This is a genomic window from Cellulomonas humilata (assembly GCF_030814415.1).
Lineage (GTDB): Bacteria > Actinomycetota > Actinomycetes > Actinomycetales > Cellulomonadaceae > Cellulomonas > Cellulomonas humilata_A.
In genome coordinates this window covers 458,304-514,885 of sequence record NZ_JAUSVB010000001.1, presented here as the reverse complement: position 1 = coordinate 514,885, position 56,582 = coordinate 458,304, and the positions used below count along the sequence as shown (strand labels likewise).

Here is a 56,582-nt window from a genome sequence, read left to right as displayed (position 1 = left end):
GTGGCCGAGTGCGAGCGCGGGTACCGGGGCGACGAGTTCGCGTACGGCAACGAGGCGATGGCCCGGACGACGATCGAGGCGGCGATGGTCCACCCGACTCTCGCGGGCTTCCCTGAGATGGCGGGGTTCCGGCGCCGGGTCACGACGATCGACGCACGGTTCCAGCCGCTGCTGATGGAGCACGCGTTCCCGGGGATCGACCCCGACGAGTGGTGGCTGCGCGGGATCGTGCGCCGGGCCGGCGGGCGGCTGGCGCAGGACTGGAAGCGGTCGTTCGGGTTCGACGTCGAGGTGGTCCGCCACCCTCGCGTGCCGTGATCACAGCCGGGCGCCCTACGCTGTCCCGCATGACCGCGCGTCGAGGGCTGCACCTGGCCGCGTCGCGCCCGCCGTTCGCTGCGGTCGCGTTCGCGGGGTTCGCCGCTGTCGTCGCCGCCCACGGCCGGGTGCTGCTGCACGACTGCGTCAGCGCCGCCGGCGTCCTCGGCCCGCTCGGCCTGCGCCTGTCGGTCCTTCGCGACGCCGCGGACTGCCCGGAGGGTACCTACGGGCTGGGCGCCATGTCGCAGGGCGCCGTCGTGCTGCTCAGCGTGGCCGCGCCCGTCGCCTCCCTCTACCTCTTGCTCACCGTGTGCGGGGTCGGCCTGTCGGCCCTGCTCGTGCGCGCTGCACGGCAGGTGCGGCTGCTCGTCGGCCGGGCTCTGCGCGGCGCGCTGCGTGCCGTCGGCCCGATGCCGGTGCACGGCCGACTCCGCCTCCAGCCGGGCCCGGTCGTCGCCACCTGGACGGAGCGGGTGCTGGTGGGCAGCATCGCGCGACGGGGTCCGCCGGCAGTGGCCTGACAGCCGCACCCACCCCAGTCACCCGCTGCCCGACCCACGTACCAGGAGCACCCATGCCCACCAACGACCCGCGTCCCACCAAGGCAGTACGCCGCGACGAAGCCCGCGCCAAGGCCGCGCAGATGCGCAAGGAGCAGGAGCGCAAGGCCAAGCGGAACCGCATCCTCGCGATCGGCGGCCTCGTCGTCGCCGTCGTCGCGCTCGTCGCCGTCGTCTTCTCGATCCTCAACCAGAACAAGGCCAACGAGGCCGCCAACTCGAACGTCGTCTACGGCCAGGACACCGAGGGCGTGATCGCGCCCACGCTGGACGACGTCACCTCGCCCGCCCCCGCGAACGACAAGGGCGGTATCCCCGTCAGCGGCCCCAGCGGCGACGACGTCGGTGTGGTCGGCGAGGGTGATGTCGACCTCACGGTCTACTTCGACTACATGTGCCCCTACTGCGGCCAGTTCGACCAGACCAACTCGGCCGACATGGACGCGATGCTGGAGGAGGGCGGCGTGACCATCACGTACCACCCGGTCTCCATCCTCGACCGGCTCGCCGCGGGCAGCTCGTACTCGACGCGCACGGTCAACGCCACGGCGATCGTCGCCGACAAGTCGCCGGAGCACTTCACCGACTTCGTGACCGCGTTGTACAAGGACCAGCCGGCCGAGGGCACGTCGGGTCGCTCCGACGCCGAGATCGCCCAGATCGCCGAGGACCTCGGCGTCCCCGCGGAGGTCACCGCGACGTTCACCGACACCGTGGACGGCACCTTCGCCACCCAGGACGAGGAGTCCGTGGCGGGCACCTGGCGGATCTTCGCCCCCTGGAGCGCCGCGGCGACCAACCAGGCGGGCACCGACGTGCCCGAGTTCTCGACGCCCACCGTCCTGATCAACGGTGAGCCGTTCACCGAGTGGCAGACCCCCGGCGCCCTGAAGCAGGCGGTCGACGCCGCCAAGTCCTGACCCTGCGGTGACCGGGCGCCCCAGCAACGGGGCGCCCGGTTATCCTGGGCGCGCCCGCCTCCTTAGCTCAGTCGGCCAGAGCACCTGTCTTGTAAACAGGGGGTCATCGGTTCGAATCCGATAGGGGGCTCCACTCGATGCTGTCAGTCCACCCGCAGGTCCAGTCCCATCGCCTCGATGATCGTCACGGCCTGCGGGAGCGTGATGATCGCCCGGTCGAGCGTCACCGTCGTGGGGTCGATGCCGGCCAGCTCACTGCCGCGCAGGTCGCAGCCGGTCAGGTCGGCGCGGTCCAGCCACGCGCCGGACAGGTCGCAGTCGCGCAGGGTCCCGCCCGCGGCTCGGACAGCGGTCAGGTCCGCCTCGCGCAGTCGCACGCCCCTGAACGACGCCGAGTGCAGGTCCGCCTTGGTCAGCGAGACGAACGACCAGTTGCCGCCCTCGACCTTGGCGATGTCCCAGGTGCAGTCCTCGAACCGGGAGCCGATCAGCTTGCACCGCTCGAACCGCACGTCGAAGAACGTGGACCGCGTGAACGTGCAGTTCATGAACGCGGCGTCGGTGTGCACGGAGGCGTTGAGCTTCGCGTGCCGGAACACGCACTCCTCGAACACGGCGCCGACGCCGAACGTCTCGGTGAGGTCGAGGTCCACGAACTCGACGTTGCGGAACTCCTGCCTGGACAGGTCCCGTGCGTACCAGTCCTCTCCCCGGACGGTCGTGGTGGTGGTCGGGGGACTCGCGTCGCCACGGTGCTCGCTCATGCGTCGATCATGGCGGGTGAACCTGGCGAGACGGATCAGGTGGCGGGACCGGTCTCCTCGAGCAGCTTCAGGGCGGCGCTGACGCGCGGGTTGCGCTGCGGGTCGGCGTCGATCCCGAGCGTCGCGTACATGCCGTTGACGTGGTTCTGCACGGACTTCTCGGTGATGCCGAGCCGGTCCCCGATGCCCGCGTTCGACAGTCCCGCGGCCAGCAGGCGGAGCACCTCGTACTGCCGGTCGGTGAGCCGTGCGACGTCGGACCCGGCCCGGGGCGTCATCCGTGCCAGCAGCGCGGGATCGAGCACCGTCTCGCCGACGGCCGCGGCCCGCACCGCGTTGACCAGCACCTCTTCGCTCGTCGACGACGTCTTCGACAGGTAGCCCCAGCCGGCCGCCACGTCCGCGGGCAGGTCCAGCAGGAGGTCCATCGCGTCGTGCGCGGAGAGCAGCAGGATGCCGAGCGTGGGGGTGCGGCGGCGCAGCGTCACCCCGAGGGCGATGCCGTTCCCGTCGGGCAGGTCGATGTCCAGGATCACGCAGTCGACGGACCCCGGCCGCAGCACGCGGGCGGCCTCCGTGACGGTGCCGACGGCAGCGACGACCTGCAGCCCGGTGGTCCCGGACAGCGTGTGCTCGAGCATCGAGCGGAACAGGGGCTGGTCCTCGACGATCGCGACGCGGAGGAGGCCGGTGGTAGGAACAGTCATCGCCGCCAGTATCGTCTGCGGCCGGGTCCGATGCGCGGGCCCACGCGGGTGGACCCTGAACGTCACTCGCTCGTTCAGGTGGAACAGATGGAGGCGGGCACGATGGCTTCGTCGTCGACCGGCTCCGCCGCCGTCGTCGCGCAGGCCCGGCGGGACAGCCGGCAGGACCAGATCACGCTCCTACGAGGGTCGGCGATCATCGCGCTCGGCTACGGCGTCGGCGCGGCGCTGCAGTCCACCTACGTCTACGCCAACCTCGTCCCCGAGTGGGAGTCGGTGTCGCTGGGGTCCCGGCTGGCAGCGAACGGGACCGCCGTCGTCGTGCTCATCACCGTCCTCGCGGCCGTCCAGGCCCACCGGGCACACCGCTGGTGGCTGAAGATCCTGGCCGTGCTCGGCGCGGCGGCCGCCGCGGGAATCGCCCGGTACCTGGCCCAGCTCGTCTTCGGGGTGTACGACGAGCCGACGGCGTCCACGCGCGACGCGGAGGTGCTCAGCGGGTTCCTGCTCGGCATGATCTCCGCCGGGATCGGGATGTGGGCGCTGGCCACCCGCCAGACGGCTCGCATCCGGACCCGCGCGGCCACGCGCGAGGCCGTCCACGTCGAGCTTGCGGTCAAGGCGCTCGAGCAGGAGGAGATCCGGGTGCGCCGGGCGGTGGCCGAGGGGCTGCACGGCACGCTGCAGTCGAAGCTGATCCTGGTCGACGCCCGGCTGGGCGAGGTCCTCGGGCACGCCGACGGGATGGACCCCGCCGATGCGCAGTCCTTGACCTGGGTGCGCGCGGAGCTCGACGAGGCGCGGGAGATCGACGTGCGCCAGATGAGCCGGCTCCTGTATCCCGACCGCCTGGAGCTGGGACTGGTCCCGGCGCTACGGGCGCTGCTGGGTCGGCTCCCCGCGAGCATCGCGACGCGCCTCTCGGTCAGCGACGCGGTCCGGTCGTTCGACGACCCCACCTGCTCGCGCCTCACTGTCAGCGAGCGGCTGCTCGCCGTGCGCGTGGTCGAGGAGGCCGTGTCGAACGCGCTCAAGCACGGGCCGGCGACGTCGATCGCCGTCTCGCTCGACGTGGCGCAGGACGTCCTGCACGTGAGCGTCCGCAACGACGGGGAGCTGTACGTCCCGGCGGCCGCGGGCCTGCCGTCGGGCACCGCGCGGCTGGACACGCGGCTCTCGTTGGTCGGGGGCCGGCTGTCGCTGACGCCGGGCCCCGAGAAGGGCGCTCACCTCGAGGCGTGGCTGCCCCTGGGGGCGGGTCTGGCGTAGCGGCCGGTGCGTCACCCGGTTGGACCAGTGTCCGACTTGACGCATGCGTCTCCTCTGTGCGGGGTGAAAGAACCGGGCATCCCGGGCGGGGTGGGTGCTGCCACCCCGGGCCCCAGCGGGCACCGTGCCGATGACACCTAGCGTCACGTCAGCACGGACCCCCGCCGCTCCTCGGCGACGCGTCCACCCGAGCGCTGCGGGTTCCGCCGTCGGCTCGCACCTCGTCCTCACCAGGAGATCTCATGGCTTCGAAGCGCTCCACCACCCGCAAGTCCGCCGCGATCGGCCTCGCCATCGTCGGCATCGCCGGCCTCTCGCTCGCCGCCGCCGCTCAGCTCAACGCCTCGAGCAGCACGCTCGGCGCCACGACGACCGTCGTCGCCCCGTGCCAGACGGCCCCCATCACGGCGACCTACACCACCGGCTACACGTCGACCGCGCCCGTCGGCTACAAGGTCACCTCGGTCGTCCTCACGGGCCTCACCGACTGCGTCGGCAAGGCGGTCAAGGTCTCCCTGCTCGACACCGGCGACAACCTGATCGGCACCGAGCTCACGGCCACCGGCGCCGCGACCACGACGCTCGCCGTCGCGCCCTCCGTCGTCCCGGCCTCGGCGGTGGCGAAGCTCGCCGTCGTCATCTCCGGCTGACATCGGACGGCCCGGTCGCCCCGCGCGACCGGACCGGTGGACGCATGAGCGACCTGGAGCAGGCACGACCAGCCGGCGAGGCACTGTCTCGTCGGCTGGTCGGCGCGCTCCCGACGGCCGTTCTGGTCCTCGTCGCCCTCGTCGGCGCCTGGTTCCTCTGGCCGTCGAGCCTCGGCGGGTGCACGACCCTGACGATCGTGTCCGGCCACTCGATGGACGGCACCTACCGGACCGGCGACCTCGTGGTCTCGAGGTGCGGCCCGGCCGAGGTCGGCGACGTGATCGTCTACCAGCCGCAGGACATGGGCGGCGTCCGCGTCATCCACCGGATCGTCGGCGGCACGGCCGACGACGGCTGGGTGGTGCAGGGTGACAACAACGACTTCACCGACCCGTGGACCCCGCGCGGCGACGAGGTCGTGGGCGTCGCGCGGGTGCACGTCGGCGGCGCCGGCGCCCTCAGCTCGCTGTTCCTCAGCCCGGTCGTGTGGGTGTCCCTCATCCTCGTCGCCGCGGGCATCCTGTGCTGGCCGGCGCGTCAGGACGACGAGCCGGCGGCCGACGTCGAGCCGGAACCGGCGGTCGTGCCATGACGCCCCGCACCCGTCTCGCCGCGCTGGTCGCCACCCTGCTGGCCGTGCTCGCCGTCGTCGCGCTCTCGCCCGCGTCCGCAGCGCAGCTCTCGCTCTCGACCCGCAACCTCGGCGCGTTCGTCCTCGAGCGGTGCACCGACGTCCCCGTGCCGGCGACGTCGGGCACCGTCTCCGCCGGCGCGTCGACGCAGGTCGTGCTCAGCAGCATCCCGGTGCCGTGCCGCGGGAAGCAGGCCTCGGTGCGGCTCTTCACCGCCGCGGGCACCGCCCTCGCGACGACGGACACGGTGGTGACCCTTCCGGCGGGCAGCGCGACGACGACCGTCACCGTGCCGTCGTACGCAGTCGCGCAGGCGAGCGGGCTCGCGCTGACGATCGCGACCTGGGGCGTCCCGACGACGTGGACGTCGACGGTGGTGACGCTGCCGGCGCTGTCCTGCGCGGTGGTGCAGGGCAACCCGAACTCCACCTGCGTCGCGACGGTCACCAACGCGACCGAGTGGGGCTACCCGACGACGACCGACTTCCTGCGCGGGGTCACCATCAGCTCGACCTCGAACTCACCGGTGACGTGGCAGCTCACGATCAACCTCTCGGACCCGGGCTTCCCGTTCCTCGCGAGGGCGCTGGCCGACGGGCAGGGCGGTCTCGTGCTGGTCGGGACGTCCGGCTGCACCGCCTCCCCGCGGACCGTCACCGTGCAGGGCACCACCGCGTGGGGTGGCTACGAGAAGGTGTCGTCGGACACCCCACGGCAGCTCGAGGTGCACGGCTACGTCAGCAACCAGCCGTCCACGATGCTCCTCAACTGCCCCTGACGAGTCACTCCACCGGCGACAGCTCCGGGCGCTTGGGCGTCCGGTCGTCGCCCGACGACGTCCCGCGCAACCGCCGCGTCGCCCACGGGTACAGGTGCTCGCGCACCCAGGCGGCGTCCTCGCGGGCCTTCTGCATCCGGGGGGTGGGCGGCAGCGGCGTGAGCGGGTCGTCCCAGGCGGCGTCGTCGGGGGTCAGGCCGAGCCCGACGAGCGCACCTTGCGCCACGCGGGCGTGCCCGTCGGTGGTCAGGTGGATGCGGTCCTCGGCCCACATCCGCCAGTCGCGCAGCGACCGCATGCCCCACAGGTCCACGACGTACGCGCCGTGGCGGCGGGCCATCGACCAGATGAGGGCGTTGTAGATCCCGACACGGCTGCGGGTCGCCCGCATCAGCGGGCTGTCGGCGGCGTCGACGCCCGTGCCGAGCAGCACGTCGACCCCGACCTCGCGCAGCCGGACGACGCCCGCCTCGAGGTTGCGGGCCATCCGGTCGACGTCGGCGGTGGGCCGGAGCAGGTCGTTGCCGCCGCCGACGAGGCTCACCAGGTCGGGCCCGAGGTCCAGGGCCGCGGGGACCTGCTCGACGAGGATCGGGCGCAGGAGCCGCCCGCGGATCGCCAGGTTCGCGTACTCCAGCGGCGGCTCTCCCGCGGCGCTGCGGCGGGTGGACAGGTGCGAGGCGAGCAGGTCGGCCCAGCCGCGCTGCGGTGCCTCACGGCCGTCGGGGTCGTCCCAGAGGCCCTCGGAGAACGAGTCGCCGATGGCGACGTAGCGGGACCAGCGGGGGGCGGGCTGCTCAGACACGACGGCCATCCTGCCTCACGTGAGCGACCAGTCGACCGGCTGCGCCCCCTGCGCCACCAGGAGCTCGTTCACGCGCGAGAAGGGCCGGGAGCCGAAGAAGCCGCGGCTGGCCGACAGCGGGCTCGGGTGCACGCTCTCCACCGTCGGCACCGACCCCAGCGCGGGCTTGAGCGACTGCGCGTCGCGTCCCCACAGCACCGCGACCAGCGGTCCGCCGCGCTCGACGAGGGCCGCGATCGCCCGGTCCGTCACCGCCTCCCACCCCTGCCGACGGTGCGACGCCGGTGCGCCCGGCCGGACCGTCAGCACCCTGTTCAGCAGCATCACGCCCTGGTCCGCCCAGGGGGACAGGTCCCCGTTGCGCGGCGGCGCGACACCCACGTCGGCGACCAGCTCGGTGAAGATGTTGGTCAGCGACCTCGGCAGCGGCCGGACGTCGGGCTGCACCGAGAACGAGAGCCCCATCGGGTGCCCCGGCGTGGGGTACGGGTCCTGGCCGACGACCAGCACGCGCACGTCGGCCAGAGGTCGGCGGAACGCCCGCAGGATCGCGTCGCCCGCCGGCAGGTAGCCGCGGCCGGCGGCCACCTCGTCGCGCAGGAACTGCCCCGCTGCCCGGAGCTGCGGCTCGACGGGCGCGAGCGCGACCGCCCAGTCGGGGGCGACGAGCTGGTCCAGGGGTGCGGCGGTCACGCGGGCGAGGGTACCGAGTCGGGGCCGCGCGAGCGCGCGCGCGGCACACGGGGGACGACGCGCCGCGTGGAATGACACGCGTGTCATTACGGTCGTACGATGACGGAGGTCGTCGGCGGTCCCCCGCCCGCACCGTTCGGACGAGCAGCTCGGAAGAGAGCACAGGAGGACGCATGGACGCCGCGACGATCGCCATCGGATCGCTCGAGCACACCCGCAGCGTCCAGCCGGCCTCGGCCGACGGGCTCTCCGAGCGCGACGAGCAGGTCCTCGCGTTCGAGCGGCAGTGGTGGAAGTACGCGGGTGCCAAGGAGTCGGCCATCCGCGAGCTGTTCGACATGTCGGCCACCCGGTACTACCAGGTGCTCAACGCCCTGATCGACGACCCGGCGGCCCTCGCGCACGACCCGATGCTCATCAAGCGCCTGCGCCGGATGCGGTCCTCCCGGCAGCGCGCACGCACGGCCCGTCGGCTCGGGGACGCCTGATCCGCCCCGGTGGGCGGCCCGACCGGCGTCCTCGCACGTGACACGGCACACGTCGTGCCTCAGGTGGACCCGTCCGCACGACCTGAGCCGTTAGCCTGTCCGGCGTGAGCAAGGCGGAGTACTCCTACCCCGAGGACGAGTTCGATGTCCCGTCGAACCCCGACGTCCCCCGCGGGGTGCATCGCGCACCCCGGTCCGCGTGGAGCAGGTGGTGGAAGTTCCTCGTCGTCCTGGCGCTCCTGCCGGTGCTCGCGTTCGCCCTGGTGAACTTCGCGGCACGCGACGGCAACCTCCCCTCGCTGCCGGGCAGCTCGAGCTCGCCCGACGCGCAGGACGACACCCCGACGGACACCGCGACCGAGGGCGAGGCCCCGACGGACACCGAGACGGCGCCCGTCGAGGAGCCCGCCGCTCCCGCCCCCGTGCTGACCACGCCGGTCGAGGTGCTCAACGCGGCCAGCATCGGTGGTCTCGCGGGGACGCAGGCGACCAAGCTCACCGCAGCCGGGTTCACGGCGGTGACCACCGGCAACGCCGAGCCGACCGTCGACGACTCGACCGTGTACTACACGTCGGAGGACCTGCGGCCGACGGCTGACCTCGTCGCCCAGACCCTCGGTCTGACCGAGGTGGTCCTGCAGGCGGCCCCCGAGGCGGGCGTCACGGTGCTGCTCGTCAGCGACCCGGACGCCTGACGCATCGAGCCGTATCGGCCCTGGTCGGAGCCCGAACGCGGCCACTAGGCTCTCGCGCACCGGGCGCCGGCGGAGCGCTCGGCACCGGACGTCGAGGAGTGCGCATGGCTCAGGGCATCGTGAAGTGGTTCAACGCGGAGAAGGGGTACGGCTTCATCACCCCGGTCGGGGGAGGCCAGGACCTCTTCGTGCATTTCAGCGCCATCCAGTCGGACGGCTACCGGTCCCTCGACGAAGGCCAGGACGTCGAGTTCGAGGTCGGCCAGGGCACCAAGGGACCCCAGGCCGAGCAGGTCCGCGCCATCTGACCCGTCGTCCGTACGGGCCGTGCACCCCGGGTGTGCGGCCCGTCGGCGTGTCAGCCGTCGAGGGCCTCCAGCGCGAGCAGCACGCACGCCGCGCTCCAGCCGAGCGGCGCCACGGCGGCGGGGGAGCCGTCGGCGAGCACCTTCTCGGGCAGCGACCCCGACGGGGTGCGATGGGTGTCGAGGAACGAGAGCCACCCGTCGGCGAGCTCGGAGTCACCACTCTCCGCCGCCACCCACGCGTAGAGCGACGTCTGCGGGGTCCACGAGACGCCGTCGTCGCGCCACCCCGCGCCGGGCGCGAGGCCGTTGGCCGGCCGCACCATGGCCGTCGCCGACGCCCGCCACGCCTTCTCCACCCCGGGGACGGCACTGGTCAGGAACGGCGGCATCAGGAAGGCGCTGGCGGCGTCCGCGTGCCCCCCGCTCGCGTACCGCGCGAACCCGGTGGCGCCGAACGCGCGGATGGTGGCGACCTTGGAGCGGATCGAGGCGTCGAACGCCGACCGCGCCAGCGCGTCGTCGCCGGCGAGGTCCAGGACGACCGAGGCCTGCTGCAGCCCCGCAACCAGGGGGGCGACCGTGCCCAGGGTCAGCGTGTCCTCGGGCACCTCCCAGTAGTCGGGCGACGCCGGCGGCAGACCGTCGAGCGCGACCAGCGCGATCGCGCGCCGGGCGGACCGCTGCACCAGGGGCAGGAGCTGCTCCGCGGCCTCGGCGCGCTCGTCGGGGTCGGCGATCTCCTCGAGCACGAGCCCGGACGCCCACAGCGCCCAGCCCGTGCCGTCGGTCTGCACGCCGCGCTCGTCCGGTGGCCCGGAGCCGTCGGGGAGGTACCGCGCCTGGAACGAGCCGTCGGTCGCCTGCACCCGGTCGAGGAAGCCGAGGATGTCGAGGGCGTCGTCGACGTGCCCGGTGCGTGCCAGGGCGACCGCGACGAACGACGCGTCGCGCGGCCACACGTACCGCCACTTCTCCGACCAGGCCGCCACCGCGGCACCGTCGGGGAGCTGGAGCGCGTGCAGGTCGAGCAGGGCGGCCCGGGCCATGTCCTCGTACGGTCCGCCCGCGCCCGGCACGGTGCCCGCGGCGAGCCAGGCCCGCTGCCGGATCGCGACGGAGGCGGCGGCGCTCACGGTCGCGCCGCGCTCGTCCACCGCGGACCCCGCGACCACGCGCGCGAGGGTCGAGGCCGCCGGGTCGACGACGTGCGTGCCGGCCAGGAACGTCGCGTCGGTGCCGACCGCGAGCGGGACCCGCCGCCCCCCGGGCATCGTGGTGAGGCCCTCGAGGTACAGCGGGATGGTCGCGTACGCGGGGGCAGCCGGTTCGGCGACGACGACCGGCGCAGCGGGGGCGTCGGTGGCGAGGGCCCCCGTGGGCACGGTGGCGACGAGCAGGGTGGTCCCCGAGGCGACGAGCGCCGTCGCGACGAGCCCGCCCGCGCGACGGCGGCGGTGCGCGTGGCGGGTCCGGTGCGCGCGCACGACGGGAGCCGCGGCGAGTCGGCCGCGGCTCTCGACGTCCTCGTCGTGATCGTGCACACGCGCACGATAGTCGCGTCGTGGGGGCGCCCGGGGCCGCTTCACGCGTGCGCAGGGCCTGATCACGCTCGTGCGGGGCTCCCGACGTGCTCGTGCGCGGGCCCGTCGACCGCGTGCTCTCGGCGAACGCTGCTTGCACTCTCGGGGGTCGAGTGCTAACCATTGGACTTAGCACTCTCCGGTGGAGAGTGACAGAATCATCCCGGCCGTCCGGTGAGGGCCGTCGCACGCGGGACAAGACCGCGGGTGACGTGCCCGTCCGTCGCGGGCACCCTCGGCCGACCCGAACCCAGTGAAGGATCACAGCCCCATGGCCAAGATCATTGCCTTCAACGAGGAGGCCCGCCGCGGCATCGAGCGGGGACTCAACATCCTCGCCGACACCGTCAAGGTCACCCTCGGCCCGAAGGGCCGCAACGTCGTCCTGGACAAGAAGTGGGGCGCCCCCACGATCACCAACGACGGCGTCTCCATCGCCAAGGAGATCGATCTCGAGGACCCCTTCGAGAAGATCGGTGCGGAGCTCGTCAAGGAGGTCGCCAAGAAGACGGACGACGTCGCCGGCGACGGCACCACCACGGCCACCGTGCTCGCCCAGGCGCTCGTGCGCGAGGGCCTGCGCAACGTCGCGGCCGGCGCCAACCCGATCGCGCTGAAGAAGGGCATCGAGAAGGCCGTCGAGGCCGTCACCGCTGCCCTGCTCGCGCAGGCGAAGGACGTCGAGACCAAGGAAGAGATCGCCGCCACGGCCGCCATCTCCGCCGGCGACCAGGCGATCGGCGACCTGATCGCCGAGGCGCTCGACAAGGTCGGCAAGGAAGGCGTCATCACCGTCGAGGAGTCCAGCGCGCTGGGCCTCGAGCTCGAGCTCACCGAGGGCATGCGCTTCGACAAGGGCTTCCTGTCGGCGTACTTCGTGACCGACCCGGAGCGTCAGGAGGCCGTCCTCGAGGACGCGTACGTCCTGCTCGTCGAGTCGAAGATCTCGAACGTCAAGGACCTGCTGCCCCTCCTGGAGAAGGTCATCCAGGCCGGCAAGCCGCTGTTCATCGTCGCCGAGGACGTCGAGGGCGAGGCCCTGGCCACGCTCGTCGTCAACAAGATCCGTGGCCTGTTCAAGTCGGTCGCCGTCAAGGCTCCCGGCTTCGGCGACCGCCGCAAGGCGATGCTGCAGGACATGGCGATCCTCACCGGTGGCCAGGTCGTCTCCGAGACCGTCGGTCTCAAGCTCGACACGGTGGGCCTCGAGGTCCTCGGTACGGCGCGCAAGATCGTCGTCACCAAGGACGAGACCACCATCGTCGAGGGCTCCGGCGAGGCCGCCCAGATCCAGGGCCGCGTCTCGCAGATCCGTGCCGAGATCGAGAACTCGGACTCGGACTACGACCGCGAGAAGCTGCAGGAGCGCCTCGCCAAGCTCGCCGGTGGCGTCGCCGTCATCAAGGCGGGCGCGGCCACCGAGGTCGAGCTCAAGGAGCGCAAGCACCGCATCGAGGACGCCGTTCGCAACGCGAAGGCGGCCGTCGAGGAGGGCATCGTCGCCGGTGGTGGCGTGGCGCTCATCCAGGCCGGCAAGACCGCGTTCGAGGGCCTCAAGCTCGAGGGCGACGAGGCGACCGGTGCGCAGATCGTGAAGCTCGCGATCGAGGCCCCGCTCAAGCAGATCGCGATCAACGCCGGTCTCGAGGGTGGCGTCGTCGTCGAGAAGGTGCGCAACCTCCCCGTGGGTCACGGCCTCAACGCCGCGACCAACACGTACGAGGACCTGCTCGCCGCGGGCGTCAACGACCCGGTGAAGGTCACGCGCTCCGCGCTGCAGAACGCGGCGTCCATCGCCGCGCTGTTCCTCACCACCGAGGCCGTCGTGGCCGACAAGCCGGAGCGCAACCAGGCGCCGGCCGGCGGTGGCGGCGAGGACTTCGGCGGCGGGTTCTGATCCGCAGCCGATGCGCTGAGCCTTACTGAACGGTCGAGCGGGCCGGTCACCTTCGGGTGACCGGCCCGTTCGCTGTCTACTGGCGGTAGCTGGACAGGAAGTTGCCCATGCGTTCGATCGCCTCGGCCAGGACGCGGGCCTCCGGGAGCGTGACGATGCGCAGGTGGTCCGGGGTGGGCCAGTGGAAGCCCGTGCCCTGGACCAGCAGGATGTGCTCGCTGACCAGCAGGTCGTAGACCAGTCGGGCGTCGTCGCGGATCTCGTGCACGTCGGGGTCCAGCCGGGGGAACAGGTAGAGGGCGCCGTCCGGGCGGACGCAGTCGACGCCGGGGATCGAGGTCAGCCCGCGGTAGGCGACGTCCCGCTGCTCGTGCAGCCGGCCGCCCGGGGCGATCAGTGCCTCGATGCTCTGGATGCCGCCGAGGGCGGCCTGGACCGCGTGCTGCGCGGGGACGTTGGGGCACAGGCGGGTGGACGCCAGCAGGGTGATGCCCTCGAGGAAGCCGGTCGCGTGCTCCCGGGGGCCGGTGATGACGAGCCAGCCGGAGCGGTAGCCGGCCACGCGGTAGGTCTTGGAGAGGCCGTTGAACGTGAGGCAGAGCAGGTCGGGGGCGACCGAGGCCATGGGGATGTGCTGCGCGCCGTCGAACAGGATGCGGTCGTAGATCTCGTCGGAGAGCACCAGGAGGCTGTGCTCGCGGGCGATCGCGGCGATCCCCTCGAGCACCTCGCGCGAGTAGACGGCGCCCGTGGGGTTGTTCGGGTTGATGACGACGATGGCCTTGGTCCGCGGCGTGACCAGTGACCGGATGTGCTCCAGGTCCGGTTCCCAGCCGGCGGACTCGTCGCAGCGGTAGTGCACGGGAACGCCGTCGGACAGGGACGTCATCGCAGTCCACAGGGGGTAGTCCGGCGAGGGGATGAGCACCTCGTCGCCCTCGTCGAGAAGCGCCTGCATGACCATCGTGATCAGCTCGGAGACGCCGTTGCCCAGGTAGACGTCGTCGACGTCGATCTCCGGGAAGCCGGGCTCGGTCTCGTACCGGGTGACCACCGCGCGGCGGGCGGACAGGATGCCGCGGGAGTCGGTGTACCCGTGCGCGTGGGGGATGGCGGCGATGACGTCGCGCACGATCTGGTGGGGGGCCTCGAACCCGAACGCGGCGGGGTTGCCGGTGTTCAGCCGCAGGATCGTGTGGCCCTCGGCCTCGAGGCGGACCACCTCGTCGAGGGCGGACCCGCGGATCTCGTAGAGCACGTTCTTGAGCTTCGACGACTGGTCCAGCGGACGGCGCAGCGGCATCTCTCGAGAGTATCCGCCGCTGTGACTCGACTTGTGACGGAACTGAGCCCGACCCGAAACAGACCGTTTACGCGGGCCGGTCGCTGCCGGAAACACCCCGTCCCTAGGTTCATCACCCATGGGCACAGGGATGTATACAGCACGGGACACAGCGCGGTGTCGTGGGCTTTCCCGGCCCGACGTCCGGATCCGCCCCACAGCTCGTCTCAGCGAAAGGCCCCTCCGTTGACCAGATCTAGCACGCGCGCTCTTGCCCTCCCGGCGGCCGCCCTGGCCGTCGTCCTCGGTGTCGCGGGATGTGGCGCCCGCACCTCCGACGACCCGGCTGACGCCTCGTCGGCATCGTCGGCATCGTGCGTCGACACGTCCGGCGACACCGTCAAGATCGGCTTCCTCAACTCCCTGTCCGGCACCATGGCCATCTCCGAGCAGACGGTCCGGGACTCCCTCGACCTGGCCGCCGAGGAGATCAACGCCGACGGCGGGGTCCTGGGCAAGCAGCTCGAGATCGTCGCGGAGGACGGCGCCTCCGAGCCCACCGTGTTCGCGGAGAAGGCCGAGAAGCTCATCTCGTCCGACTGCGTCGCCGCGGTGTTCGGCGGCTGGACGTCCTCGTCGCGCAAGGCGATGCTCCCCGTCTTCGAGGCGAAGGACTCCCTGCTCTTCTACCCGGTCCAGTACGAGGGCCTGGAGGCGTCGCCGAACATCTTCTACACGGGCGCGACGACCAACCAGCAGATCCTGCCCGGCATGGACTACCTCAAGGAGCAGGGGAAGTCGAAGATCTTCCTGGTCGGCTCCGACTACGTCTTCCCGCGCACGGCCAACAAGGAGATCGTCGCCTGGGCCGGCGCCAACGACGTCGAGATCGTCGGCGAGGAGTACGCCCCGCTGGGCCACACCGACTTCGCGACGATCGTGAACAAGCTCAAGGGCTCCGGCGCCGACGCGGTGTTCAACACCCTCAACGGTGACTCCAACGTCGCGTTCTTCAAGGAGTACAAGAACGTCGGCCTGGCCGCGGACACCCTGCCCGTCGTCTCGGTGTCCATCGCCGAGGAGGAGGTCGGTGGCATCGGCATCGACAACATCGTCGGCCAGCTCACGGCCTGGAACTACTACCAGACGGTCGACAGCCCCGCGAACGCCACGTTCGTCGAGGCGTTCAAGGCCAAGTTCGGCGACGACCGCGTGACGTCGGACCCGATGGAGGCCGCGTACACGTCGCTCTACCTCTGGAAGCTGATGGTCGAGAAGGCCGAGTCGTTCGACGTCGCGGCGGTCCAGGAGGCAGCCGGCGGCACGACGTTCGAGGCACCCGAGGGCACCGTCACCGTGAACGGCGACAACCACCACATCGCCAAGACCGCGCTCATCGGCAAGATCGGCCCCGACGGGCTCATCTACACCGAGTGGTCGTCGGACGGTCCCATCGAGCCGGACCCGTTCCTCGAGGGCTACGACTGGGCCGAGGGCCTGTCCTGACCCACCCCTGACGCGGTGGCCCGGCGGCTCTGTGACGCCGGGCCACCGCCCCTCATCCAGGAAGGACGGGTCGGATGGACGCCCTCGTCTCACAGCTCTTCGCGGGCCTCAGCCTGGGGTCGGTGCTGCTGCTCGCGGCGCTCGGGCTGGCGCTGACGTTCGGTCAGATGGGCGTCATCAACATGGCGCACGGCGAGTTCATGATGGCCGGCGCGTACACGGCGTTCGTGGTCCAGGGCGTGATCGCCGACGCGGGCGTCTCGCTGCTGGTCTCGCTCGTCATCGGGTTCCTGGTCGGCGGACTGCTCGGGCTGCTGCTCGAGATCACGCTCATCTCGCGGATGTACAAGCGGCCGCTGGACACGCTGCTGGTGACCTTCGGCGTCGCCCTCGTGCTGCAGCAGCTGGCCCGCGACGTGTTCGGTGCCCCCAACGTCGACGTCCGCGCCCCTGCATTCCTGTCCGGTGCGGTGCAGATCCTCGGCGTCGGGATCCCCAAGACGCGGCTGTTCATCCTCGCGCTCGCGCTCCTGTGCGTGCTGGCGCTCTCCCTCCTGCTCAAGCTCAGCCCGCTCGGCCGGCGCATCCGGGCCACCGTGCAGAACCGGGACCTGGCCGAGACGTCGGGCATCTCGACGCGTGCCACCGACCGGCTCACGTTCTTCGTCGGCTCCGGCGTGGCCGGCGTCGCGGGCGTGGCGCTCACGCTGCTCGGGTCGGTCGGTCCGACGCTGGGCACCAACTACATCGTCGACGCGTTCCTCGTCGTGGTCGTCGGCGGCATCGGGCAGCTCAAGGGCGCGGTGATCGCGGCGTTCGCGCTCGGGCTGCTCCAGGCGGGCTTCGAGTACTCGACCACCGCGAGCATCGCCAAGGTGCTGCTCTTCGTCGTCATCGTCGCGTTCCTGCAGGTCAGACCGCAGGGCCTGGTCTCGGTGCGGACCCGGAGCCTCGCATGAACCCCCGCATCCGGATCTGGGGCGGCCTCGTGATCGCCGCCCTCCTGCTCTTCGGCGTCGCGCCGGCGATGCTGTCCGACTTCCGGCTCAACCTGCTGGCCAAGTTCTGCTGCCTCGCCATGGTCGCGGTCGGCATCGGGCTGGCGTGGGGGCGCGGCGGGATGCTCGTGCTCGGGCAGGGCGTGTTCTTCGGCCTCGGCGGCTACATCATGGCGATGCACCTCAAGCTGTCCGACGCCGGCCCCGGCGGGGTGCCCGACTTCATGCTGCTGTACGGCGACGGCACGGTGCCGGGCTGGTGGGAGCCGTTCCGAGACCCGGTGGTCACCATCCTGGCGATCCTCGTCGTGCCCGCCCTCGTGGCCACCCTGCTCGGGCTCGCGGTGTTCAAGCGACGGGTCCGTGGCGCCTACTTCGCGATCCTGTCGCAGGCGCTCGCCGCGGCGTTCGCCATCCTGCTGGTGGGCCAGCAGAAGGTCACCGGCGGCACCAACGGCCTCAACGGGTTCCAGTCGTTCTTCGGGTTCACGCTGTCCGACCCGGTGAACAAGCGGATGCTCTACTTCATCGCCGCGGGCGTGCTGCTCGCCATGGTCGCGATCGTGCGGCTCGTCATGAACTCCCGCTACGGCGAGCTGCTCGTCGCGGTGCGCGACCAGGAGAACCGCGTCCGGTTCCTCGGCTACGACCCCGCCATCGTCAAGACCGTCGCGTACGCGATCGCCGCCTGTTTCGCGGCCATCGGTGGCGCCCTGTTCACGCCCATCGTCGGGATCATCTCCCCGGCCGACGTCGGCGTCGTGCCCTCCATCGGGTTCCTGGTCGGCGTCGCGATCGGCGGCCGGGCCACCCTGCTCGGGCCGGTGCTCGGCGCGATCGGGGTGTCGTGGGCGGAGACGTCGCTCTCGGAGTCGTTCCCGTCGTTCTGGATCTACTTCCAGGGCGCGCTGTTCATCCTCGTCGTCGCGTTCCTGCCCAACGGGCTCGCGACGATCGGCCGGTTCTTCCGCCGACGACGCTCCGAGCCTGCGGAACCCGTGGCCCCGGAGCCGGCGCCCGCCCTCGAGACCTCGGGGAAAGCCTCATGAGCGAGATTCCTACGACCGCCGCACCCCTGATCGGCGAGGGGTCGCTGGACCCCGACGCGCTCGAGCAGGTGATCGCCGCCGACGAGGCCCGGTTCAAGCACGACTACCTGGAGATCCGGGACCTGCGCGTGGTGTTCGACGGGTTCGTCGCCGTGGCGGGCGTCGACCTCACCGTGACGCAGGGCGACCTGCGGTTCCTCATCGGCCCGAACGGCGCCGGCAAGACCACGATCGTCGACGCCATCACAGGGCTGGCGCCGGCCACCGGGTCCATCCGGTTCGGTGGCGTCGAGCTGGTGGGCAAGCCGTCGCACAAGGTCGCCCGCGCGGGGGTCGGTCGGACGTTCCAGACGGCCAGCGTGTTCGACGAGCTCACCGTGCTGCAGAACCTCGACATCGCGGCGGGGTCGCGGCGCAAGGCGCGCGTCATGCTGCGCCGGCGCAGCGGCATCCCCGAGGCCGTCGAGGCGGCGCTGGAGACGGTCGGCCTGACGCACGCACGCGACCTGCCCGCCGGCGTCCTGGCGCACGGGCAGAAGCAGTGGCTCGAGATCGGGATGCTGCTCGTGCAGGACGCCCGGCTGCTGCTGCTCGACGAGCCCGTCGCGGGGATGAGCCAGGCCGAGCGCGAGGAGACCGGGCTGCTGCTCCAACGGATCGGTGCGCAGCGCACGGTCGTCGTCGTCGAGCACGACATGGAATTCCTGCGCAGCTTCGCCTCGTCGGTGACCGTGCTCCACCAGGGGTCGGTGCTCAGCGAGGGGACCGTCGCGCAGGTGCAGGCGGACCCGAAGGTGGTCGAGGTGTACCTGGGCCGCGGCGCGGGTGCGCGAGGCTCGTCGAAGGAGGCGTCCTGATGTTGCAGATGACCGGGGTGCACGTCGGCTACGGGCGCACGTCCGTGGTGCACGGGGTCGACATCGAGGTCGCCGACGGCGGCGTGACCGCGATCATGGGCCACAACGGCGCCGGCAAGACGACGCTCCTGCGGGCGGCCGTCGGGCTGCTGCCCGTGCGCAGCGGCCGGGTCTCCTTGTACGGGGAAGACGTCTCGAAGCTGCGCCCCCACCAGCGCGTCCGCCGCGGGCTCGCCTACGTGCCGCAGGGCCAGCAGTCGTTCGGCCAGCTGACCGCCCGGGAGAACCTCCAGCTCGTCGCCGACGGCGCCGGGTCCGCCGGGTCGTCGCGGATGGCCGACGCGCTCGACCTGTTCCCCGCGCTGCGCGAGCTGCTGGGCCGACGCGCCGGCCTCCTGTCCGGCGGTCAGCGCCAGCAGCTCGCCATCGCACGTGCCCTCCTGACCGGGCCGCGCGTCCTGATCCTCGACGAGCCCACCGAGGGCATCCAGCCGTCCGTCGTGCAGGAGATCGAGGACGCCATCGGCACCCTCAGCGCCGGTGGCCTGTCGGTGCTGCTGGTCGAGCAGCACGTCGGGTTCGCGCTCGGCGCGGCCGGGCAGTACTACGTGCTGGAGTCCGGTCGCGTGACGCGGTCGGGCGCCGGCGGTGCGGACCAGGAGGCCGACGTGCGCGCCGCGATGGCCCTGTGAGCCGGGAGGTCTACGCTTCGTGACCATGAGCACGGGTGGGACGACCGGGCTGTCCGAGGATCCGCGATCGCTGCGTGACGTGGTCTATCAGCAGCTGCGCGACGAGATCCTCAACGGACGCATCTCCCCGCGGGAGCGGCTCACGGAACCCAAGCTCGGCAAGCTCTTCGACGTGTCCCGCACCCCCGTCCGGGAGGCCCTGTCGCGGCTGCTGTCCGACGGGCTCGTGGAGCGGACCGACTTCGGGTACGCCGTCGTCGTGCCCAGCCTCGAGGACCTGCGCAACCTCTACGAGCTGCGGATCACCCTCGAGCTGCGCGGCATCGCCCGGGCGATCGAGAACCCGCAGGTCCGTCACGACGAGGAGCTCCTGAGCGCCGAGCGGGAGAAGTGGGCCGAGCTGCGGGACGCCCCGCCCGAGCCCGACGCCAGCTTCGTGCTCTTCGACGAGGGGTTCCACCAGGTGCTCTCCCGGTCGTCGGGGAACACCCAGCTCACCGGCGCCCTGGTCACCGTGAACCAGAAGATCCGGGCTGTGCGCATGCACGACTTCGTGGAGACCGACCGCATCACCGCGACCATCGACGAGCACCTCGAGATCCTCACCCTGGTGCTCGCCCGCGAGCTGCCGTCGGCCCTGACCGCGCTGCACAAGCACGTGGGGGAGTCGCTCGAGGTCGTCATGGAGCGCGCGACCCAGTCGATGACCCGCATGGCCCTCGCGGGCTGACCCGCCTCACGCGCACCGCGCCCACCCGCAACGTCCGCACATTCGGTCGTCGGGACGCTCGGATGCGCGGACGTTGGGCGAGCTGAGCCCAAGACGTCCGCAGATTCGGTCGCCAGGACGCTCGAATCTGCGGACGCTGCGTGGGTCGAGCAGGGACGTCCGCGCTCGTGGGGGTTCCCGTGCGCGCGAGTGCGGACGTTGCGCAGGTAGGCGTAACGCACCGTTTACGCGAGGGCGCGGGGCGGGAAACACGGCCTCCGTAGCGTGCCGGATACCGGGGTGTATACATCCCGCGCCGGGCGCCTCACGGGACGAGCCCGGCCCACGCACGACCGCATCCGGGGGACGCCGTGTTCGACACCCTGCTCGTGGCCAACCGCGGCGAGATCGCCGTCCGCATCCTGCGCACCGCGCGCGACCTCGGCCTCAAGACGGTGGCCGTGTACTCCGACGCGGACGCCGCAGCCCCGCACGTGCGGCTCGCGGACGTCGCGGTGCGCCTCGGCCCCGCGGCCGCGAGCGAGAGCTACCTGCGGCCCGAGCTCGTGCTGCACGCGGCGTCGGAGACCGGCGCCGGCGCGATCCACCCCGGGTACGGGTTCCTGTCGGAGAACGCCCAGTTCGCCCGCGAGGTCGAGGCGGCCGGCATCGCGTTCGTCGGCCCGACGGCCGCGCACCTGTCGGTGTTCGGCGACAAGCACCAGGCCCGCGAGGCGGCCCAGGCGGCGGGCGTGCCGCTGGTCGCCGGCAGCGGGCTGCTGGGGTCGGTCGACGAGGCGCTCGCGGCAGCGTCCGTCGTCGGCTACCCCGTCATGGTCAAGGCCGTCGGAGGCGGCGGCGGGATCGGGATGCAGGCGTGTGCCGACGCCGACGAGCTGGTGGCCGCGTTCGACCGCGTGCAGCGCCTCGCGGCGGCGAGCTTCGGCAGCGCCGGGGTGTTCCTGGAGAGGTTCGTGTCGCGCGCGCGGCACCTCGAGGTGCAGGTGTTCGGCGACGGCGCCGGTCGCGTGGTGAGTCTGGGGGACCGCGACTGCTCGCTGCAGCGGCGCAACCAGAAGGTGGTCGAGGAGGCGCCGGCGCCCGCGCTTCCCGACGAGGTCCGCGCGATGCTCCACGAGTCCGCCCGGGCGCTCACCGCCTCGGTGTCCTACCGGTCCGCGGGCACCGTCGAGTACGTGTACGACGTCGACCGCGGCGAGGCGTCGTTCCTCGAGGTCAACACCCGCCTGCAGGTCGAGCACCCGGTGACCGAGGCGGTGACCCGCGTCGACCTGGTCGCGTGGATGCTGCAGCTGGCGCAGGGCGACTCGTCGTTCCTCGACGAGGTGCCCGACGAGGGGCCCGCCATCGAGGGGCACGCCGTCGAGGTCCGCGTGTACGCCGAGGACCCCCGCAAGGACTACCAGCCGAGCGCGGGCCTGCTCACCGAGGTCGTCTACCCCGAGGACCCGTCCGTCCGGGTCGACGCCTGGGCCGAGACCGGGCAGCAGGTGACCAGCCACTACGACCCGATGCTCGCCAAGGTCATCGTGCACGCGCCGGGTCGCACCGAGGCGTTCGCGGCGTCGCGTCGCGCGCTCGCGGCCACCCGGTTCACCGGGGTGCAGACGAACCTCCCGCTGCTGCGCGAGGCGGTCGGGCTGCCCGACGTGCTCGCCGCGACGCACACCACCGGGACGCTGGCGGGTGTCACCGACGACGAGCCCTACATCGACGTCGTCCGCCCGGGCGTGATGACCACCGTGCAGGACTGGCCTGGACGGCTCGGGTTCTGGGACGTCGGCATCTCCCCGTCGGGGCCGATGGACGACCTCTCGTTCCGGCTCGGCAACCGCGCGCTGGGCAACGCCGAGGGGGTGCCCGGCCTGGAGTGCACGCTGACCGGACCGCGCCTGCGGTTCAGCCACGAGACGGTGATCTGCGTGACGGGTGCGCCCGCGCCCGTGACCGTCGACGGGTCGCCCGTGCCGCAGTGGGAGCCCGTGACGGTCCTTGCCGGCGGGGTGCTCGACGTCGGCGCACCGCACGATGCGGGTCTACGCACGTACATCCTGCTGCGCGGCGGCCTGGACGTGCCGCTGTACCTCGGCTCGGCGTCGACCTTCTCGATGGGCGGCTTCGGCGGGTACACCGGCCGCGCGCTCGTCGTCGGCGACACTCTGGTGCCCGGGGTCCCGCTCGGTCCGCCGCCCGTCGCGGTCCCTGAGGACGTCCGGCCGCAGCTGGTGCACGAGTGGGAGGTCGCGGTCCAGGAAGGGCCGCAGCCCGCGCCGTCGTACTTCACGCCCGCGGACATGGAGATGTTCTACGCCTCGACGTGGCAGGTGCAGACGCACGCCAACCGCACGGGCATCCGGCTCACCGGGCCGAAGCCGCAGTGGGCGCGGCCCGACGGCGGCGAGGCCGGGCTGCACCCGTCGAACCTGCACGACAACCCGTACTCGGTCGGCGCGCTGAACGTCTCGGGCGACACCCCGATCCTGCTGGGCCCCGACGGTCCGAGCCTCGGCGGGTTCGCCTGCCCGCTGACGGTCGTCGTCGGTCATCGCTGGAAGATGGGCCAGATCCGGCCGGGCGACACGGTCCGGCTGGTGCCGGTGCCCGACGCGACCGCGGACGCCCTGCGCACCGACGACGCCCTGCGCGCGTCCGCGCACCTCGGCCCGGACGTCCTCACCGGACCCGACGGTGACGACGGCGTGCTCGCCCGGGTGGCCGGCACGCCCGACGTCGTCTACCTGCGTGGCGGCGACGACAACGTGCTCGTCGAGTACGGCCCGATGGTGCTGGACCTCGGCCTGCGCATGCGCGTGCACGCCCTGGGCGAGGCGCTGAAGGGAACCAGTGGCGTCATCGACATCACGCCCGGCGTGCGCAGCCTGCACGTGCACGTCGACCCGTCGGTGATCTCGGTGCGCGCGCTGGTCGACGTCCTCGTCGGGCTCGAGGCCTCGCTGCCCGCCACCGAGGACCTGGTGGTGCCGAGCCGTCGCATCCACCTGCCGCTGTCGTTCGACGACCCGGTGATCGCCGAGGCGGTCGCGCGGTACCAGGCCGGAGTCCGTCCGGAGGCGCCCTGGCTGCCGTCGAACATCGAGTTCGTCCGGCGCATCAACGGCCTGCCGTCGACCGAGGACGTGTTCGACACGATGATGGCCGCCGAGTACCTGGTGCTCGGTCTCGGCGACGTCTACCTCGGCGCCCCGCTGGCCGTCCCGCTCGACCCCCGGCACCGCCTCATGACCACCAAGTACAACCCGGCGCGCACCTGGACCGCGGCCGACACCGTCGGCCTCGGCGGCCAGTACCTCTGCGTCTACGGCATGGACTCCCCAGGCGGCTACCAGCTGGTCGGCCGCACCGTGCCCATCTGGTCAGGGCACCGGCAGCGCGGGGTGTTCGAACCCGGCAAGCCCTGGCTGCTCCGGTTCTTCGACCGCGTCGTCTGGCACCCCGTCGCGGCCGACGAGCTGCTCGCCCAGCGCGACGCGTTTGCGTCCGGACGCCTGGACGTCGAGGTCGAGCACGGCACGTTCTCCTACCGCGAGCACCTCGAGATGCTGGCCGAGCACGCCGACGACATCGCCGAGTTCCAGTTCCGGCAGGCCGCCGCCTTCGCCGACGAGCGCGCCGCGTGGGCGCTCGCTGGCGAGCTCGACTCCTCCGACGAGGCGGAGCCAGCGCACGCCGGTGACCTCGGCGCCGGCCCCGGCGAGATCGAGCTGCTCGACGGCTGCATCCTGGTCGAGGCGCCGATGGTCGGGAGCGTCTGGCGGATCGAGGCCCAGGCCGGCGAGCAGGTCCGGGAGGGTGACCTGCTGATCGCGCTCGAGGCCATGAAGCTCGAGCTCGGTGTGGCGGCGCCCGCCGACGGGACCGTCCTGAAGGTCCTCGTCGAGCCCGGGCAGCACGTCGCGCCCGGCGCGCCCCTGGCGATCCTGGCGGTCGGCGCGTGACGCGGACGACGATGGAGGGCGTGACCAGCGTGGAAGGCGTGGCGGGCGCTCCGACCCTCGCCGACCCGGACGGCACCCTCCGGGTAGGAGTCTCCGAGACTCGGGTCCGCCGCGCCTACGCCCGGATCGCCGAGGTCGACCGCCCCGAGGTCTGGATCACCCTCCGGTCCGAGTCCTCCGCGATCGCCGACGCCCGTGCGGTCGACGCCCGGCTCGCAGCCGGAGCGGTGCTGCCGCTGGCAGGGCTCACGCTCGCGGTCAAGGACAACATCGACGTCGCCGGGCTGCCGACGACGGCCGCGTGCCCGTCCTTCGCGACGGACCCCGCAGGCCGGCCCGGTCCGGCGCAGGTCACGGCACCGGCCATCCAGGCGCTGGTCGACGCGGGTGCGGTGATCCTCGGCAAGACGAACCTCGACCAGTTCGCGACGGGTCTCGTCGGTGTCCGCAGCCCGTTCGGTGCGGTCCGGCACGCCACGCTCCCGGACCGTGTGTCCGGCGGGTCGAGCTCAGGCTCGGCGGTCGCGGTGGCGCTCGGCATCGCGGACATCGGCATCGGCACCGACACCGCCGGCTCCGGGCGCGTCCCGGCGGCGTTCGGGACACTGGTCGGCATCAAGACGACCCTCGGCCTCGTCCCCACCACGGGGGTGGTCCCCGCCTGCCGCAACTACGACGTCGTCACGACGTTCACCCGCGACCTCGACCTCGGCGTCGCGGCCACCCGCACGATGATCGGCACGGACCCGACGGACCCCGCGCGCCGACCCTGGCCCGTCGACGTGCGCCTCGGGCTGCGGTCCGCACCGGTCGTCGCGGTGCCGCGTGACGAGGACCTAGGCCCTCTCTCACCGGGCTGGCGGGCGGCGTTCGACGCCTCGGTCGAGGCCGTCCGGGCCACGGGCGCGCAGGTGAGGACCGTCGACATCAGCGGCATGCTCTCCGCCGCGCGCCTGCTCTACGACGGCGCGATCGTCGCGGAGCGGTACGAGGCCGTCGGTGCGTTCCTCGCCGCCGCTCCGGATGCGGACCCGACGGTGCGGTCGATCATCCTGTCCGGCCAGGACACCCCCGCGCACGCGTACGTCGCGGACCGCGCGCACCTGGCCGCCGCCAAAGTCGAGGCCGCCCAGGTCCTGGACAGCTGCGACCTGCTCCTGCTGCCGACCACCACCGAGCACCCGACGATCGCCGCGGTGCAAGCCGACCCTGTAGCCATCAACCGCCGCCTGGGGACGTACACGAACTTCGTGAACCTCCTCGACATGGCGGCCGTCGCGATCCCCGCAGGAGAAGCGGACGGTGGCCCGTTCGGGATCACCGTGCTGTCCCGCGCGTTCGACGACCAGCTGGCCCTCGACCTGGCAGCCCGCCTCCTGCCAAGCACGGACGACCCACCCGCGGCGGGCCTGCCGGCCGGTACGGGCGACGCGGCGGCCCCGCTCCTCGTCGAGACCGGCGTCGATGTCCTCGTGGTCGGAGCCCACCTGCGGGGCCAGCCGCTCAACGGCCAGCTCGACGAGCTCGGCGCCCGGTTCCTCCGCGAGGTCCGCACGTCCGACGCGTACCGCCTGGTCGCGCTCGACACGCAGCCCCGCAAGCCAGGTCTGGTGCGAGCCGGCCCGGGTGCGGGCGCGCCGATCGCGGGAGAGGTCTGGCGGCTCTCGCCCGGCGCACTGGGCCGGATGCTTGCCGACCTGCCTGCCCCGATGTCACTGGGACAGGTGGAGCTCGCGGACGGCACCTGGGTGGTCGGCTTCGGCTGCACGGCCGAGTCCGGGGCCGCGGGCGCCGACATCACCTCGGCCGGCGGCTGGGTGGAGGCGTTGCGGCGGGGGCTCTGAGGGCAAGTCGGGGCACCCTGTCGGACCCGGCACTCAGGTGGCTGTCGACCGACCCGAGAGCAGCTCGACTAGTGGCGCCGCACACGGTCCCGCGCCGGCACCCGCAGCCCCGACGCCCGCAGCCGACGGATCAGCTCCTTGGCGCTCACCAGCTCCGCCCCGAGCGCGACCAGCTCCTCGATCCGCTGGTCCGGCACGTCGTAGTGGTCCCGGTCGAACCCGCGCTCCGGGATGCCGGCCCGGGCGGCGAACGCGTGCAGCTCCTCCAGCGACGAGTCGCTGACCAGGTGCCCCCAGAGCATGCCGTGGTTCGGCCACATCGGGGGATCCACGAGCACGGTCACCGCCCGAGCGTAGGCACGTCCGGGCGCCGGCTACACGGTGAACAGGCGGGACGCCTGCGTCTCGGCCTCGGCGTACGTGCGGGCCGCCGACTGCATGGCCGCGACGATCTGCTCCAGCGACGCGTCGAGGCGCGTCTCGGTGGCTGTCCAGTCGGCCAGCACCCCGGTGAACGCCGTGGCAGCCGCCCCGCGCCACGACCCCTGCAGCTCCGCCAGCTGTCGGTGCATCGCGGCGACCTCACTGCGGATCGTTCCCGCGCGCGCCTGGACGCTCGCTGCCGCGGTCGCGACCTGCGCGCTGTCGACCTCGTACCTGCTCATGAGACCTCCGTCGGTGAGGGCCGGGCGGTCCCGGCTCATGTCCGACGACGCTAGGGGAGCGCCGGTAGGTGGGACGTGCGGACGGCGGCAACGGTGGTGTTCGGGACACGACGGCGGGCTGTGGGCGGCTCGGGGCCGCACCGGTACGTTCTGCGAGTGACGATCACTCGGAGGGGCGCGGTCTGGCGAGGCACGGAGGCCGCTGACCTGGACAGCTATCTCGTCGACTACGAGGCGGGCGGCTACGCGGTCACGGTCACCGTCCACCCGGTCTGCGGGTCGTGCGGCGAGGCGCTGGGGTTCTACGTGCTCGTCGATGACGACGAGGGCGCAGCCGTCCGCGCCTGCCCCGGGTGCGAGGACGAGGTCGAGATGCTCGATACCGCCGACTACGTGGACGACTGCGAGTTCGGTGAAGCGACCTGTCCGTGCGGCGGGGACCTGTTCGACGTCGCGGTCGGCTACTCGCTCCTTGACGACGGCGAGGTCCGGTGGATCAGCGTCGCCCTGCGCTGCCACGCGGACGGTCGGCTCGGCGTCTACACCGACTGGAAGGTCGACTACGTGCCGTCGCGTCACCTGCTCGACTCGGCCTGACGCCGGTCGCCGACGGCCGGACTTCTCAGGTGCGAGCGGCGTTCGAGCCCTCGGCGTCGGCCCCGCGGCCGGTGTTGGACGCGGCGGCCTCGGCGGCGGCGGCGTCGATCCCGCGCAGCTCCTTCTCCAGCCGCTGCAGCTCGCCCGACAGGTTCTGCCGAGCAGGCTCCTCCCAGGCGGACCCGAGGGGGCTGACGAACAGCGAGGGCCGCGCGAGGAGCTTGTGGATGATGCGGACACGGGCCCGCACGTAGTCCTCGAGCGGCAGGTGCGAGTACTCGGCACGGATGTCCTGCACGTACGCCTTGTACTTCTGGGGCTCGGTGGCGAGCATCGCCAGGTCGGCGTCGCACAGGACCGCGCAGTCGAAGTCCGCGGGGTTCGGAGCGTGCCGGACGAGGGCCACGACGAGGTCGTGCACGCGCTGGGCGCGGGCCTCGGGGACGCCGAGGGCGATCAGCTCGTCGAAGGCGAGACGCGCGCTGGCGATCTCGTCCTCGCCGCCGCGGTTGGCGTACGCCTTGCGGTCGGCGGCGTCGAAGATCGCGCCGTGGTACCAGGCGGCGAGCCGCACGACGTCGGGCTGGTGGGTCTCCTCCACCAGCTCGTCGACGCGGATGAGCACGTCGACCAGGTGCTTCAGGTTGTGGAACGACCGCCCGGGCGAGCCCCAACGGTCCACGAGGGCCTGGCCGGCGTCGCGGATCTGCTCGGTCGGGGCGGTGGCACCGGCCCCGACGGCGCTGCGCACGAATGCGGACAACAACCACTGCGGTGCGTCATGGACGCCCATGGATCAGCCTTACTCCGACGGTAGGAACCCGCCATGGTAGCCCTCAGACCTGAGCCTCGTGGTCCGTACCGGGGAGCGTGACACGGACGGTCGTACCGCCTCCGGGCGTCTGCGCCAGGCGCACCGAACCGTGGTGCGCGGAGACGATCGCAGCGACGATGGCCATGCCCAGGCCCGCCCCGCCGGAGTCGCGGCCGCGGCTGGCGTCCACCCGGTAGAACCGCTCGAACACGCGGGCGGCGTGCTCCGGGTCGATGCCGGGCCCGTGGTCGCGCACCTCGATCGCGCCCTCGCCGGACGGCAGGAGGCCGACGGCGATCTCGACCGGCGTGCCGGAAGGTGTGTGCTGAACGGCGTTGCCGACGAGGTTCGCGAGCACCTGACGCAGTCGCGACTCCTCGCCGACGACGACGCACGGACCGCTCTGCGCACCGTCCTCGAGCGGGACCAGCCGGGTGGGCCGTGCGGGGTCGAGGGCGTGCAGGTCGCTGACGGCGTCGGCGGCGAGCACCGTGAGGTCGACGGGGCCGGTGCGCATCGGGCGGCCCTCGTCGAGCCGGGCGAGCGCGAGCAGGTCCTCGACGAGCGCGCCCATGCGGGTGGCGGACTGCTCGATGCGGCGCATGGTGTCGTCGACCTGGTCGGTCGTGGTCAGCGCGCCCATCCGGTACAGCTCGCCGTAGCCGCGGATGGTGGCCAGGGGGGTGCGGAGCTCGTGCGAGGCGTCGGCGACGAACCGGCGCATGCGGGCCTCGGACGCGGTCTGCGCGCCGAACGCCTGCTCGATCTGCGCGAGCATCCCGTTGAGGGCCGCGGACAGGCGGCCGACCTCGGTGTGCTCGGACGCGGCGGGCACGCGCTGGGAGAGGTCGCCGGCGGCGATCGCGGCGGCGGTCGTCTCGATCTCGCGCAGCGGCTTCAGGGACCGGCGGACCGCCCACGCGCCCGCTGCGGCGCCGAGGAGCACGATGCCGAGGCCGCTGAGGAGCAGGACCAGGCTCATGTGCCGGACAGTGCGCTCGATGTCGCCCAGGGGGAGGGCGACGACGATCGAGCCGGCCGGCGTGCCGTCGGCGGTGTAGATCGGGTACGCGACGGCTCGCCAGGAGGAGCCGGGCCGCGTGGAGTCGACCGTGAACGGCTCACCCTCGCTGGCCTCGAGCTGCGCGGTGGTCAGGTCGGGGACCGTCGGGGTGCCGTACCGCGAGGCGGCGGTCGGCGAGATGGACTCGTCGTCGACCGTGCCGACCTCGACGCGGACGTAGTAGTCGCTGGGCGTCATGCTGCTGCCGAAGCCGCGGCTGAGCGACTGCACCGTGTTCTGGGCCAGCTCCTCGCTCTCGGTCCGCAGCTTGTTGTCGACCTGCCCGACGAGCGTGCCCTCGAGCAGCGCGGCGCTGGTGGCACCCGCCAGGACCAGGCCGACGGCGAGCAGGACCGTCACGATGCTGACCAGCCGGGCGACGAGCGTCGTCCCGGCCCACCAGTCCCGCAGCCCCGCCAGCCGGCGCGGAGGGTCGGGCGCTGGTGGTGCTGCCGGCTCGACGGCCACCTCGTCCGTCGGCGCAGCCGTCACGACGACTCGCGCAGCAGGTAGCCCACCCCGCGCTTGGTGTGGATCAGCGGAGGCAGGCGTCGGCCGTCGGCGTCGTCGAGGTGGTCGACCTTGCGCCGCAGATAAGAGATGTAGGACTCGACGATGTTCGCGTCGCCGCCCCAGTCGTACTGCCAGACGTGGTCGAGGATCTGCGACTTCGACAGCACGCGGCCGGGGTTGAGCATCAGGTAGCGCAGGAGCTTGAACTCGGTGGGGGACAAGTCGACGGGGTGCCCGGCGCGGACCACCTCGTGGGAGTCCTCGTCGAGCTCCAGGTCGGCGTACCGCAGCACGCTGCTGTCGTCGTCGAGACCCGGGCGTGTCCGCCGCAGGACCGCGCGGATCCGGGCGACGACCTCCTCCAGGCTGAACGGCTTGGTGACGTAGTCGTCGCCGCCGACGGTCAGGCCCTGGACCTTGTCGGCCGTGTCGTCTCGCGCGGTGAGGAAGAGCACGGGGACGTGCTGGCCCTTCTCCCGCAGCCGCCGGGTGACGGTGAACCCGTCCATGTCGGGGAGCATCACGTCGAGCACCACGAGGTCCGGCTCGACCTCGCGCGCGAGGCGCAGTGCGGAGCCTCCGTCGGCGGCGGCGTAGACCTCGAACCCGGCGAAGCGCAGGGAGGTCGCCAGCAGCTCACGGATGTTCGGCTCGTCGTCGACGACGAGCAGGCGTGCTTCCGGCGTGCCCGACGCGTGGGGTGTCGACATAGGTCGAGTCTGGACCGGATCCCTGGGAGTTCGCTGGGTGAATGCCGAAGGGGCACGTGCCCGCGGCTGTGATGACGCGCACGCGTGACAGATTCATCCGCCCGGCAAATATGGACAGTTGACCTGCAAGGGGACAGATAGGTCGTCCGTTCCCTGTCGACGGGCCTCCCGACGGGGGTACCGTCTCCGCGTGACCACCCCCCTGCACGGCGACCGTCGCCCGGTCGTCACCGTCATCCAGAGCTCTCCCGACGTCCCCCTCGACCGCTTCGGCGAGTGGCTCGGCGACGTCGAGCTGCGCATCGTCGCGGCGTTCGCCGGTGAGAGCGTTCCCGTCGCGGGCGAGGTCGGCGACGGCCTCGTCGTCCTCGGCGGGCACACGTCGACGTACGACGACGCAAGCGCCCCGTGGCTGCCGGAGCTGCGCGCGCTGCTCGCCGACGCGAGCACCCAGGGCGTCCCCACTCTCGGCATCTGCCTCGGCGCCCAGCTGCTCGCCGCAGCGCGTGGCGGCCGCGTGCAGGTAGCGGCCCCTCCCGGGCGCGAGTCCGGGATCGTCGACGTGCGCTGGCGCCCCGAGGCCGCCGGTGACGCGGTCGTCGGAGCCGTCGCGGCGCTCGCGGACAGCCGTCACAGCACCCCGCAGCCGAGCATGCACGCGGACGCCGTCGTCGACCTGCCCCGCGGCGCGGTCTGGCTGGCGTCGTCGGCCATGTACCCGTACCAGGCGTTCCGCATCGGGTCGGCGTGGGGCGTGCAGTTCCACCCCGAGGCCGGCGCGGAGACCCTGCGCGGCTGGGCCGACAGCCACGACGACGTCGACACCGACGCCGTGCTGGCCGCCTACGCCGCGCGTCAGGACGAGGTCGAGACCGTGGGCCGCACGCTGGCCGAGTCGTTCGCCGCGCACGTGCGCGCGAGCGCCGACGAGCCCGAGGCCGTCTCCGTCTGAGCACACAGCAGAGCGCCCGACCCCTGGGGGTCGGGCGCTCTCGCCATGTCAGGAGGGAAGGTCCGTCGCCGGGTCCAAGCCGAGGTCCTCCGCGTCCACGATCGAGTACGCGTACCCCTGCTCGGCCAGGAAGCGCTGCCGGTGGGCGGCGAAGTCCTGGTCGACGGTGTCGCGGGCGACGACCGTGTAGAAGTGCGCGGTCCGCCCGTCGCCCTTGGGGCGCATGATCCGGCCGAGCCGCTGCGCCTCCTCCTGGCGGGACCCGAACGAGCCGGACACCTGGATGGCGACGGACGCCTCGGGCAGGTCGATGGAGAAGTTGGCGACCTTGCTCACGACGAGCTTGGTGATCTCGCCGGCCCGGAACGCGTCGAACAGCCGCTGGCGCTCGTGCACGGTGGTCTCGCCGGTGATGAGATCCGCGTCCAGGTGCTCCGCGAGCGTGTGGAGCTGGTCGAGGTACTGGCCGATCACCAGGGTCGGGTCGCCCTCGTGCTTGGCGACGAGCTGCTCGACCACCCGGTTCTTGCCGCGGGCGGTCGCGGCGAGCCGGTACCGCTCCTCCGGCTCGGCGGTCGCGTAGGCCATGCGGTCGGCGTCGGGAAGCGTGAGGCGGACCTCGACGCAGTCGGCGGGCGCGATGTAGCCCTGGGCCTCGATGTCCTTCCAGGGGGCGTCGAACCGCTTGGGCCCGATGAGGCTGAACACCTCGTCCTCGCGACCGTCCTCGCGCACCAGGGTGGCGGTCAGGCCGAGGCGCCGGCGCGCCTGCAGGTCCGCGGTCATCCGGAAGATCGGCGCCGGGAGGAGGTGGACCTCGTCGTAGACCACGAGGCCCCAGTCGCGGGCGTCGAGCAGCTCGAGGTGCGTGTAGACGCCCTTCCGCTTCGTCGTGAGCACCTGGTACGTCGCGATGGTGACCGGGCGGATCTCCTTGCGGGCACCGGAGTACTCGCCGATCTCGTCCTCGGTGAGCGAGGTGCGCTTGACCAGCTCGTCGCGCCACTGCCGGGCGCTGACCGTGTTGGTCACCAGGATCAGGGTCGTCGTCGACGAGCGGGCCATCGCCCCCGCACCGACCAGCGTCTTGCCGGCGCCACAGGGCAGGACCACGACGCCGGAGCCGCCGTGGAAGAAGCCGTCGACGGCCTGCTGCTGGTACGGGCGCAGCGCCCAGCCGTCCTCGAGGAGGTCGATCTGGTGCGCCTCGCCGTTGACGTACCCGGCCAGGTCCTCGGCCGGCCAGCCGAGCTTGAGCAGCACCTGCTTGAGGTGACCGCGCTCGGAGGGGTGGACGATGACGTCGGTCGCGTCGATGCGGGCGCCGAGCAGGCCGGCGGTGCGCTTGGACCGGACCACCTCGACCAGGACCGCCGGGTCCAGGGCGTGCAGGATCAGGCCGTGCACCGGGTCCTGGATCAGCTGCAGGCGGCCGTACCGGGACATGGTGTCGGCGACGTCGACGAGCAGGGCGTGCGGCACGGGGTAGCGCGAGTACTCGAGGAGGACGTCGACCACCTGCTCGGCGTCGTGGCCCGCGGCGCGCGCGTTCCACAGGCCCAGCGGCGTCAGGCGGTAGGTGTGCACGTGCTCGGGTGCGCGCTCCAGCTCCGCGAACGGGGCGATCGCGCGACGGCAGGCCTCCGCCTGGTCGTGGTCGACCTCGAGCAGGAGCGTCTTGTCGCTCTGCACGATGAGGGGGCCGTTGGTCACGAAGTCTCCTGATGCTCGTCTGACGGTGCTGTCGCGCGGGTGACGGTCGCGATGCGGTGCACCGCAACCGTCAGCTCGGACTCACGAGCGGTGTCGATGGCCCGCAGCCGGCCGCCCTCGACCCGCAGGGGTCGCAGGAGCCGCCGCTGCGGGACGCCGTGGGAGCCGACCAGCTCGACCCACACCTCGGCCTTCTCGGCCGCCGCCTCGCGCAGGAGCACCAACGCGTCGACGGGGTCGGCTGTTCCCGCACCCGGCGGTGGCGCGCTCGGCGTGGTCGCCGGCCGCCGGGCGGGCGTCGGCAGGATCGTGCCCGGAACCCGCTCGGCCTCGTCGGCCTTGCGCTCCGCCTCCGCCCGCCGCAGCTGCGGCACCAGGGCGAGCAGGCGCTCGTCGGTGAGGGCCTCGCGGGCGCTCGTGGGGGCCGCGTCCGACGCCCGGCGGCGGGCACCCGCGGTGGCGCGACGGCCCACGCGACGGATCGACGACACCACGTGCACGACCTGCCCGTCCGGCCCCTCGGCGACGGGCGCCAGACCGTGGGCGCGCAGGGCCTCGACCAGCTCACGGGCCGGCGCCTGGGCCGCCAGGACGGTCGGCGCCAGGCGGATCAGGCCGAGCGACGCGAGCCGGGGGTCCTCGGCCAGACCGGCCAGCAGGGAGGGGTCGTCGGCCCGCACGTAGCCCGAGGCCGACCCGACGCGCAGCCGGCCGTGGCGCCGGGCGGCATCGCGGACCAGGTACTCGAGCGGCTGCGGCACGCCCGCGCGCGAGTGGGTGGCCAGCTCGGCGAGCAGGCCGTCTGCGGTCGACCCGGCGTCCAGGGCGCGGCGGACGGACTCCGGGGTGAACCGGACGGTGAGCGCGCCACCGCGGGACTCGACGTGGGCCGTGCGGTCCAGGAGGTCCTCGAGCTCCGGGCTGGGCCGTCCCGGGACGACACCCGTCAGGTCGCCCTGCAGGAGGATCTCGTCCACGGCGGGCGGCAGCGCTGCGGCGAGCGCGTCCGCGGGGTCGGCGGCGCCGACCAGAGGAGCCGTCTCCAGGAGCAGGGCGCGGCCGGCGTCGGACAGCGCGCCCGCACCGAGGATGCCGAGGCGACCCGCCTCGACGAGCATCGCGTGGACGGCGGCGGGCGGCGGCACGGACCGCGGGGTGCGCCAGCGCAGCACGGCGACGACGTGCGCGGCATCCAGCGCGGTTCCCGGTGGGGTGTCCGCGAGGACGTCGAGCACGGCCCGACGCAGCCGCGGTGCCCAGGTGCGCTGCAGCTCGGGGTCCAGCGCGGCCCGCACCCCGCCGCGGTCGTCGCGACCCCCGACGAGCCACGGGGTGCGCATCGTCGAACGCCACGTGCGGGCCAGGGCGGCCCACCGGTCGGGCACGTCGCGCACGGCCCACTCGTCGACCGCGACCGTCGGGGCGAACGACGGGTTGTCCTCGCCGTCGTCGGCCACGAACGCGGCGGCGCCCGCCAGCTCGATGACGAAGGCCGCCTCGGCCTCGTCCGTCTCCAGGGTGGACGCCACGCGCCGCAGCTCGCGCACGCCCAGGCCGCCGCCGCGCAGCACGCCGGGCGGCGCCTGCTCCCAGAGGCGGATCAGCCGGGCGACGAGGAGCACGATGCGCTCGCCCGCAGCGGCCGACTCGGCGGCGACGAGCGTGTGGCTCCGGTGGGGGACGTCGTCCGGCAGCAGCGGCGGGAACGCGGGGGAGGTGTGGGTGCGTCCGCCGCGCAGCGCCAGGGCGACCGCGCGGGGCAGGACGACATGGCGCGAGTCGCCGGGGAGGAGCAGGTGGCGACGGAGCAGCCAGTCGACGGCCGCGGCGGCCGCGGTGCTGTTGGACGGCGCCAGGCCGATCGGCGGACCCCACAGCAGGGCGTCCAGCACCGGGCGCGCGCCGGCGGGTGCGGTGCGCAGGAGCGTCGGCAGGTCGTCGAGGTCGACCGGCTCTGCGGGGGTGCCGCGGCGGATGCCCGCGTCGGCCGACGCGAGGCCCGCCGGGTAGGGACCGAGGATCTCCGCGAGGCCGGGCGACGCCTGGAGCGGTGCGTCGGAGGCGTCGGACTCCGGGTAGACGAGGGTGCCGACGACCGCGAGCCGCAGCGCCCGCTCGACCAGCGCGACCCCGGCCTCGTCGGTCGCGCCGACCGCCGCGGCGAGGTCCGCCGCCGTGACCGGGCCGGGGTCGGCGAGCGCTACGACGGCCTCGAGCACCTGCAGCACGCTCGCGTCCACGCCGGCGAGCGCGCGCTCGAGGCTGGACCGGCTGGTCGCGCGGACCGCGAGGGACGACAGGGTCGCGGGCGACGGTGACGCCAGGTCCGGACGGCTGCGCAGGAGCGCGACGAGCTCGTCGTCGCTCCGTTCGCGCAGGTAACCGGTGAACGTGGGCATCCGCACAACCTTACGCGGCGCAGGGCGCCGACGGGGGTATGGCTACCCACCAGTAACAGGTGGCGACCGTCTGGCAGGCTCGTCGCGAACCCGCACCCGCCCGGAGGCCCGCCCGTGACCCTCTCGCCCGAGACCCTCGCCGCCCTGCGCTCCGACGCCACCGCGCAGCTGCCGTCGCTCGTCGAGCTGCGCCGTGCCCTGCACCGCAGCCCGGAGATCGGTCTCCACCTGCCCACCACCCAGCAGCTCGTGCTGGACGCGATCGCGCTGCTCGGCCTCGAGGTCCGCAGGGGCACCGGGCTCAGCTCCGTGGTCGCCGTGCTGCGCGGCGGTCGGCCCGGTCCCGCCGTCCTGCTGCGCGGGGACATGGACGCCCTCCCCGTCACCGAGGACACCGGCGAGCCGTTCACCTCCGAGCGCGACGGGGTCATGCACGCCTGCGGGCACGACCTGCACGTCGCGGGCCTCGTCGGCGCCGCACGGTTGCTGGCCGACCGTCGCGACGAGCTCGCCGGCGACGTCGTCCTGATGTTCCAGCCCGGCGAGGAGGGCGACCACGGGGCGCGCCTCATGATCGAGGAAGGTGTCCTCGACGCGGCCGGCTCCCGCGTCGTCGCCGTGTACGGCCTGCACGTGATGTCGTCCGTGCTGCCCACCGGGCTGGTCGCGTCCAAGGCCGGCACCATGCTGGCCGCCGCCGACTCGGTCGTCGTCACGGTCCACGGCCGCGGCGGTCACGGGTCGATGCCGCACCTCGCGGCGGACCCGGTGCCCGTCGCCGCGGAGATCGTCCTCGCGCTGCAGGCGATGGTCACGCGGCAGTTCGACGTGTTCGACCCCGTCGTCGTCACCGTCGGCAGGATCGCGGCCGGCACGACGAACAACGTCATCCCCGCGACCGCCGTGCTGGAGGCGACCGTCCGGTCGTTCTCCGAGGCGACGCACGCCGTGGTCCCCGAGCGCCTGACCCGGGTGGTCGACGGCATCGCCGCAGCCCACGGACTGACGGCGACCGTCGACTACCGGCGCGGGTACCCGGTCACCTCGAACACGCCCGCCGAGGTGGACCGCCTGGCCGGCCTCGTCCGCGGCATGCTCGGCGAGCAGGCGTACCTGACCGCCCCGCAGCCGCTGTCCGGCGCCGAGGACTTCTCCTACCTGCTCCAGGAGGTGCCCGGCGCGTACTTCGGGCTCGGCGCGACCCCTCCCGGCGAGGACCCCGCGACCGCCGCCTACAACCACTCCGCGCAGGCCCGGTTCGCCGAGGAGTCGCTCGCCGTGGGCCCGGCCGTGCTCGCGGCGCTGGCGCTCGACCGGCTCGCCGAGGGCGGGTGAACTGACGCGCGGACGGATGACCCGTCGTCGAGAGTGCCCCGGAGTGCCGGACCGTCTCGCTACATTCCGCTGACGTCCGTCCAGCAGCGGGGAGCGCACGGTGGGTGAGGGTCACGAGCAGCGACCGCGTGCCGCCGCGTCCCTCGCGGTGACGACCGTCGTCGCCTGCGGGGCGCTCCTGTGGACAGGAGCAGCCGCCGCTGGAACCGACGGTGACGCGATGCGGATCCGGCTGGGTGCGGACGGGTGGCAGGACCGGGAGCTCGCGTCGCTGGACGAGGTGGAGGCCGTGATGGACGTCGACTGCCCCGACATCCCCTCGAGCGCTCCGCCGAACGGCCTGGTGCTCTGCGCCTCCACCCAGCTCACCGGTGGCGAGCCCCGGTCCGTCGGCGGTCCAGGGGAGCTGGACCCGCTCACCGAGGTGCTCGTCGCCCAGGGCTACTGCGCGGTCGCGCCAGCCGCCTGGGACCCCGACGCCGAGCCGCCGCTGCCGGAGGGGTGTCTCCCGTCCAGCGTCCCGCTCGACCTCTCCGGGGTGTCCGAGGAGGACCGGATCATGATCGAGAACCTCCTGAACGTGCCGGAGCCGGAGTTCACGATCGCGCCGTAGGCCAGGTCAGCGCCCCGCGCAGCCCACACAGGTCGTCGCCGTCGGGCGCGCCTCGAGCCGCCCCGCCGCGATCGGCTCACCGCACCGGGTGCAGGTCCCGTAGGTGCCGTCGTCGATCCGTCGCAGCGCGTCGTCCACCGACTCCAGGCGCGCGAGCGCGTCCCGGACCAGCGCATCCACCTGTGCCCGCTCGAAGGCGATCGTCGAGCCCTCGGGGTCGTGCTCGTCGTCGGCGTTGCTGTCGCGGGACGCATCGACGACCGCGCGGTGCTCGCCCTCCAGCGCGGACAGGCGCTCGAGGGTCACGGCGCGGAGCTCCTCGAGCCTCGCGCGGGCGGTGGTGTCGGGGGTCATCACCTGCACAACGCCCGTCCGACCCACGCCCTTCCCGGTCAGGTGCGGCCCGGCGGGGATTTTCGCGGGCCGCGGCCGGTAACCTTGAGGCCAGTACGTCTTCTTCTCATGAACGGGGTTCACCGTGCCTACCGGCAAGGTCAAGTGGTTCGACACCGAGCGCGGCTTCGGGTTCATCGCCGGCGACGACGGCGGCGAGGTCTTCCTGCACGCGTCGGCGCTGCCCGAGGGCGTCAACGCACCCAAGCCCGGCGCCAAGGTCGACTACGGCGTCGCCGACGGCCGCCGTGGTCCGCAGGCCCTGTCGGTCAAGCTGCTGGACCCCGTGCCGTCTGTCGCGAAGGCGTCGCGCAAGCCCGCCGACGACATGGCCGTCATCATCGAGGACCTCATCAAGGTCCTCGACCGCGTCGGCAACGACCTGCGTCGTGGCCGCTACCCCGAGAAGGCTCGTGGGGTTCAGTACGCCGCCCTGCTGCGAGCCGTCGCGGACGACATCGAGGCCTGAGCATGCCTGCAGCAACCAAGGACGCGGTCCTCGGATCGGCCGTCGACCTGGCCCGCGAGGTCGCCGTCGGCCTGGCCGAGGACCCCTCCGACGTCGGCGAGTACCTCGGCCTCGTCGTCGAGGGCGAGCGGCTGGTGTCCCACCGGTTCGCCTCCGCCGCCCGCGGCTACCGCGGCTGGGAGTGGACCGTCACGGTCGCCCGCGTGCCGCGCGGCCGCACCGCCACCGTCTGCGAGGCCGAGCTGCTGCCCGGCCCCGACGCGGTGCTCGGCCAGGCCTGGCTGCCGTGGTCCGAGCGCATCCGCCCCGGCGACATCGGCCCCGGCGACGTCCTGCCGTTCAAGGCCGACGACCCGCGGCTCGAGCCCGGCTGGACCCCGACCGGGGACCCCGAGCTCGACGACGTCGCGATCGACGAGCTCGCCCTGGCCCGCGTGCGGGTGCTGTCGCCGGAGGGTCGCGACGAGGCCGCCGAGCGCTGGTACCGCGGCCCGCACGGTCCGACGAGCGCCGGGTCGCTCGCGTCGGCCGCCGCGTGCGGCAGCTGCGGGTTCCTGGTGCCGCTGCGGGGGTCGCTCGGCACCGTCTTCGGGGTCTGCGCGAACCAGTGGTCGCCCGACGACGGGGTCGTCGTCAGCGTCGACCACGGCTGCGGCGCCCACTCCGAGACCGACGCGGAGGCGCCTCCGACCGACTGGCCGGCCCCGGACCCGCTCATCGACGAGCTCAGCCTCGAGACGGTCCAGCTGACGCAGCCCGCCGCCGAGGCCCAGCCCGAGGCACCCCAGGCGGACGAGGCCCCGAGCGATGAGGGCCCGTCCGACGTGGTTGCGACGGACGAGGTCGCGACGGACGAGGCTTCGACCGACGAGGTCGCGGTGGACGAGGTCTCCGCCGACGGGGCCGCGTCGGCTGATGTCGCGACGGACGAGACCCAGTCCGAACCGAGCCCGGTTGCCGAGCCGCAGCCCGACGAGGCTCCGACGGACGACGCCGGTCCCGACAGCACGTCGGTCGATTCCCCCGAGTCGACCGACGCCCCGGACGACACCACCACCTCCGACTCCGCAGACGAGTCCCCGGCCCGCCCCGACCCGGAGCCGTGACCGCCGACGCCTTCGGGACGGCCGCCCTGCGCGCGGCCGTCCTGGGGGCGTGGCGGGTCTCCCCGGCACGGCTGCGGGAGGACGCCAACACGGAGGAGGACCACGCCCGCGGCTACTACCGCGACCGCGTGGTCGTCGAGCTCGCGCAGAACGCCGCGGACGCGGCCACCCGCGCAGGGGTGCCGGGTCGGCTGCTCCTGCGGCTGGCGCGCACGGAAGGCGACCGCCTGGTCCTGGTCGCCGCGAACACGGGTGCACCCCTGGACGCGGACGGTGTCGCGTCGCTGGTCTCCATGCGCGCGTCGGCCAAGCGGGACGACGCCCGGGCGGTCGGCCGGTTCGGCGTGGGGTTCGCCGCGGTGCGGTCGGTGTCCGACGAGATCTCGGTGCTGTCCACCACCGGCGGTCTGCGGTTCAGCGTGGCCGACACGGCCGAGCTGCTAGCGGAGTCGTCGGAGGACAACCCTGCGCTGGCCGACGAGGTGCGCCGCCGCGACCGCTCCCTGCCGGCCCTCCGGCTCCCGTTCCCCGCGGAGGGCACCCCGCCGACCGGGTACGACACGGCGGTGGTCCTGGAGCTGCGCGACGAGGTCGCCGCCGACGAGGTGCGCTCGCTCCTGCACGACGTCGGCGACCCGCTGCTGCTCGCGCTGCCGGGCCTGGTCGAGATCGTGGTCGACGACGACACCGGTCCGGTCCGGCGCCTGGCGGACGTCGCGGAGCGCTGGACGGTCGCGACGGGCGAGGGCGAGCTGCCGCTGGCGCTGATGGCGGACCGCCCGGTGGAGGAGCGTTCCGCCCGGGCGTGGCGCGTCACGTGGGCGCTCCCGCGCGGCGGCGCGGAGCTGGCTCGTGCGCAGCAGGTGGTGCACGCGCCCACGCCGACCGACGAGCCCTGCACGGTGCCCGCCCTGCTCGTCGCGACCTTCCCGCTGGACCCGTCCCGCCGGCACGTGGCCCCGGGCGCCCTCACCGAGGCCGTGCTCGACCACGCCGCCGACGTCTTCGCGCGCCTGGCACACGGTCGCGCGTCGGCCGGGCACGACGCCCTCGCACTCGTCCCGACGGGCCTCGCCGCAGGTGCCCTCGACGCGGCTCTGCGGGACCGCATCGTCGACCGCCTGACCCGCACGCCGCTGCTCGTCCCCGCAGCACCCGTCGACGAGGGCGCTCTCGTCGTCCCCGAGCGGGCCGTGGCGCTGGCCGGCTCTTCTGTGCACGACACGGGCGCGCTCGCCGCTCTGGGCCGGCGGGTGGCCGCGCTGGTGATCCTGCCGACCGGCCGGGAGTCGCAGGCGCGGGCCGTCGGCGTCGAGATCCGCTCGCTGGCGGACGTCGTCGAGGACCTGCCGGCCGCGAGCGACGGCGGGTGGGTCGAGCTGTACGACGCGCTCGCGCTCCTCGCCGACGACCCGCAGTCGCGCGAGGCGCTGGGGGCCGTCCCGGTGCCGCTGGCCGACGGTCGGGTGGTGCGTGGCGCGCGCGGCACCGTCGTGCTCGACCCCGAGCTCGCGGCCCGGCTCGGCGACCGGACGCTCGCGACGCTGGGCCGCTGGGGTGTCCGCGTGGTCGATCCCGCGGCCGCGCACCCCGTGCTGGAGCGGCTCGGCGCGCAGGCCCCCGACGCGGTGGGCCTGCTCACCCTGGACACGGTCCGCCGGGCGGTCGTGGACCTCGCCGACGACGAGAGCGAGACCGACGACGTCGTCGACACGGTCCTCACCCTCGTCGGGGCGGCGGAGGGCACCACCCTGCCCAGCGACGCGCTGCCGTGGCTCGGACTGCTCTCGCTACCCGCCGCGGACGGGGACCGCACCCCCGCGGACAGCCTCGTCCTGCCCGGCTCGCCCGCGGCGCAGCTGCTCGACGACCGCGTGCTGGGCACGGTCTCCGCCGAGGCGGTGGACCGCTGGGGTGCGCCGACGCTCACCGCGGTCGGGGTGCGCTCCGACCTGGTCCTGGTCCGTGTCCCGGACGTCCTGGCCGACGATCTCGACGCCCTGGCGGGCCCAGCCTCGCTGCGCGACGGCGCCACGGACTCGGCGACGCTGGCCGCGCAGTCGCTGGACGGCTGGGACGACTACCTCGCCCACCTGGGGGAGCGGCTCGGTCGCGGGGCGTACGTGGGGGAGGCCGTGGCGGTCGCGGACCTCGACGCGGTCGACCCGGAGGCGTGGCCGCAGGTGCTCGGACGCATCGCGGGGGAGCCGGCGCTGCGTCGCGCCCTCGTCGACCCGGTGCGCGGTGAGTCGTCGGCCCTCGCGCCGTCGTACACGTCGTGGTGGCTGCGCGAACGCTCGGACCTGGGTCTCGGGCGGCCGTTCGCCGTGGGGGACCGTCTGGGGGTGGTCCTGCCTCCCGCACCGGACGCCGTGGCCCACCTGGACGCCTCGGTGCAGCGGGCGCTCGGCGGGGTGGAGTCGCTGGAGGAGCTCGACGGCGCCGGCTGGACGCAGCTGCTCGACGCCTGGGGCCCGATCGGGGTCTCGGTCGACCCCGAGCTCGCCGTCGCCGTGTGGCGGTCGATGGCTCCCGACGAGCCCCCGGAGCGGCTGCCCGCGGTGGTCGGACCCGGCCGCGTGGCCGTCGTGCACGCCGAGGACGCCGCCGTCGCCGACCACCCCATGTGGTACCAGCGCACCGACGTGGCCGCGCTCGTGCCGGGCACGGAGGCCACCGCCGCGCTCCTCGACCTCCCGTTCGCCGGCGACCTGGCCGACGGCGCGGTGACGTCCGGCGGCGAGGTCGGCGACGTCCCCGCCGGGGTGCGCGCCCTGCTGCCGGACGCACCCGACACCTGGGTGCAGCACGACGACCTGCTCGTGGACGGGGCCCCCGTCGACTGGTGGGTCGAGGACTCCGTCGTGCACGCGGTCCACCTCGCGGGCCTCGCCGCGGGCCTCGCGCAGGCGGCCGGCCGGTGGGACCTGAGGTACGCGGTCGAGGTCCTGCTCACGGATCCGGACCGGGCTGCGGAGATCGCGCTGGACGTCGTCGAGGGTGGTCGCCCGGAGGGACGACTGTCCGATCTGTCCGGAAGCAGATAACCTCCCGGAGGTGCACCCGTTCCCCGCCGTCCCGGACAGCCGCCCAAGTCGGCGGAGGCTGCGGACGTCGAAGCCTCGGCGGCACCGGGCGCGCACGGCGTCCCTCGCGCTGGTCTGCACGTTCGCCCTGGTCGCAGTCCCGTTCGTGCTGACCTCGCCCACCGTCCAGCCCCACATCCCCGACGCCTTCGAGCTGGCCGCCCCGCGCGACGGCGACTCCGCGTCCCGGTCGGGTGGCCGGGCGCCCGCTTCTGAGTCGGAGGCACCGACCACAACGGCCCCGACGACGCCGGCCCCGGCGGTCGCAGCGCCCGTCGTCCCCGAACCTGCTCCCGAGCCCGCCCCCGCCCCCGAGCCGGTGCCCACCGCGCCGACGATGGTCGAGGAGATCGTCACCCGGACCAACGAGGAGCGGGCCGCGGCCGGCCTGCCTGCCCTGGCCGTCTCGGAGTGCGCCGCGCAGCAGGCCGTCGCCCGCACGGCGCTCCTCGCCGCCGAGAACCGGTTCGAGCACGACCCGCTGGAGCCCATCCTCGAGGCCTGCGCCGCGCGGGCCGTCGGCGAGAACCTGGCCCTCGGCTACCCGACGGCCGTCGCCGTCGTCGCCGGCTGGATGGGGTCCGACGGCCACCGGGCGAACATCCTCAACACGACGTACACGCAGATCGGCGTCGCCTGCACCAAGGGTCCGCGGGGCATCCTGTGCGCCCAGGTGTTCGTGGCCTGAGCGGGGCCGGCCGGGTCAGCGCCGGCGCGCGGTGTTGCGGCGGGCCCACAGCACGCCGAACAGCCCGAGGAGCACCCCGGTCGCGCACACCCACGCGGGCATCCACGATGCCTCGTCGTCGCCGAGCGCCAGCACGACGGCGACCACCAACGCGACACCCCAGACGGCCGTGCCGATGAGCATCACCCGTCCCAGGTCGACGTCCACCGGCGGCGGCGGGGTCCTGGTCGGATGCAGCAGCTTGGCGATCAACGAAGGCACCGGCAGAGCCTAGTCGGCTGCGTGGAAAGACCGTGATCGCTTCGTCAGACGGATGAAACACAGGTCTGCCACACTGCGCGCATGTCTACGACCCCCACGACGCAGACGGAACGTCCTGCGCCTCCGACGAACGCTGTCGACCGCTACTTCAAGATCACCGAGCGCGGCTCGACCATCGGTACCGAGATCCGTGGTGGTCTCGTCACCTTCTTCACGATGAGCTACATCATCGTGCTCAATCCCCTGATCATCGGCACGGTCCGCTCCGGCGACGGCCTGTTCCTCGGCGGTGGTGACGTCCCCAACCTGACGGCCGTCGCAGCGACCACCGCGCTCGTCGCGGGCGTGCTCACCATCCTCATGGGCGTCGTCGCCAACTTCCCGCTGGCCCTCGCAGCGGGCCTCGGCCTCAACGCCGTCGTCGCGTACTCGATCGCGGCCCTGCCGGACATGTCCTGGCAGGACGCCATGGGCATCGTCGTGCTCGAGGGCCTGATCATCCTGGTCCTCGTGCTCACCGGGTTCCGCACGGCGGTCTTCAAGTCGGTCCCCGTGGAGCTGAAGACGGCGATCAGCGTCGGCATCGGCCTGTTCATCGCGTTCATCGGTCTGGTGGACGCCGGCTTCGTGCGGATCCCCGCCAGCATGGCCGTCCCCGTGGAGCTCGGCATCGGCGGGTCGTTGGGCAGCTGGCCGCTGCTGGTGTTCGTGTTCGGGCTGATGCTCGCGATCATCCTCATGGTCCGCAACGTCAAGGGCGCCATCCTCATCGCGATCGTCTCGGCCACCGTCCTCGCGTTCGTCATCGAGCTCGTCGGCAACATCGGCAGCAAGACGGACGAGACCGGCGCGGTGGTGAACCCCGCCGGCTGGGCCCTCGACGTCCCGTCCTGGCCCGAGGGCGGGATCTTCGCGACGCCCGACTTCTCGCTCGTCGGCCAGTTCTCCCTCTTCGGCTCCATCGAGTCCATCGGGATCGTCGCCGTCCTGCTGCTCGTGTTCTCGCTCCTGCTCGCCGACTTCTTCGACACGATGGGCACGATGGTCGCCGTCGGCAGCGAGGCGAAGCTGCTGGACACGGACGGCAACCCGATCGGCACGCAGAAGATCCTCGTCGTCGACTCGATCGCGGCGGCCGCCGGTGGTGCGGGCAGCGTCTCGTCGAACACCAGCTACATCGAGTCCGCGTCGGGCGTCGGCGACGGTGCCCGGACCGGTCTGGCCTCCGTGGTGACCGGCATCGCGTTCCTGCTGGCCACGTTCCTGGCCCCGCTGGTCTCCATGGTCCCGTTCGAGGCGGCCACTCCGGCCCTCATCGTCGTCGGCTTCCTCATGGTCACGCAGATCACCGGCATCGACTGGAAGAACTGGGAGCTCGCCATCCCGGCGTTCCTCACGATCATCCTGATGCCGTTCACCTACTCGATCACCGCGGGCATCGGCGCAGGCATCATCACCTTCGTCGTCATCAAGCTGGCCGTCGGCAAGGTCCGCGAGATCCACACGTTCATGTGGGTGGCGTCGGCAATGTTCCTCGTCTACTTCCTCATCGGCCCGATCAAGAGCGTGCTCGGCGTCTAGCCCGCACACGACGGAGGCCGGGTCCCGACGGGGGCCCGGCCTCTCGTGCGTCCGGTCAGCGGCGGGCGGCCGCGACGATCGTGTCGATCGCGGGCACCATCAGGCCGAACGACGTGTCGTAGAGCGACTGGCCACCGCCGTACGGGTCCACCACGTCGTCGTCGGCGGGCCGGTGCGACACCAGGCCGCGCCGGCTGGCGGCAAGAGGCACCAGCGCGCGGAGGCGGTCGGCCGTGGTGGCGTTCGCCCCGGGGAGCGTCGCCGGGTCGACGTCCGCGACCAGGCGCGCGAGCTCGCGCAGCGTGAACGTGCGCCGCACCGCCGACGGGACCAGCTCGACGATCGCCGAGCGGTGCTTGCGCGTCAGCGCGAGCACCAGGTCCGACTGCTTCACCATGTCCGGCATCAGCTGCCGAGCCTCGAAGCCTCGAGGGTCGACGCCCTGCCCGGCGACCAGCCCGGCCATCTCGTCGGTCATCGGGTAGCCGGCCACCGCACCCGTGCCCGCCGAGGCCACCTCGATCGCGGGCGCGAGCCCACCGACGGCGTCGCGCCCCCGGTACGCCGCGCCCAGACCGGCAGCCAGCAGCCGCTCCGCCGCCGGCGACCGGCAGATGTTGCCGGTGCAGACGACGAGGACGCGGAAGGGCTCGGCCAGGTCGGTGGGGGTCACGGTCCTATCCTGCGGTGCCAGCCGCAACATCGCGGCATGACGTGACCCGATCGGCGCATCGTTTCCACCCTCCGAAGCTCGCGGGGTCGTGCACCCCGGACAGCCCTGCGCCGTCCCGCGTGGGCACCGAGGGCACCAGGGGGGTGGCCCGCTGCGGCGGCAGAGGGTAGGCCCTGTGGCGAATCGTCGCTATTGTCGGGTTCTGGGCATGGACGAGCGCGCCGGGGGCGGCGCGGACGATCTGGGGGACTGCCGGATGAAGCGAAGCTCACGCACCATCGCGACGGCCGTGGTTGCAGCCGCGCTCGCACTCTCGCCGCTGGCGGTTTCCGCGGCCAGCGCGGTGGTCGTTCCCGATCCCTCCGACACCACCACGGCGACGACCACGCCAACACCCACACCCACACCCACACCCACACCCACGCCTACGCCTACGCCCACCCCGACCCCACAGCCGGCAGGCTCCTGCGCCGTGAGCATGGCCACCACGACCGTCGGGGCCTCGTTGACGGTGAGCTGCACAGGGCTGGTGCCGGGGGCGGTCCACAGCATCACCGTGACGTCGACCGACCCGGCGACGCCCGACTCCGCGATCGACGTCGCCGGTGAGAAGACCACGTCCAAGACTGCGGGAGCCGACGGCGCGGTCGCCGGCGTCGTCACCCTGAGCGCGGCCGGCACCTACCTGATCGTGGTCAGGGACCAGACGAACACGCAGCTCAGCAGCCACACCGTCACGGCGGTCGCACGAGTCACGCCCACCGAGCTGAGCGAGACGGGCGTGGACCCGCTGCCGATCGCTCTGGGTGCGGCTGCTCTCATGGCCGTGGGTGCCGGCACACTCGTGCTCGTCCGGCGTCGGCAGTCCTCCTGATCGCGGGCGGCACGGGCGTGCCCCACCGATCCCGTCGGAGCGCGTCGATCTTCGTGCGCGTCCCCCGGCGTGCTAATCCCGGCCTGACCGGCTGACTCAGGACGCGCCGGTAGCCGACGACGAGGACGCGGAAGGGCTCGGCCAAGGGCGGTGGGGTCGCGGGGCAATTCTGGCGTCCAGGGTGCCCGAACGGAGCATCCGGTGACCCGATCGGCGCGGCCGCGTCACCCTGCGGCCGCCTCGTGCCGCGTCGTCAACCACCACCCGATCGGGCGAAACGTGCAGATGGCATCGCCGTACTGAGCGCAACGGGGGGGCGCGATGACGCATCCGGGGTGGGGGTCGGACTGGTCGGGTGTCGCCGTGCCGATCGTCGACCAGCGCGCCGGGAACGTTCTTGGGGGTCTGAGCGATCCGGTGCTCCCGCTCACCGCGGACGAGCAGACGCTCTTCGGCGACAACCGTGTCGCACGACTCGGGCGGAGGGCGGGATGTCCGAGTTCCGCGCAGTTGCGTGATTCTGGTGTCGGTTCGAGCAGCGCTCACCGACCTTGGCCTGGCGGCCGATGGCCGTCAGCATCGGCGTCCGACTGGTCCAGGGTCTACGTGCTGGCGCATCTCCAGGCGCCTGTCCGTGTGACGGGTCCGTCTCCGTGCCTCGCGGCGCGTTCTCCTGAACATGATGAAGTCCCCGCTCGTTTCCAACTCATGGCGAGGGAAGCAATCGGGTGAAGTGCTGATATGGCCAGAAGTCAGGCGAACGACCTGGTCGCGGTGCTGTCGAGGTCACCCGGTTATCTCAAGCGCAGCGGATACGATTCGCGACCGCGGACGTCCGACGGGGATGCCCGCGGTACCGAAGGGGGATGACGTGGCCGAGTCGCTTCCCCCTCGGCACGGCCGGATCAAGCCCAGATCCCGAGGGGCAGTCACAGGTGCCCTGCTGGGGTGCGGCCTGGTCGGCGCGACGATACTCGGGCTCGGAGCCTGGCTAGCGGTCGACGCGGTCCGCGCCTCCGACGCGCTGCACACAGCGAAGAGTGACGTCGGACATCTGCAGGCGAGCGTCACCGCGGGAGACAGCGCTGCGGCCTCGGCGGCGCTCCAGCAGCTCCAGGCCAACGCCGCCGTCGCAAGGGACGCGACGACCGGTCCTGCGTGGAGCGTGGCCGGTGCCACGCCCTGGGTGGGTGCGAACACCAGGGCCGTCCAGTCCGTCGCTGCCACGGTCGATGACCTCGCCCGGCACGCGTTGCCGTCCTTGATGGATGCCGCCTCGGTGGTCGACGCCGGGGCGCTCGCGCCCGTGGACGGTCGGATCGACGTGGCACCTCTCGCGGACGCGGCTCCGGCGGTCGTGGCCGCGGACCAGGCCGTGCAGGCCGCCGCGCGGCAGCTGGACGACATCGACACGTCGGCTCTCCTCGGGGTGGTCGCTGAGCCCGTCGAGCTGCTCCGGGAGCAGCTCGCGGACGTCGCCTCCACGACGGCCACCGCGGCACGCGCAGCCCAGCTGGTGCCGGCCATGCTCGGTGCCGACGGGCCGCGCGACTACCTGGTGCTCGTGCAGAACAACGCGGAGCAGCGGGCGACCGGCGGGATGCCCGGATCGGTGCTCCACCTGCGGGCGGACCACGGTGCGGTGCAGGTCATCGACGCGCGCGCGGCGGGGGAGCTCAGCGGGCTGGCTGAGCCGGTGCTGCCGCTCAGCGAGGCGGAGAGCGCCGTGTACGGCTCCCAGCTCGGCACCGACATGCGCGACGTCAACTTCACGCCGGACTTCCCACGGTCGGGTGCGTTGGCCAAGGGCATCTGGGAGGCCACGGTCGGCGGGCACATCGACGGGGTCCTCTCGGTGGATCCCGGGGCGCTCGCGCTGGTGCTGTCGGCGACCGGGCCGGTGACGCTCGCGGACGGCTCGACCCTCTCCGGGGCCGATGCGGTGGAGACGCTCCTCAACGGCGTCTACCTCGACAAGCCCGACCCTGCGGACCAGGACGCGTACTTCGCCGATGCCGCGAAGGCGTCGTTCGACGCCGTGGTGTCCGGCCAGGGGTCGCCGGCCGAGGTCATGGACGCGCTCGCGGAGGCCGCCCGCCAGGGGAGGCTCCTGGTGTGGTCGGCCGACGACGCCGAGCAGGAGCGACTGCGGGGGACGGTCCTCAGCGGTGAGCTGCGTGGCGTCGACGGTGACTCGCCGGTGATCGGCGTCTACCTCAACGACGGGACGCAGGCCAAGCTCGGCTACTACCTCGACCTCGACGTCGCCGCCGAGGCGACGGAGTGCCGGCCCGACGGCTCGCAGGTGGTGCACCTGTCGGTGGCGCTGACGTCCACCGCACCCGCCGACGCAGCCACCCTCCCGGCCTACCTCGTGGGCCTCGACAATCTGGTACCGCTCGGTGAGATTCGGACGAACGTGATGATCTACGCGCCCTTCGGTGGGCAATTCTCCGGCGTCCGGGTGAATTCAGAGACTCAGGGGCTGTTCTCGCAGGTCCACGACGGCCTGGCGTTAGGTGCCCGGACATTCACGCTGAAACCGGGCGAGAGCGGCACGCTGGAGATGGAGATCATCACAGGAATGCGACAGGCCGGTCCGGTGCACCTTCGCTCCACACCGACGGCCCGGCAATCCGGTGATGAAATCGTTGCTTCCGCCTGCATTGACTAGCACGTAAGGTCTGCCCAGCACCTTGTGCAGTTTCAGTCACATCGTTCCAGGGGGACACCCATGAATGTTCGTCGCACCGCTCTGGTTGCTGTTGCTGCCGTTGCACTCGTGCTCGCCCCGACCGCCGCGCAGGCGTACGGCGCCAATGACTTCTCCAACACCGGCACCGTGTCGAGCTCGTCGGCCAGTGGCTTCGCGGTCTCGCTGAAGGGCCCGGGCAACGCCCCGGTCACGCTGACCGTCACGAGCGAGACCGCGTCGGACAGCGAGATCCAGATCGCCGGCACCAAGACCCTGACCAAGACGACCGATGCCGCTGGCAACGTCACGTTCCAGGTCACGGTCGGCGCGGCCGGCACGTTCACCGTGGTCGCCACCGACCCGTCGGGTGCGGTCCTCAGCTCGCAGACGGTGCAGGCCGGCACGGCCGCGGCCGCTGGTCAGCTGAGCTCCACCGGTAGCAACGTGCTCCCGATCGCCCTCGGCGCCGGTGCTCTCGTTCTCGTCGGCGCCGGCGGCGTCGTCCTGGCGCGTCGTCGTGGAGCCTTCCAGGCGGCCTGATCGCTCAGCTCTTCCACGAGCCCCGCACTCTCTGGGTGCGGGGCTCGTTGCTGTCTGGAGCGACTCGCGGCACCCACCCGTCGACCGGCGCGCCGTCTCGTGCCGCTTGCTCCACGGGTCCACCTGAGGCGGCACAGAAGGCCTCAGCGCCCCGGAATGCACGCCCGGTCTGCACGAGCGCTCCGGTGCCACCCTGAGCGCGACGCGGACGAGCCCGATCGCGTCGTCCCTGAGCGAGCATCGCGTAGGAGCACTTAACTGACGAGCCCAGGAACGGCCGCAGCCCCGGACCCAACGAAGGGTCCGGGGCTGCGGGTCGGGCGGAGATCAGACGCGCGGCTGCTGCTGCTGGAACTCGCGCAGCTGGGTCTCGCTGAGCGAGGCGCCGGGCCACAGGGCGGTCGTGGGTCCTGCCTGCGTGCCCTCGAGGGACTTGGGCGTCCGCGGTGCAGCCCGACGCCGCTTGCGCCCGCCGCGGCTCGCGTCCGCCGAGGTCGCCGGCGTGGGCGAGTAGTCGTAGTACGCGTACTGGTCGCTCTGCTTGCGCTTCTGGCGGTTCACGACGATGCCCAGGATGCGGGCGCCGACGGTCTCCAGGGCGCCGACGGACTCGGCCAGCTGGTTGCGGTGCAGCTTGTCGGCGCCGACCACGAGGAGCGCTCCGCCGGTCAGCCTGGACAGGATGGCCGCGTCGGTGACGGGCAGCAGCGGAGCCGTGTCGACGATGACGACGTCGTACATGCCGGTGAGCTTCTCGAGCAGCCGTGCCATGGCCATCGACCCGAGCAGCTCGCTCGGGTTGGGCGGCACCTGACCGGCCGGGAGAACGTGCAGGTAGCCGTTGCCCCAGGGTTGGATGACGTCCTCGACGCTCGCGCGGCCGATGAGCACCGTGGTGAGTCCGACGCTGCCCTCGAGGCCCATGTACTTGGCGACCGACGGCCGGCGCAGGTCGGCGTCCACGAGGGCCACGCGCGTTCCGGCGTCGGCGAGGCTGATCGCGACGTTGATCGAGGTCGTCGACTTGCCCTCGCCGGGCAGGGACGACGTGACGACGATCGACTGCGGGCGGTCGGCGATGTCGAGGAACTGCAGGTTGGTGCGCAGGCGACGGAAGGCCTCGGACCGCTGGCTGTGCGGGCTGCTCTGCACGATGAGCGGCTGCAGCGCGGCGTCCTCGTCGTCCGGGATCGTGCCGATCACGGACGTGTCGGTGATCCGTGCGACGTCCGCGTCGGACCGGACCCGGGTGTCCAGCACGGAGCGGAGCACGGCAACGCCGACGCCGAGCGCCAGCCCGACGAGCAGCCCGAGGGCGACGTTGAGCTTGAGGTTCGGGGATGACGGCGCCTCGGGGGAGACGGCGTCGCGGACGACCGAGATCTTGACGGCCGAGGCTCCGCCGTCGCTGGGTGTCTCGAGCTCGGCGATCACGTCCTTGAACTGGCGCGCGATCGCGTCGGCGGTCGCGGCTGCCATCGCCGGGTTCTCGTCGGTCACCGTCACGTTGATCAGCGAGGTGTTGAGCGGGGAGCTCGCGCTGACCCGCGAGGCCAGGGCCTCCGTCCGGGGAGCGAGGGCGAGGTCCTCGATGACGGGCTGCAGCACGAGGGGGCTGGTGACGAGCTGCGTGTAGGAGCTCACTTGCTGGCGGGTGAAGTTCGAGCCCTGGAGGAGGTCGCTGGACGATTCGCCCGCCTTGACGGAGACGTAGAGCTGCGTCGTGGCCTCGTACAGCGGCTTGGTCATCAACGACAACGCGACGGCGAGCGCCGTGCCGAGAACGGCGAACACGGCAATGGACAGCCAGCGCTTGCGCAGGATGCCCCAATAGTCCTGTAGCTCCACAGCCTTCTTCTCCCTGCTTTGCATTACCCGGTAAAACAGTGTCTCACGCGCATGATCACCCGTATGCACCGGGTGAAATTCCTCGGTGCACGTATAAGTGCCCCGCGCTCAATTCTCGGCCCGACGCGCCGATGTAATCCTCGGCGCGGACTTGCACGGCGCCTGACGTCGGTAGAACGGACATCGGGGGAAATACGTGACGGAAGCAGACACGCGTGCTCGCACAGTGGCATTTGTGCCGCAGCAGCTCACGCGATCGACCGTCCAGCCGACTATCGTCACAAACCCCCGCTGGCATGAGGTCGCGCTGCGCCTCTGGGTCACCGACCTTGCCGCCGTCATCATCGCGGTGGCCGTCGCCTACCTCGTCCGGTTCGACGTCCACGGCCTGCCGTCGGTCTCCGGCTCCTTCTCGCCGTCGTACCTCTCCGTGTCCGTGGTGCTCGCCGCCGCGTGGCTCGCGGCGCTGGTGGTGGGACGCAGTCGCGACCGCCGCGTCCTGGGGAGTGGCTCGACCGAGTTCGCTCGGGTCTTCGACGTCAGCTGGCGGCTGTTCGCGACCGTCGCCGTCGTGGCCTACCTGCTGCGCATGGAGATCGGCCGGGGCTACCTCGGCTTCGCCGCCCCGCTCGGGCTCGGCCTGCTGCTCGCCGGCCGGGCGTGGTGGCGGCGGTGGCTGCACGAGCAGCGGCAGGCCGGGTCGTTCCAGTCCGGGATCCTCGTGATCGGGCACCGGGACCAGGCCGCACGCCTGATCGGCCAGCTGCATCTGAAGCCGAATGCCGGGTACGCCGTCCTCGGCGTCTGCGTGCCGAGCGGGGAGGTCGTCCCCGGCGAGCTCATCGGCGGCGTACCCGTGCTCGGGTCGATGGACGATGCGGCTGACGTGGCGACGCGCATCGGCGCCTCCGCGGTCGCCGTCACCGGCGCCGACGCGATCACCTCCGACACGGTCCGTCGCCTCGGCTGGGACCTCGAGGGCAAGGGCATCGACCTCGCGCTGACCCTGGCCCTCGTCGACGTCGCCGGACCACGTGTCCTCATGCGGCCCGTCAGCGGGCTCCCGCTGATGTACGTCGACGAGGCGCGCTTCACCGGCGGGAAGTACATCGCCAAGTCGCTGTTCGACGGGGTGATGGCGGTTCTGATCACCCTGGTGCTGCTTCCGGTGCTCGCCGCCGTCGCGATCAGCGTCCGCGTCACGAGCCCTGGCCCGGTGCTCTACCGGCAGGAGCGCATCGGCAAGGACGGCAAGCGGTTCCGGATCTTCAAGTTCCGCACCATGGTCCTCGGCGCGGAGCAGCGGCTCGCCGAGGTGCTGGCCGACCAGGGCGTCACGTCCGTCGGCATGTTCTACAAGCCCAAGAACGACCCTCGCGTGACCTCCATCGGCAAGTTCCTGCGCCGCACGTCCCTCGACGAGCTGCCGCAGCTGTTCAACGTCCTCCTGGGCGACATGAGCCTCGTCGGCCCGCGCCCGCAGATCGACGCCGAGGTGGCGCAGTACGACCGCGCCGCGCACCGACGGCTCCTCGTCAAGCCAGGTCTGACCGGGCTGTGGCAGGTCTCGGGCCGGTCCGGCCTCACCCCCGAAGACGGCATCCGCCTCGACGTCAGCTACGTCGAGAACTGGACGCTCTTCGGCGACCTGATGATCCTCGCGCGAACTGCGAAAGCCATCGTCGGCGGCGACGGCGCGTACTGAGCCGCCGAAGCACCACCTCTCCCTCGACGACCAGCTGGGCGCCGGCTATCCGGCTCCCGTAGCCCCGAACACCAACGAAGAGAAGCACAGAATGAACCTGGACAAGTCGGTACTCCTGCTGTGCAAGGGGTTTCCGCCGACGATCGGCGGCGTCGAGACGTACTCCGAAGAGGTTGCCCGCGCCTACCTCGGCGACGGCTACGCGGTCACGGTCCTAACCCAGACCTCGTCGCCCGCAGGGTGGTCCGAGCGCGACTACCCGGAGGGTCGCCTGCGCCACTTCAACACGGGGCCCGGATCGCAGCTCCAGGTCTTCGGTCGGATGCTGCTCGCGTTCCGTCGAGCCGTGCGGGAGGCGAACCCGTCGTGGGTCCACGCCACGACGTGGAAGCCGGCGCTGGTTCACATGGCCGCTCGGTCACGTCTTCCCGTCGCCGTCTCGGTTCATGGCCGGGAGGTCATGAACACGCCCCGGCCGCTTCGGCCCGCGATGAGGCGGGTCCTGCGGCGGTCGGCGGGCGTGGTCGCGGTGTCGACGTCGACCATGGCCCAGGCTGAGAAGGCTCTGGGGGTTCCCGGGCCTGTCGGCCAGTGGCGCGTGGCGCCCAACGGACTGACGTTCGACGAGCTCGCACGGACGAGCGCCGACCACTCTCGTGCCCACCAGGAACCCGTGCGCCTTCTCTCTCTGGCACGACACATCGAGCGCAAGAACATCCACGGGTGCCTGGCTGCACTCGCGGATATCGAACGGCATGGCTCGCTCGACTTCGAGTACCGGATCGCTGGAAGCGGACCGATGACGGACGAGCTCCGGCAGCTCGTCATCGAGGAGCGCCTGGAGCATCGGGTGACATTCCTCGGGAGAGTTCCCGACGCGGAGGTGCCCGAGCTCTACCGCTGGGCGGACGTCTTCCTGCATCCCCACACGCACGTCGGGGAGGGAAACGACTTCGAAGGGTTCGGCCTGGTCATCGCCGACGCCATGTCGTTCGCCTGCGTCGTCGTCGCAGGCGATGTCGGTGGCCCGACGGACTTCGTGCGCCACGGCACGTCGGGACTCCTGGTCGATGGTCTCGACCACCGCAGCCTCGTGGACGCCATCGTCGCGGCAGCCGAGAACTCCAAGAGCGGGAACGCGATGGGTAGGAGAGCGCGCACCCACGTCCTGGACACGCTCTCGTGGCACAAGCACGTCGGTGTCGTGGCCGACGCGATCGGGGCTGCAGCATGATCGCCTCGGCGCTGTTGGCATTCGCCTGCCTGGTCCTCGCGGTCGTTGCCGTCTACCCCTACGTCGTCTACCCGGCGGTGCTCGGCGCGCTTCCGCACAGGAAGGCCGAGGGGCCGATGCCCGTCGACGGCGTTCCGGATGTCACGTTCAGCCTGATCTTCTGCTGCTACAACGAGCGGGGAACGATCGAGGAGAAGCTCGAGAACCTCGACAAGCTCGTCCAGCGGTATCCCGATCTCGAGATCCTCGTCTATGACGATGCTTCCTCCGACGGCACGGCGGATCTGATCGTCGCGAGCGGCACGACGGTGACCTTGGTCCGTGGCGAGCGTCGCGCCGGCAAGGCGACCGGTATGCGCCTTCTGGCCGGCCTCGCACGCGGGGACGTCATCGTGTGCACCGACGCCAACGTCCTGCTGAGGGAAGACCTCTTCGAGAATCTCGGGCCTCACTTCAGGGACCAGCGCGTCGGCGGTGTCTGCGGGACTCTGCAGTACGTCAACCCGGTGGGCTCGGCGGTCCAGGAGGTCGGCGGGGCGTACTGGAGCCGCGAGGAGAAGGTGAAGTCGCTCGAGTCACGGACCGGCAGCGTGATGGGCGCGGACGGCTCGATCTTCGCCGTCCGACGCGCTCTCTACCCCGAGATCCCGGGCTCGGTCCAGGACGACTTCTGGGTGAGCATGCACGTGGTCTATGCCGGCTTCCGCCTGATCCACGTCGACGACGTGGTCGTCTACGAGCGACTGGTGAGCAGGAGCGACGACGAGCGGGCCAGGCGAGTCCGGATCGCCACGCGCGCCTATCACACGCACCGGATGATGCGTCGGCACCGTCGTGAGCTGGGCCTGGTGGACACGTTCAAGTACTACTCGCACAAGGTTCTGCGGTGGCATGGCGGCGGCGTCCTCGTCGCGTCGGCGTTCTGCGGAGTCGTCGCGATATCCCTCGCCTTCTCACCGCTTGTGGGTGTGTGTGTGATGGCGGCAGCCGTGGTGAGCATCGCGATCGCAACGCGGCATCCGCGGGGCGGTTTCATCATGGAGGCGCTCTCGATGATCCTCGCGACGACGATTGGCGTGATCCGCGCGACGCGAGGCGACCTGGTCGTCACGTGGGACCCTGCGAAGTCGCGGTAGAGGGATGAAGTATCTCGGCCCCATCGGGGTGCGGTACCTCGGCGTCGCCGTCCAGTTCGGCCTCGTCGTGATCCTGGCGAATCGCCTGACACCAGCGGCCAGCGGCACGTACTTTGCACTTCTTGGCCTGGTGCAGACGACGTCTCTGCTGGCCGGCGTCGGCGCACCCGACGGGATCGTCCGCCTCTATCCGACGCGCGTCGCCCAGGGCGATGCGGACGGAGCCAATCGTGCGCTCACGGCCGTAGCTGTGATCAGTGTGGGTAGCGCGGCCCTCGTCGGTCTGGTCGTGGGGTGGGTCTCGGGAGTTGCGCTCCACGACAGCCTGCTGGGCGCACTTGTCGGCGTGTGGTGGTTCTGCTACGGAGCGTGCTTCGCACTGGCGCAGGTCATCCTGGCGACCGGGCGCACGACGCTCGGGGCGACTGTCTTCTACAGCGGTATCAACCTCGGCATCGCAGTCGTCGCTGTACCGACGCTCCTCCTCGTCCCGTCTCTCGACCTACGCGGCGCCCTCGCCGCAGTCGTCGGCGGGGCAGTCCTCGCGCTCTGCGTGGTCATCGCGATGGTCGTAGGGCACGGGCGCGAAGTCGCGAGACGCTTTCGCCTGGCAGACGTGCGGGGCGCGATGCACTGGGGCCTACCGTTGGTCTCCGGCCGTGTCGTGCAGGCTCTGATGGTCTGGAGTCCTGTCTGGGTCGCCACGATGGTCCTAGGAGCGGCTGAAGGTGCGAGCATCGGGCTCGCGACGCGCCTGACCGCAGCCGTGGGTGCGGTCATCGCCTCGGTGCGCTACTCGATGCGTCCGCGTCTCGCGACACTCGCGTCGGTCGACGGATGGACCGAGATCGAGCGCGTCGGACGTTCGGTCGCGACGGGTGCCACAGGCCTTGCCCTCCTTGCAGTCGTCACCTCCGCCATCGGAGGCGAGTGGGCC

Annotated in this window: 52 protein-coding genes and 1 tRNA gene (2 of these 53 cut by a window edge); 36 read left to right on the top strand and 17 right to left on the bottom strand. The window is 72.4% G+C overall.

The features are described 5' to 3' along the window. From J2X26_RS02305 to J2X26_RS02290, 4 genes are all read left to right on the top strand, one after another. Positions 1–318 carry the 3' portion of a hypothetical protein gene (locus tag J2X26_RS02305; protein WP_307489480.1) on the top strand. 99 nt of this gene lie to the left of the window's left edge, so 318 of the gene's 417 nt are visible here — the last part of the coding sequence; its start codon lies off the left edge, out of view; the stop codon is at positions 316–318. A gap of 29 nt (positions 319–347) precedes the next feature. Continuing rightward, a complete protein-coding gene (locus tag J2X26_RS02300) occupies positions 348–842 on the top strand; it encodes a hypothetical protein (RefSeq protein WP_307489478.1) in 495 nt (164 codons plus the stop codon). 53 nt (positions 843–895) lie between these two features. Beyond that, positions 896–1,801 carry a DsbA family protein gene (locus tag J2X26_RS02295; protein ID WP_307489476.1) on the top strand — a complete coding sequence of 302 codons (906 nt, stop codon included), beginning with the start codon at positions 896–898 and terminating at the stop codon, positions 1,799–1,801. Positions 1,802–1,857: 56 nt separating this feature from the next. Further along, positions 1,858–1,934, top strand: a tRNA-Thr gene (locus J2X26_RS02290). A 10-nt stretch (positions 1,935–1,944) separates the two neighbouring features. Here the strand turns inward: J2X26_RS02290 and J2X26_RS02285 are convergent. Both J2X26_RS02285 and J2X26_RS02280 read right to left on the bottom strand, forming a co-directional pair. Next, a complete protein-coding gene (locus J2X26_RS02285) occupies positions 1,945–2,565 on the bottom strand; it encodes a pentapeptide repeat-containing protein (RefSeq protein WP_307489474.1) in 621 nt (206 codons plus the stop codon). A gap of 35 nt (positions 2,566–2,600) precedes the next feature. Beyond that, a complete protein-coding gene (locus J2X26_RS02280; RefSeq protein ID WP_307489472.1) occupies positions 2,601–3,272 on the bottom strand; it encodes a response regulator transcription factor in 672 nt (223 codons plus the stop codon). A gap of 102 nt (positions 3,273–3,374) precedes the next feature. Here J2X26_RS02280 and J2X26_RS02275 point away from each other — a divergent pair, with 102 nt between their 5' ends. The 4 genes from J2X26_RS02275 (at position 3,375) to J2X26_RS02260 (ending at position 6,602) form a co-directional block, all read left to right on the top strand. After that, the gene (locus tag J2X26_RS02275; RefSeq protein ID WP_307489470.1) at positions 3,375–4,541 is read left to right on the top strand and encodes a sensor histidine kinase; all 1,167 of its coding nucleotides are present in this window, start codon (positions 3,375–3,377) and stop codon (positions 4,539–4,541) included. Positions 4,542–4,783: 242 nt separating this feature from the next. Beyond that, complete coding sequence (locus tag J2X26_RS02270) at positions 4,784–5,191, top strand: hypothetical protein (RefSeq protein WP_307489468.1); 408 nt, start codon at positions 4,784–4,786, stop codon at positions 5,189–5,191. Positions 5,192–5,235: 44 nt separating this feature from the next. After that, complete coding sequence (locus J2X26_RS02265) at positions 5,236–5,784, top strand: S24/S26 family peptidase (protein WP_307489465.1); 549 nt, start codon at positions 5,236–5,238, stop codon at positions 5,782–5,784. Further along, positions 5,781–6,602: a hypothetical protein gene (locus tag J2X26_RS02260; protein ID WP_307489463.1), complete on the top strand. Its 822-nt coding sequence runs from the start codon at positions 5,781–5,783 to the stop codon at positions 6,600–6,602. Before J2X26_RS02265 ends, J2X26_RS02260 begins: the two co-directional genes overlap by 4 nt. Before the next feature lie 4 nt (positions 6,603–6,606). Here J2X26_RS02260 and J2X26_RS02255 read toward each other — a convergent pair whose 3' ends face one another. Continuing rightward, positions 6,607–7,416: an SGNH/GDSL hydrolase family protein gene (locus tag J2X26_RS02255; RefSeq protein WP_307489461.1), complete on the bottom strand. Its 810-nt coding sequence runs from the start codon at positions 7,414–7,416 to the stop codon at positions 6,607–6,609. A 6-nt stretch (positions 7,417–7,422) separates the two neighbouring features. Continuing rightward, the gene (locus J2X26_RS02250; protein ID WP_307489458.1) at positions 7,423–8,100 is read right to left on the bottom strand and encodes a uracil-DNA glycosylase; all 678 of its coding nucleotides are present in this window, start codon (positions 8,098–8,100) and stop codon (positions 7,423–7,425) included. Positions 8,101–8,273: 173 nt separating this feature from the next. Between J2X26_RS02250 and J2X26_RS02245 the strand changes: the two genes are divergently transcribed. The 3 genes from J2X26_RS02245 to J2X26_RS02235 all read left to right on the top strand — a co-directional run bounded on the left by J2X26_RS02245 (position 8,274) and on the right by J2X26_RS02235 (position 9,591). Continuing rightward, a complete protein-coding gene (locus tag J2X26_RS02245; protein ID WP_307489457.1) occupies positions 8,274–8,588 on the top strand; it encodes a DUF3263 domain-containing protein in 315 nt (104 codons plus the stop codon). A gap of 104 nt (positions 8,589–8,692) precedes the next feature. After that, positions 8,693–9,283: a LytR C-terminal domain-containing protein gene (locus J2X26_RS02240; protein WP_307489455.1), complete on the top strand. Its 591-nt coding sequence runs from the start codon at positions 8,693–8,695 to the stop codon at positions 9,281–9,283. Between the two features lie 104 nt (positions 9,284–9,387). Further along, the gene (locus tag J2X26_RS02235) at positions 9,388–9,591 is read left to right on the top strand and encodes a cold-shock protein (protein ID WP_055917025.1); all 204 of its coding nucleotides are present in this window, start codon (positions 9,388–9,390) and stop codon (positions 9,589–9,591) included. A 50-nt stretch (positions 9,592–9,641) separates the two neighbouring features. On the opposite strand, the gene J2X26_RS02230 is transcribed toward J2X26_RS02235, so the two are convergent. Further along, on the bottom strand, positions 9,642–11,132 hold the full coding sequence (locus J2X26_RS02230; RefSeq protein ID WP_307489452.1) for a glycoside hydrolase family 15: 1,491 nt from the start codon (positions 11,130–11,132) through the stop codon (positions 9,642–9,644). Between the two features lie 310 nt (positions 11,133–11,442). Between J2X26_RS02230 and groL the strand changes: the two genes are divergently transcribed. After that, a complete protein-coding gene (gene groL / locus J2X26_RS02225; RefSeq protein WP_307489450.1) occupies positions 11,443–13,068 on the top strand; it encodes a chaperonin GroEL in 1,626 nt (541 codons plus the stop codon). A gap of 76 nt (positions 13,069–13,144) precedes the next feature. Here the strand turns inward: groL and J2X26_RS02220 are convergent, their stop codons facing one another. Then, on the bottom strand, positions 13,145–14,371 hold the full coding sequence (locus J2X26_RS02220; RefSeq protein ID WP_307489448.1) for a pyridoxal phosphate-dependent aminotransferase: 1,227 nt from the start codon (positions 14,369–14,371) through the stop codon (positions 13,145–13,147). 225 nt (positions 14,372–14,596) lie between these two features. On the opposite strand from J2X26_RS02220, the gene urtA reads away from it, so the two are divergent. The 8 genes from urtA (at position 14,597) to atzF (ending at position 25,982) form a co-directional block, all read left to right on the top strand. After that, positions 14,597–15,856 carry an urea ABC transporter substrate-binding protein gene (gene urtA, locus J2X26_RS02215; RefSeq protein WP_307489446.1) on the top strand — a complete coding sequence of 420 codons (1,260 nt, stop codon included), beginning with the start codon at positions 14,597–14,599 and terminating at the stop codon, positions 15,854–15,856. Between the two features lie 74 nt (positions 15,857–15,930). Next, the gene (gene urtB, locus J2X26_RS02210; RefSeq protein WP_307489444.1) at positions 15,931–16,815 is read left to right on the top strand and encodes an urea ABC transporter permease subunit UrtB; all 885 of its coding nucleotides are present in this window, start codon (positions 15,931–15,933) and stop codon (positions 16,813–16,815) included. Continuing rightward, positions 16,812–17,903 (top strand): urea ABC transporter permease subunit UrtC, encoded by a 1,092-nt coding sequence (gene urtC, locus J2X26_RS02205; protein ID WP_307489442.1) that lies wholly within the window; start codon positions 16,812–16,814, stop codon positions 17,901–17,903. The genes urtB and urtC overlap by 4 nt, the downstream gene beginning before the upstream one ends. Next, positions 17,900–18,760 carry an urea ABC transporter ATP-binding protein UrtD gene (urtD, locus tag J2X26_RS02200; RefSeq protein ID WP_307489440.1) on the top strand — a complete coding sequence of 287 codons (861 nt, stop codon included), beginning with the start codon at positions 17,900–17,902 and terminating at the stop codon, positions 18,758–18,760. Before urtC ends, urtD begins: the two co-directional genes overlap by 4 nt. Further along, positions 18,760–19,452, top strand: a complete 693-nt coding sequence (urtE, locus tag J2X26_RS02195; RefSeq protein WP_307489439.1) for an urea ABC transporter ATP-binding subunit UrtE — start codon at positions 18,760–18,762, stop codon at positions 19,450–19,452. Before urtD ends, urtE begins: the two co-directional genes overlap by 1 nt. 25 nt (positions 19,453–19,477) lie before the next feature. Then, a complete protein-coding gene (locus tag J2X26_RS02190; protein WP_307489437.1) occupies positions 19,478–20,182 on the top strand; it encodes a GntR family transcriptional regulator in 705 nt (234 codons plus the stop codon). 350 nt (positions 20,183–20,532) lie between these two features. After that, positions 20,533–24,138 carry an urea carboxylase gene (uca, locus tag J2X26_RS02185; RefSeq protein ID WP_307489435.1) on the top strand — a complete coding sequence of 1,202 codons (3,606 nt, stop codon included), beginning with the start codon at positions 20,533–20,535 and terminating at the stop codon, positions 24,136–24,138. Between the two features lie 20 nt (positions 24,139–24,158). Continuing rightward, positions 24,159–25,982, top strand: a complete 1,824-nt coding sequence (atzF, locus tag J2X26_RS02180) for an allophanate hydrolase (protein WP_307489433.1) — start codon at positions 24,159–24,161, stop codon at positions 25,980–25,982. Positions 25,983–26,050: 68 nt separating this feature from the next. Here atzF and J2X26_RS02175 read toward each other — a convergent pair whose 3' ends face one another. Together J2X26_RS02175 and J2X26_RS02170 are read right to left on the bottom strand one after the other, a co-directional pair. After that, on the bottom strand, positions 26,051–26,326 hold the full coding sequence (locus J2X26_RS02175) for a DUF4031 domain-containing protein (protein WP_307489431.1): 276 nt from the start codon (positions 26,324–26,326) through the stop codon (positions 26,051–26,053). Between the two features lie 30 nt (positions 26,327–26,356). Further along, positions 26,357–26,647: a WXG100 family type VII secretion target gene (locus J2X26_RS02170; protein ID WP_056019522.1), complete on the bottom strand. Its 291-nt coding sequence runs from the start codon at positions 26,645–26,647 to the stop codon at positions 26,357–26,359. A 156-nt stretch (positions 26,648–26,803) separates the two neighbouring features. On the opposite strand from J2X26_RS02170, the gene J2X26_RS02165 reads away from it, so the two are divergent. Beyond that, the gene (locus J2X26_RS02165; RefSeq protein WP_307489429.1) at positions 26,804–27,244 is read left to right on the top strand and encodes a hypothetical protein; all 441 of its coding nucleotides are present in this window, start codon (positions 26,804–26,806) and stop codon (positions 27,242–27,244) included. Positions 27,245–27,269: 25 nt separating this feature from the next. Here the strand turns inward: J2X26_RS02165 and J2X26_RS02160 are convergent, their stop codons facing one another. Genes J2X26_RS02160 through J2X26_RS02150 form a run of 3 tightly spaced genes read right to left on the bottom strand, consistent with a single transcriptional unit; the run spans position 27,270 to position 30,344 of the window. Then, positions 27,270–28,037, bottom strand: a complete 768-nt coding sequence (locus J2X26_RS02160; RefSeq protein WP_307489427.1) for an HD domain-containing protein — start codon at positions 28,035–28,037, stop codon at positions 27,270–27,272. A 43-nt stretch (positions 28,038–28,080) separates the two neighbouring features. Further along, positions 28,081–29,613, bottom strand: a complete 1,533-nt coding sequence (locus J2X26_RS02155) for a sensor histidine kinase (protein WP_307489426.1) — start codon at positions 29,611–29,613, stop codon at positions 28,081–28,083. Next, positions 29,610–30,344 (bottom strand): response regulator transcription factor, encoded by a 735-nt coding sequence (locus J2X26_RS02150; protein WP_307489424.1) that lies wholly within the window; start codon positions 30,342–30,344, stop codon positions 29,610–29,612. Before J2X26_RS02150 ends, J2X26_RS02155 begins: the two co-directional genes overlap by 4 nt. 190 nt (positions 30,345–30,534) lie before the next feature. Between J2X26_RS02150 and J2X26_RS02145 the strand changes: the two genes are divergently transcribed. Then, positions 30,535–31,296 carry a type 1 glutamine amidotransferase gene (locus J2X26_RS02145; protein ID WP_307489422.1) on the top strand — a complete coding sequence of 254 codons (762 nt, stop codon included), beginning with the start codon at positions 30,535–30,537 and terminating at the stop codon, positions 31,294–31,296. A 48-nt stretch (positions 31,297–31,344) separates the two neighbouring features. Here J2X26_RS02145 and J2X26_RS02140 read toward each other — a convergent pair whose 3' ends face one another. Together J2X26_RS02140 and J2X26_RS02135 are read right to left on the bottom strand one after the other, a co-directional pair. Next, positions 31,345–33,009 carry a DNA repair helicase XPB gene (locus tag J2X26_RS02140; RefSeq protein WP_307489420.1) on the bottom strand — a complete coding sequence of 555 codons (1,665 nt, stop codon included), beginning with the start codon at positions 33,007–33,009 and terminating at the stop codon, positions 31,345–31,347. Further along, on the bottom strand, positions 33,006–35,408 hold the full coding sequence (locus tag J2X26_RS02135; protein WP_307489418.1) for a helicase-associated domain-containing protein: 2,403 nt from the start codon (positions 35,406–35,408) through the stop codon (positions 33,006–33,008). The genes J2X26_RS02140 and J2X26_RS02135 overlap by 4 nt, the downstream gene beginning before the upstream one ends. Before the next feature lie 114 nt (positions 35,409–35,522). On the opposite strand from J2X26_RS02135, the gene J2X26_RS02130 reads away from it, so the two are divergent. Both J2X26_RS02130 and J2X26_RS02125 read left to right on the top strand, forming a co-directional pair. Continuing rightward, positions 35,523–36,743 (top strand): M20 metallopeptidase family protein, encoded by a 1,221-nt coding sequence (locus J2X26_RS02130; protein ID WP_307489416.1) that lies wholly within the window; start codon positions 35,523–35,525, stop codon positions 36,741–36,743. A gap of 100 nt (positions 36,744–36,843) precedes the next feature. Further along, a complete protein-coding gene (locus J2X26_RS02125) occupies positions 36,844–37,356 on the top strand; it encodes a hypothetical protein (RefSeq protein ID WP_307489414.1) in 513 nt (170 codons plus the stop codon). Between the two features lie 6 nt (positions 37,357–37,362). Here the strand turns inward: J2X26_RS02125 and J2X26_RS02120 are convergent, their stop codons facing one another. Continuing rightward, complete coding sequence (locus J2X26_RS02120; protein WP_307489413.1) at positions 37,363–37,710, bottom strand: TraR/DksA family transcriptional regulator; 348 nt, start codon at positions 37,708–37,710, stop codon at positions 37,363–37,365. Positions 37,711–37,834: 124 nt separating this feature from the next. Here J2X26_RS02120 and J2X26_RS02115 point away from each other — a divergent pair, with 124 nt between their 5' ends. Genes J2X26_RS02115 through J2X26_RS02100 form a run of 4 tightly spaced genes read left to right on the top strand, consistent with a single transcriptional unit; the run spans position 37,835 to position 43,098 of the window. Then, positions 37,835–38,218, top strand: a complete 384-nt coding sequence (locus J2X26_RS02115; RefSeq protein WP_055917071.1) for a cold-shock protein — start codon at positions 37,835–37,837, stop codon at positions 38,216–38,218. Between the two features lie 2 nt (positions 38,219–38,220). Further along, positions 38,221–39,324: a DUF3027 domain-containing protein gene (locus tag J2X26_RS02110; RefSeq protein ID WP_307489409.1), complete on the top strand. Its 1,104-nt coding sequence runs from the start codon at positions 38,221–38,223 to the stop codon at positions 39,322–39,324. Then, positions 39,321–42,371, top strand: coding sequence for an ATP-binding protein (locus J2X26_RS02105; RefSeq protein WP_307489407.1), 3,051 nt, complete (start codon positions 39,321–39,323; stop codon positions 42,369–42,371). Before J2X26_RS02110 ends, J2X26_RS02105 begins: the two co-directional genes overlap by 4 nt. A 10-nt stretch (positions 42,372–42,381) precedes the next feature. After that, positions 42,382–43,098 carry a CAP domain-containing protein gene (locus tag J2X26_RS02100; RefSeq protein WP_307489405.1) on the top strand — a complete coding sequence of 239 codons (717 nt, stop codon included), beginning with the start codon at positions 42,382–42,384 and terminating at the stop codon, positions 43,096–43,098. A 15-nt stretch (positions 43,099–43,113) separates the two neighbouring features. On the opposite strand, the gene J2X26_RS02095 is transcribed toward J2X26_RS02100, so the two are convergent. Next, positions 43,114–43,359, bottom strand: coding sequence for a DUF2530 domain-containing protein (locus tag J2X26_RS02095; protein ID WP_307489403.1), 246 nt, complete (start codon positions 43,357–43,359; stop codon positions 43,114–43,116). A gap of 81 nt (positions 43,360–43,440) precedes the next feature. Here J2X26_RS02095 and J2X26_RS02090 point away from each other — a divergent pair, with 81 nt between their 5' ends. After that, positions 43,441–44,940, top strand: coding sequence for an NCS2 family permease (locus tag J2X26_RS02090; protein WP_307489401.1), 1,500 nt, complete (start codon positions 43,441–43,443; stop codon positions 44,938–44,940). Between the two features lie 55 nt (positions 44,941–44,995). Here J2X26_RS02090 and J2X26_RS02085 read toward each other — a convergent pair whose 3' ends face one another. Further along, the gene (locus J2X26_RS02085; protein ID WP_307489399.1) at positions 44,996–45,613 is read right to left on the bottom strand and encodes an arsenate reductase/protein-tyrosine-phosphatase family protein; all 618 of its coding nucleotides are present in this window, start codon (positions 45,611–45,613) and stop codon (positions 44,996–44,998) included. A 472-nt stretch (positions 45,614–46,085) separates the two neighbouring features. Between J2X26_RS02085 and J2X26_RS02080 the strand changes: the two genes are divergently transcribed. The 3 genes from J2X26_RS02080 (at position 46,086) to J2X26_RS02070 (ending at position 49,722) form a co-directional block, all read left to right on the top strand. Further along, positions 46,086–46,487, top strand: a complete 402-nt coding sequence (locus tag J2X26_RS02080) for a peptidase (protein WP_307489397.1) — start codon at positions 46,086–46,088, stop codon at positions 46,485–46,487. Positions 46,488–47,358: 871 nt separating this feature from the next. Then, a complete protein-coding gene (locus J2X26_RS02075; protein WP_307489395.1) occupies positions 47,359–49,161 on the top strand; it encodes a DUF4012 domain-containing protein in 1,803 nt (600 codons plus the stop codon). Positions 49,162–49,269: 108 nt separating this feature from the next. Then, positions 49,270–49,722: a peptidase gene (locus J2X26_RS02070; RefSeq protein WP_307489394.1), complete on the top strand. Its 453-nt coding sequence runs from the start codon at positions 49,270–49,272 to the stop codon at positions 49,720–49,722. Between the two features lie 327 nt (positions 49,723–50,049). On the opposite strand, the gene J2X26_RS02065 is transcribed toward J2X26_RS02070, so the two are convergent. Beyond that, positions 50,050–51,570, bottom strand: a complete 1,521-nt coding sequence (locus tag J2X26_RS02065) for a polysaccharide biosynthesis tyrosine autokinase (RefSeq protein WP_307489391.1) — start codon at positions 51,568–51,570, stop codon at positions 50,050–50,052. A gap of 235 nt (positions 51,571–51,805) precedes the next feature. Here J2X26_RS02065 and J2X26_RS02060 point away from each other — a divergent pair, with 235 nt between their 5' ends. The 4 genes from J2X26_RS02060 to J2X26_RS02045 all read left to right on the top strand — a co-directional run. Next, positions 51,806–53,275 (top strand): sugar transferase, encoded by a 1,470-nt coding sequence (locus J2X26_RS02060; protein WP_307489389.1) that lies wholly within the window; start codon positions 51,806–51,808, stop codon positions 53,273–53,275. Between the two features lie 91 nt (positions 53,276–53,366). Next, entirely contained in the window at positions 53,367–54,509 is a 1,143-nt protein-coding gene (locus J2X26_RS02055) for a glycosyltransferase family 4 protein (protein WP_307489387.1), read from the top strand. Then, the gene (locus tag J2X26_RS02050; protein ID WP_307489386.1) at positions 54,506–55,645 is read left to right on the top strand and encodes a glycosyltransferase; all 1,140 of its coding nucleotides are present in this window, start codon (positions 54,506–54,508) and stop codon (positions 55,643–55,645) included. The genes J2X26_RS02055 and J2X26_RS02050 overlap by 4 nt, the downstream gene beginning before the upstream one ends. Positions 55,646–55,649: 4 nt before the next feature. Beyond that, positions 55,650–56,582, top strand: partial view of a lipopolysaccharide biosynthesis protein gene (locus tag J2X26_RS02045; RefSeq protein ID WP_307489384.1) — the 5' portion only. It continues 351 nt past the right edge of the window; the window shows 933 of its 1,284 coding nt (coding positions 1–933); its start codon is at positions 55,650–55,652; its stop codon lies beyond the right edge, outside the window.

Excerpts from the sequence above, each read along its gene's own strand:
- J2X26_RS02160 (WP_307489427.1), bottom strand. The coding sequence starts at position 28,037 with ATGGGCGTCCATGACGCACCGCAGTGGTTGTTGTCCGCATTCGTGCGC.
- J2X26_RS02265 (WP_307489465.1), top strand. The coding sequence starts at position 5,236 with ATGAGCGACCTGGAGCAGGCACGACCAGCCGGCGAGGCACTGTCTCGT.
- urtB (WP_307489444.1), top strand. The coding sequence starts at position 15,931 with ATGGACGCCCTCGTCTCACAGCTCTTCGCGGGCCTCAGCCTGGGGTCG.
- J2X26_RS02295 (WP_307489476.1), top strand. The coding sequence starts at position 896 with ATGCCCACCAACGACCCGCGTCCCACCAAGGCAGTACGCCGCGACGAA.
- urtE (WP_307489439.1), top strand. The coding sequence starts at position 18,760 with ATGTTGCAGATGACCGGGGTGCACGTCGGCTACGGGCGCACGTCCGTG.
- J2X26_RS02090 (WP_307489401.1), top strand. The coding sequence starts at position 43,441 with ATGTCTACGACCCCCACGACGCAGACGGAACGTCCTGCGCCTCCGACG.
- J2X26_RS02055 (WP_307489387.1), top strand. The coding sequence starts at position 53,367 with ATGAACCTGGACAAGTCGGTACTCCTGCTGTGCAAGGGGTTTCCGCCG.
- J2X26_RS02170 (WP_056019522.1), bottom strand. The coding sequence starts at position 26,647 with ATGAGCAGGTACGAGGTCGACAGCGCGCAGGTCGCGACCGCGGCAGCG.
- J2X26_RS02235 (WP_055917025.1), top strand. The coding sequence starts at position 9,388 with ATGGCTCAGGGCATCGTGAAGTGGTTCAACGCGGAGAAGGGGTACGGC.
- J2X26_RS02135 (WP_307489418.1), bottom strand. The coding sequence starts at position 35,408 with ATGCCCACGTTCACCGGTTACCTGCGCGAACGGAGCGACGACGAGCTC.
- J2X26_RS02270 (WP_307489468.1), top strand. The coding sequence starts at position 4,784 with ATGGCTTCGAAGCGCTCCACCACCCGCAAGTCCGCCGCGATCGGCCTC.
- J2X26_RS02260 (WP_307489463.1), top strand. The coding sequence starts at position 5,781 with ATGACGCCCCGCACCCGTCTCGCCGCGCTGGTCGCCACCCTGCTGGCC.
- J2X26_RS02110 (WP_307489409.1), top strand. The coding sequence starts at position 38,221 with ATGCCTGCAGCAACCAAGGACGCGGTCCTCGGATCGGCCGTCGACCTG.
- J2X26_RS02220 (WP_307489448.1), bottom strand. The coding sequence starts at position 14,371 with ATGCCGCTGCGCCGTCCGCTGGACCAGTCGTCGAAGCTCAAGAACGTG.
- J2X26_RS02050 (WP_307489386.1), top strand. The coding sequence starts at position 54,506 with ATGATCGCCTCGGCGCTGTTGGCATTCGCCTGCCTGGTCCTCGCGGTC.
- J2X26_RS02120 (WP_307489413.1), bottom strand. The coding sequence starts at position 37,710 with ATGACCCCCGACACCACCGCCCGCGCGAGGCTCGAGGAGCTCCGCGCC.
- J2X26_RS02255 (WP_307489461.1), bottom strand. The coding sequence starts at position 7,416 with ATGGCCGTCGTGTCTGAGCAGCCCGCCCCCCGCTGGTCCCGCTACGTC.
- groL (WP_307489450.1), top strand. The coding sequence starts at position 11,443 with ATGGCCAAGATCATTGCCTTCAACGAGGAGGCCCGCCGCGGCATCGAG.
- J2X26_RS02280 (WP_307489472.1), bottom strand. The coding sequence starts at position 3,272 with ATGACTGTTCCTACCACCGGCCTCCTCCGCGTCGCGATCGTCGAGGAC.
- J2X26_RS02285 (WP_307489474.1), bottom strand. The coding sequence starts at position 2,565 with ATGAGCGAGCACCGTGGCGACGCGAGTCCCCCGACCACCACCACGACC.
- J2X26_RS02245 (WP_307489457.1), top strand. The coding sequence starts at position 8,274 with ATGGACGCCGCGACGATCGCCATCGGATCGCTCGAGCACACCCGCAGC.
- urtC (WP_307489442.1), top strand. The coding sequence starts at position 16,812 with ATGAACCCCCGCATCCGGATCTGGGGCGGCCTCGTGATCGCCGCCCTC.
- J2X26_RS02275 (WP_307489470.1), top strand. The coding sequence starts at position 3,375 with ATGGCTTCGTCGTCGACCGGCTCCGCCGCCGTCGTCGCGCAGGCCCGG.
- urtD (WP_307489440.1), top strand. The coding sequence starts at position 17,900 with ATGAGCGAGATTCCTACGACCGCCGCACCCCTGATCGGCGAGGGGTCG.
- J2X26_RS02300 (WP_307489478.1), top strand. The coding sequence starts at position 348 with ATGACCGCGCGTCGAGGGCTGCACCTGGCCGCGTCGCGCCCGCCGTTC.
- J2X26_RS02190 (WP_307489437.1), top strand. The coding sequence starts at position 19,478 with ATGAGCACGGGTGGGACGACCGGGCTGTCCGAGGATCCGCGATCGCTG.
- J2X26_RS02150 (WP_307489424.1), bottom strand. The coding sequence starts at position 30,344 with ATGTCGACACCCCACGCGTCGGGCACGCCGGAAGCACGCCTGCTCGTC.